General features: G+C 73.3%; 51 protein-coding genes (2 of these 51 only partly in view). 26 read left to right on the top strand and 25 right to left on the bottom strand.

Features of this window, described 5'->3' with window-relative positions; translation table 11 throughout:
* Together ABTY59_RS07305 and ABTY59_RS07300 are read right to left on the bottom strand one after the other, a co-directional pair.
* A protein-coding gene (locus ABTY59_RS07305) for a carbohydrate ABC transporter permease (RefSeq protein WP_352017908.1) crosses the window boundary here: on the bottom strand, positions 1-614 show its 5' portion. It extends 400 nt beyond the left edge of the window; only the first 614 of its 1014 coding nucleotides appear in the window; it begins with the start codon at positions 612-614; its stop codon lies off the left edge, out of view.
* Between the two features lie 20 nt (positions 615-634).
* On the bottom strand, positions 635-1912 hold the full coding sequence (locus ABTY59_RS07300; protein WP_352017907.1) for an extracellular solute-binding protein: 1278 nt from the start codon (positions 1910-1912) through the stop codon (positions 635-637).
* A 337-nt stretch (positions 1913-2249) separates the two neighbouring features.
* On the opposite strand from ABTY59_RS07300, the gene ABTY59_RS07295 reads away from it, so the two are divergent.
* Both ABTY59_RS07295 and ABTY59_RS07290 read left to right on the top strand, forming a co-directional pair.
* Positions 2250-3284: a LacI family DNA-binding transcriptional regulator gene (locus tag ABTY59_RS07295; RefSeq protein ID WP_352017906.1), complete on the top strand. Its 1035-nt coding sequence runs from the start codon at positions 2250-2252 to the stop codon at positions 3282-3284.
* Positions 3285-3359: 75 nt separating this feature from the next.
* Positions 3360-4277: a phosphatase PAP2 family protein gene (locus ABTY59_RS07290; protein WP_352017905.1), complete on the top strand. Its 918-nt coding sequence runs from the start codon at positions 3360-3362 to the stop codon at positions 4275-4277.
* A gap of 176 nt (positions 4278-4453) precedes the next feature.
* On the opposite strand, the gene ABTY59_RS07285 is transcribed toward ABTY59_RS07290, so the two are convergent.
* Both ABTY59_RS07285 and ABTY59_RS07280 read right to left on the bottom strand, forming a co-directional pair.
* The gene (locus tag ABTY59_RS07285; RefSeq protein ID WP_352017904.1) at positions 4454-6022 is read right to left on the bottom strand and encodes an amidohydrolase; all 1569 of its coding nucleotides are present in this window, start codon (positions 6020-6022) and stop codon (positions 4454-4456) included.
* Positions 5932-7467 (bottom strand): APC family permease, encoded by a 1536-nt coding sequence (locus ABTY59_RS07280; protein ID WP_352017903.1) that lies wholly within the window; start codon positions 7465-7467, stop codon positions 5932-5934. The genes ABTY59_RS07285 and ABTY59_RS07280 overlap by 91 nt, the downstream gene beginning before the upstream one ends.
* A gap of 116 nt (positions 7468-7583) precedes the next feature.
* Here ABTY59_RS07280 and ABTY59_RS07275 point away from each other — a divergent pair, with 116 nt between their 5' ends.
* Both ABTY59_RS07275 and ABTY59_RS07270 read left to right on the top strand, forming a co-directional pair.
* The gene (locus ABTY59_RS07275) at positions 7584-8192 is read left to right on the top strand and encodes a TetR/AcrR family transcriptional regulator (RefSeq protein ID WP_352017902.1); all 609 of its coding nucleotides are present in this window, start codon (positions 7584-7586) and stop codon (positions 8190-8192) included.
* A 65-nt stretch (positions 8193-8257) separates the two neighbouring features.
* Positions 8258-9079, top strand: a complete 822-nt coding sequence (locus ABTY59_RS07270; protein WP_352017901.1) for a DUF4344 domain-containing metallopeptidase — start codon at positions 8258-8260, stop codon at positions 9077-9079.
* Between the two features lie 10 nt (positions 9080-9089).
* Here ABTY59_RS07270 and ABTY59_RS07265 read toward each other — a convergent pair whose 3' ends face one another.
* On the bottom strand, positions 9090-12077 hold the full coding sequence (locus ABTY59_RS07265) for a bifunctional [glutamine synthetase] adenylyltransferase/[glutamine synthetase]-adenylyl-L-tyrosine phosphorylase (protein WP_352017900.1): 2988 nt from the start codon (positions 12075-12077) through the stop codon (positions 9090-9092).
* 321 nt (positions 12078-12398) lie between these two features.
* Between ABTY59_RS07265 and ABTY59_RS07260 the strand changes: the two genes are divergently transcribed.
* Together ABTY59_RS07260 and ABTY59_RS07255 are read left to right on the top strand one after the other, a co-directional pair.
* A complete protein-coding gene (locus ABTY59_RS07260) occupies positions 12399-14450 on the top strand; it encodes a PIG-L family deacetylase (RefSeq protein ID WP_352017899.1) in 2052 nt (683 codons plus the stop codon).
* Positions 14451-14496: 46 nt separating this feature from the next.
* Positions 14497-14928, top strand: a complete 432-nt coding sequence (locus ABTY59_RS07255) for a VOC family protein (protein WP_352017898.1) — start codon at positions 14497-14499, stop codon at positions 14926-14928.
* Here ABTY59_RS07255 and ABTY59_RS07250 read toward each other — a convergent pair.
* The 3 genes from ABTY59_RS07250 to glnA2 all read right to left on the bottom strand — a co-directional run bounded on the left by ABTY59_RS07250 (position 14855) and on the right by glnA2 (position 17544).
* Complete coding sequence (locus ABTY59_RS07250; RefSeq protein ID WP_352017897.1) at positions 14855-15544, bottom strand: histone deacetylase; 690 nt, start codon at positions 15542-15544, stop codon at positions 14855-14857. The two genes, ABTY59_RS07255 and ABTY59_RS07250, sit on opposite strands and share 74 nt — an antisense overlap.
* 37 nt (positions 15545-15581) lie before the next feature.
* Positions 15582-16070 (bottom strand): GNAT family N-acetyltransferase, encoded by a 489-nt coding sequence (locus ABTY59_RS07245; protein WP_352017896.1) that lies wholly within the window; start codon positions 16068-16070, stop codon positions 15582-15584.
* Between the two features lie 112 nt (positions 16071-16182).
* Positions 16183-17544: a gamma-glutamylpolyamine synthetase GlnA2 gene (gene glnA2 / locus ABTY59_RS07240; RefSeq protein ID WP_352017895.1), complete on the bottom strand. Its 1362-nt coding sequence runs from the start codon at positions 17542-17544 to the stop codon at positions 16183-16185.
* A 293-nt stretch (positions 17545-17837) separates the two neighbouring features.
* Between glnA2 and ABTY59_RS07235 the strand changes: the two genes are divergently transcribed.
* The 4 genes from ABTY59_RS07235 to ABTY59_RS07220 all read left to right on the top strand — a co-directional run bounded on the left by ABTY59_RS07235 (position 17838) and on the right by ABTY59_RS07220 (position 20137).
* Entirely contained in the window at positions 17838-18203 is a 366-nt protein-coding gene (locus tag ABTY59_RS07235) for a hypothetical protein (protein ID WP_352017894.1), read from the top strand.
* Positions 18204-18291: 88 nt separating this feature from the next.
* A complete protein-coding gene (locus tag ABTY59_RS07230) occupies positions 18292-18969 on the top strand; it encodes a thioredoxin-like domain-containing protein (RefSeq protein WP_352017893.1) in 678 nt (225 codons plus the stop codon).
* Positions 18966-19595 (top strand): DUF305 domain-containing protein, encoded by a 630-nt coding sequence (locus ABTY59_RS07225; protein ID WP_352017892.1) that lies wholly within the window; start codon positions 18966-18968, stop codon positions 19593-19595. Before ABTY59_RS07230 ends, ABTY59_RS07225 begins: the two co-directional genes overlap by 4 nt.
* Before the next feature lie 122 nt (positions 19596-19717).
* On the top strand, positions 19718-20137 hold the full coding sequence (locus tag ABTY59_RS07220; RefSeq protein WP_352017891.1) for a CBS domain-containing protein: 420 nt from the start codon (positions 19718-19720) through the stop codon (positions 20135-20137).
* On the opposite strand, the gene ABTY59_RS07215 is transcribed toward ABTY59_RS07220, so the two are convergent.
* Together ABTY59_RS07215 and ABTY59_RS07210 are read right to left on the bottom strand one after the other, a co-directional pair.
* Positions 20122-20943 carry an alpha/beta fold hydrolase gene (locus ABTY59_RS07215; protein WP_352017890.1) on the bottom strand — a complete coding sequence of 274 codons (822 nt, stop codon included), beginning with the start codon at positions 20941-20943 and terminating at the stop codon, positions 20122-20124. The two genes, ABTY59_RS07220 and ABTY59_RS07215, sit on opposite strands and share 16 nt — an antisense overlap.
* On the bottom strand, positions 20940-21755 hold the full coding sequence (locus ABTY59_RS07210; protein WP_352017889.1) for a DUF998 domain-containing protein: 816 nt from the start codon (positions 21753-21755) through the stop codon (positions 20940-20942). Before ABTY59_RS07210 ends, ABTY59_RS07215 begins: the two co-directional genes overlap by 4 nt.
* Positions 21756-22045: 290 nt before the next feature.
* On the opposite strand from ABTY59_RS07210, the gene ABTY59_RS07205 reads away from it, so the two are divergent.
* Positions 22046-23806 carry an NAD+ synthase gene (locus tag ABTY59_RS07205; RefSeq protein ID WP_352017888.1) on the top strand — a complete coding sequence of 587 codons (1761 nt, stop codon included), beginning with the start codon at positions 22046-22048 and terminating at the stop codon, positions 23804-23806.
* Here ABTY59_RS07205 and ABTY59_RS07200 read toward each other — a convergent pair.
* The 4 genes from ABTY59_RS07200 to ABTY59_RS07185 all read right to left on the bottom strand — a co-directional run bounded on the left by ABTY59_RS07200 (position 23772) and on the right by ABTY59_RS07185 (position 28785).
* Positions 23772-25079: an MFS transporter gene (locus ABTY59_RS07200; RefSeq protein ID WP_352017887.1), complete on the bottom strand. Its 1308-nt coding sequence runs from the start codon at positions 25077-25079 to the stop codon at positions 23772-23774. The two genes, ABTY59_RS07205 and ABTY59_RS07200, sit on opposite strands and share 35 nt — an antisense overlap.
* 94 nt (positions 25080-25173) lie before the next feature.
* Complete coding sequence (locus tag ABTY59_RS07195; protein WP_352017886.1) at positions 25174-26196, bottom strand: endonuclease/exonuclease/phosphatase family protein; 1023 nt, start codon at positions 26194-26196, stop codon at positions 25174-25176.
* A 178-nt stretch (positions 26197-26374) separates the two neighbouring features.
* On the bottom strand, positions 26375-27007 hold the full coding sequence (locus tag ABTY59_RS07190) for a TetR/AcrR family transcriptional regulator (RefSeq protein WP_352017885.1): 633 nt from the start codon (positions 27005-27007) through the stop codon (positions 26375-26377).
* Positions 27008-27162: 155 nt separating this feature from the next.
* The gene (locus ABTY59_RS07185; protein ID WP_352017884.1) at positions 27163-28785 is read right to left on the bottom strand and encodes an MFS transporter; all 1623 of its coding nucleotides are present in this window, start codon (positions 28783-28785) and stop codon (positions 27163-27165) included.
* A gap of 189 nt (positions 28786-28974) precedes the next feature.
* On the opposite strand from ABTY59_RS07185, the gene panB reads away from it, so the two are divergent.
* The 3 genes from panB (at position 28975) to ABTY59_RS07170 (ending at position 31797) form a co-directional block, all read left to right on the top strand.
* Positions 28975-29838 carry a 3-methyl-2-oxobutanoate hydroxymethyltransferase gene (gene panB, locus ABTY59_RS07180; RefSeq protein WP_352017883.1) on the top strand — a complete coding sequence of 288 codons (864 nt, stop codon included), beginning with the start codon at positions 28975-28977 and terminating at the stop codon, positions 29836-29838.
* A 91-nt stretch (positions 29839-29929) separates the two neighbouring features.
* Positions 29930-30940, top strand: coding sequence for an ATP-binding cassette domain-containing protein (locus ABTY59_RS07175; protein ID WP_352017882.1), 1011 nt, complete (start codon positions 29930-29932; stop codon positions 30938-30940).
* On the top strand, positions 30937-31797 hold the full coding sequence (locus ABTY59_RS07170; protein WP_352017881.1) for an ABC transporter permease: 861 nt from the start codon (positions 30937-30939) through the stop codon (positions 31795-31797). The genes ABTY59_RS07175 and ABTY59_RS07170 overlap by 4 nt, the downstream gene beginning before the upstream one ends.
* A gap of 15 nt (positions 31798-31812) precedes the next feature.
* On the opposite strand, the gene ABTY59_RS07165 is transcribed toward ABTY59_RS07170, so the two are convergent.
* Entirely contained in the window at positions 31813-35097 is a 3285-nt protein-coding gene (locus ABTY59_RS07165) for an AfsR/SARP family transcriptional regulator (protein ID WP_352017880.1), read from the bottom strand.
* A 152-nt stretch (positions 35098-35249) separates the two neighbouring features.
* Here ABTY59_RS07165 and ABTY59_RS07160 point away from each other — a divergent pair, with 152 nt between their 5' ends.
* Entirely contained in the window at positions 35250-36044 is a 795-nt protein-coding gene (locus tag ABTY59_RS07160; protein ID WP_352017879.1) for a site-2 protease family protein, read from the top strand.
* Between the two features lie 16 nt (positions 36045-36060).
* Here the strand turns inward: ABTY59_RS07160 and ABTY59_RS07155 are convergent, their stop codons facing one another.
* The 3 genes from ABTY59_RS07155 to ABTY59_RS07145 all read right to left on the bottom strand — a co-directional run bounded on the left by ABTY59_RS07155 (position 36061) and on the right by ABTY59_RS07145 (position 37674).
* Positions 36061-36246 carry a hypothetical protein gene (locus ABTY59_RS07155; RefSeq protein WP_352017878.1) on the bottom strand — a complete coding sequence of 62 codons (186 nt, stop codon included), beginning with the start codon at positions 36244-36246 and terminating at the stop codon, positions 36061-36063.
* An 80-nt stretch (positions 36247-36326) separates the two neighbouring features.
* Positions 36327-37025: an NADPH-dependent F420 reductase gene (npdG, locus tag ABTY59_RS07150; RefSeq protein WP_352017877.1), complete on the bottom strand. Its 699-nt coding sequence runs from the start codon at positions 37023-37025 to the stop codon at positions 36327-36329.
* 46 nt (positions 37026-37071) lie between these two features.
* Complete coding sequence (locus ABTY59_RS07145; protein WP_352017876.1) at positions 37072-37674, bottom strand: hypothetical protein; 603 nt, start codon at positions 37672-37674, stop codon at positions 37072-37074.
* A 128-nt stretch (positions 37675-37802) separates the two neighbouring features.
* Between ABTY59_RS07145 and ABTY59_RS07140 the strand changes: the two genes are divergently transcribed.
* The gene (locus tag ABTY59_RS07140; RefSeq protein ID WP_352017875.1) at positions 37803-39107 is read left to right on the top strand and encodes an MFS transporter; all 1305 of its coding nucleotides are present in this window, start codon (positions 37803-37805) and stop codon (positions 39105-39107) included.
* A gap of 24 nt (positions 39108-39131) precedes the next feature.
* On the opposite strand, the gene ABTY59_RS07135 is transcribed toward ABTY59_RS07140, so the two are convergent.
* Positions 39132-39365, bottom strand: a complete 234-nt coding sequence (locus tag ABTY59_RS07135; RefSeq protein ID WP_352017874.1) for a hypothetical protein — start codon at positions 39363-39365, stop codon at positions 39132-39134.
* A 61-nt stretch (positions 39366-39426) separates the two neighbouring features.
* Here ABTY59_RS07135 and map point away from each other — a divergent pair, with 61 nt between their 5' ends.
* Positions 39427-40284, top strand: coding sequence for a type I methionyl aminopeptidase (map, locus tag ABTY59_RS07130; RefSeq protein ID WP_352017873.1), 858 nt, complete (start codon positions 39427-39429; stop codon positions 40282-40284).
* Between the two features lie 114 nt (positions 40285-40398).
* Entirely contained in the window at positions 40399-41049 is a 651-nt protein-coding gene (locus ABTY59_RS07125; protein WP_352017872.1) for a biliverdin-producing heme oxygenase, read from the top strand.
* Positions 41050-41083: 34 nt separating this feature from the next.
* Here the strand turns inward: ABTY59_RS07125 and ABTY59_RS07120 are convergent, their stop codons facing one another.
* From ABTY59_RS07120 to ABTY59_RS07110, 3 genes are all read right to left on the bottom strand, one after another.
* Positions 41084-41752 (bottom strand): PhzF family phenazine biosynthesis protein, encoded by a 669-nt coding sequence (locus ABTY59_RS07120; protein ID WP_352017871.1) that lies wholly within the window; start codon positions 41750-41752, stop codon positions 41084-41086.
* An 81-nt stretch (positions 41753-41833) separates the two neighbouring features.
* Positions 41834-43381: an HtaA domain-containing protein gene (locus ABTY59_RS07115; protein ID WP_352017870.1), complete on the bottom strand. Its 1548-nt coding sequence runs from the start codon at positions 43379-43381 to the stop codon at positions 41834-41836.
* A 34-nt stretch (positions 43382-43415) separates the two neighbouring features.
* The gene (locus tag ABTY59_RS07110) at positions 43416-44849 is read right to left on the bottom strand and encodes an HtaA domain-containing protein (protein WP_352017869.1); all 1434 of its coding nucleotides are present in this window, start codon (positions 44847-44849) and stop codon (positions 43416-43418) included.
* Positions 44850-44986: 137 nt separating this feature from the next.
* Between ABTY59_RS07110 and ABTY59_RS07105 the strand changes: the two genes are divergently transcribed.
* From ABTY59_RS07105 to ABTY59_RS07075, 7 genes are all read left to right on the top strand, one after another.
* Positions 44987-45931, top strand: coding sequence for a heme/hemin ABC transporter substrate-binding protein (locus ABTY59_RS07105; RefSeq protein ID WP_352017937.1), 945 nt, complete (start codon positions 44987-44989; stop codon positions 45929-45931).
* Positions 45932-45936: 5 nt separating this feature from the next.
* On the top strand, positions 45937-47004 hold the full coding sequence (locus ABTY59_RS07100; RefSeq protein WP_352017936.1) for a FecCD family ABC transporter permease: 1068 nt from the start codon (positions 45937-45939) through the stop codon (positions 47002-47004).
* Positions 47001-47852 (top strand): heme ABC transporter ATP-binding protein, encoded by an 852-nt coding sequence (locus ABTY59_RS07095; protein WP_352017868.1) that lies wholly within the window; start codon positions 47001-47003, stop codon positions 47850-47852. Before ABTY59_RS07100 ends, ABTY59_RS07095 begins: the two co-directional genes overlap by 4 nt.
* A gap of 195 nt (positions 47853-48047) precedes the next feature.
* A complete protein-coding gene (gene efeO, locus ABTY59_RS07090; protein WP_352017867.1) occupies positions 48048-49205 on the top strand; it encodes an iron uptake system protein EfeO in 1158 nt (385 codons plus the stop codon).
* Positions 49206-49219: 14 nt separating this feature from the next.
* Positions 49220-50488 carry an iron uptake transporter deferrochelatase/peroxidase subunit gene (gene efeB, locus ABTY59_RS07085; protein ID WP_352017866.1) on the top strand — a complete coding sequence of 423 codons (1269 nt, stop codon included), beginning with the start codon at positions 49220-49222 and terminating at the stop codon, positions 50486-50488.
* Between the two features lie 27 nt (positions 50489-50515).
* On the top strand, positions 50516-51385 hold the full coding sequence (efeU, locus tag ABTY59_RS07080) for an iron uptake transporter permease EfeU (protein WP_352017865.1): 870 nt from the start codon (positions 50516-50518) through the stop codon (positions 51383-51385).
* Entirely contained in the window at positions 51354-52379 is a 1026-nt protein-coding gene (locus tag ABTY59_RS07075) for an SCO2278 family lipoprotein (protein ID WP_352017864.1), read from the top strand. The genes efeU and ABTY59_RS07075 overlap by 32 nt, the downstream gene beginning before the upstream one ends.
* A 138-nt stretch (positions 52380-52517) precedes the next feature.
* On the opposite strand, the gene ABTY59_RS07070 is transcribed toward ABTY59_RS07075, so the two are convergent.
* Together ABTY59_RS07070 and ABTY59_RS07065 are read right to left on the bottom strand one after the other, a co-directional pair.
* Entirely contained in the window at positions 52518-53297 is a 780-nt protein-coding gene (locus ABTY59_RS07070; RefSeq protein WP_352017863.1) for a bifunctional DNA primase/polymerase, read from the bottom strand.
* A gap of 125 nt (positions 53298-53422) precedes the next feature.
* Positions 53423-54067: a TetR/AcrR family transcriptional regulator gene (locus ABTY59_RS07065; protein ID WP_352017862.1), complete on the bottom strand. Its 645-nt coding sequence runs from the start codon at positions 54065-54067 to the stop codon at positions 53423-53425.
* Positions 54068-54222: 155 nt separating this feature from the next.
* On the opposite strand from ABTY59_RS07065, the gene ddaH reads away from it, so the two are divergent.
* Positions 54223-55053, top strand: a complete 831-nt coding sequence (gene ddaH, locus ABTY59_RS07060) for a dimethylargininase (protein WP_352017861.1) — start codon at positions 54223-54225, stop codon at positions 55051-55053.
* 29 nt (positions 55054-55082) lie between these two features.
* Here ddaH and ABTY59_RS07055 read toward each other — a convergent pair whose 3' ends face one another.
* Positions 55083-55499: the end of a small ribosomal subunit Rsm22 family protein gene (locus ABTY59_RS07055; protein WP_352017860.1), read on the bottom strand. The gene runs 570 nt beyond the window's last position; 417 of the gene's 987 nt are visible here — the last part of the coding sequence; its start codon lies beyond the right edge, outside the window; the stop codon is at positions 55083-55085.

Genomic DNA, 55499 nt, shown 5'->3' with positions numbered 1-55499 from the left:
GTCGCGATGACCGAGAGCTTGGCCCAGGTGGGGTCGTTGAGCCACGGGACGGCGTCGATGCCGCCGCCCGCGAGGATCTGGTTGAGGATGCCGCGGCGCTCGTCGTAGAGGAAGCGCCAGGCGAAGACGGAGACGAAGCCGGGGACGGCCCAGGGCAGGATCAGCAGCATCCGGTAGACGGAGCGGCCGGCGATCCTGCGGTTCAGGATGTTGGCGAGGCCGAGGCCGAGGCCGAAGGTCAGCGCCACGCAGGACACGGTCCAGACGACGGTCCAGCCGAGGGTTCCGAGGAACTGGCTCCCGGTGATGGCGTCCTTGTAGTTGTCCAGGCCGATGAACTCGTAGGTGGCGGGGATCTCGTTGACGCCGATCGACCGGGCGACGTTCCGTTCGTTGGCGTCGGTGAACGACAGATAGACACCGCGGACCAGCGGATAACCGATGATCACGCCGATGACGGCCACCACGGGGGCGACCATCGCCCAGGCGTACCAGTAGGTGGAGAGGGAGCGCTTCGCCGCGCGGTGCGACGTACCAGTTCCGCGGCTCCGGCCGCGGGCGACGGTGTCGCCCGCGGCCTTCGCCACCGACTGGCTGGGGGTGTCCACAGCCATGGGCCGGCCTGCCTTCTCTCTTACTTCCAGTCCTTCAGGAGCTTGCGGTAGGAGTCACCGATCGCCTTGGCTCCGGCGTCCGGGGTCGTCTGGCCGGTGAGGACCTTGGTGTACTCGACCTTGATCGGCTCGAAGAGGCTGCCGCCCTCCGGGATCCAGGGGCGCTCGACGGCCTTGGCGACGACCGGCTTGAAGAAGGAGATCATCTCGTTGGTCGCGACGTCCGACTTGATGTAGACGGACTCGCGGGTCGGGAGCAGGCTGAGCTCCTTGGCGATCCGCGTCTGGGTCTCGACCGAGGTCATGTACTCGGTGAAGGCGTAGGAGGCGTCCAGGTTCTTGGAGCCCGCGTAGACCGCGAGGTTGTGGCCGCCCTGCGGGGCGCCCTGGCCCGCCGAGCCGGCCGGGACCGGGGCGATGCCCAGGTTGGCCTTGTCGGCGAACTCCTTGCCCGCGTAGGTGTCGGTCACGGCCCACGGGCCGTTGATCATCATGGCGACCTTGCCGTCCTTGAAGGCCGCCTGCATGTTGTCCCAGCCGTTGGTGGCGTCGGTGATCGCCGCCTTCGAGTCGACCAGGTCCTTCACCGTGGCGAGCGCCTTGACGCCCTCGGGCTTGTCGATCGTGACGGTCTTCTTCTCGGCGTCGACCATGTCGCCGCCCTCGCCGTACAGGAAGGAGAGGAACCAGTACGGGTCGTCGCCGCGCAGGTACAGGCCGGTCTTGCCGGTCTTCTGCTTGATCTTGGCGGAGACGGACTTGAGCTCGGCGATGCTCTTGGGGACCTCGACGCCGGCGTCCTTGAAGATCTTCTTGTTGTAGAAGATGCCCATGGAGTCGATGACCTGCGGCACGGCGTAGGTCTTGCCGTTGTACTTCGTGGAGGCGGCGGCCTGCTCCAGGAAGTCGTCCTGGTCCTTGAGGGCGGAGGTGCCGTCCAGCGGGGCGAGGTAGCCGAGGCTGGCGAAGTCGGGGGTCCAGGCGACCTCGGAGCGGATGACGTCGGGGGCGCCGGAGCCGGACTGGGCGGCGTTCTTGAACTTGTTCTGCGCCTCACCGAACGGCACGTTCACGTACTTGACGGTGACCTTCGGGTGCGCCTTGGTGAACTCCTCGGCGATCTTCTTGAAGACCTTGTCCTCGGAGCCGACCGTGGAGGTGTCCCACCAGGTCACGGTGCCGGAGAGCTCGCCCGAACCCTTCGAACCGCCGTTGGAACCGCTGTCGCTGCCGCCGCACGCCGCCAGGGTCACGCCCAGGGCCGCGACCAGCGCGGTAGCCGCTATGCCACGCCGCATGTGAACTCCTTCGATGATCCCGGGGGTGACGAGGGGCTGGAACCTTCCTCATGCGACCGCTCCCTCGCGGCGCTCCGGGTTGCCAGGAACGTAACAGGGATGAAAACGCGCCGAAAGAGCTTGCGAGAACTTTCTGCAAGACCCGGCGATCGTTACATCCGCGTGTCCCGAAGGTTGCCGAAGGATCGCTTGACAGGGGCGGACGATCCCCCTTTCCGGCCCGAATGCCCCCACAAGGCGCCCGCAAGGACTGCAAGAGCTTGCGGAAGGAGCGTGCCGTGACCGTCCGTGCAGGAGCGGTGGGCAATACGCCCCGTGACCGGTACAGTCCACCTTCATGACCGCGCGGCTCTCAGACATCGCAGCCCAGGCGGGGGTCAGTGAGGCCACAGTCAGCCGCGTGCTCAACGGCAAGCCGGGCGTGGCCGCCGCCACCCGCGAGTCCGTCCTTGCCGCGCTCGACGTGCTCGGCTACGAGCGGCCCGTGCGTCTGCGCCAGCGCAGCGCGGGGCTCGTCGGCCTCATCACCCCCGAGCTGGACAACCCGATCTTCCCCGCCCTCGCCCAGGTCATCGGGCAGGCCCTGACCCGGCAGGGGTACACCCCGGTCCTCGCCACCCAGACCCCCGGCGGGTCCACCGAGGACGAGCTCACCGACATGCTGGTGGAGCGCGGCGTCGCCGGCATCATCTTCGTGTCCGGTCTGCACGCCGACACCACCGCCGACATGACGCGCTACGACCAGCTGCGCGGCAAGGGCGTCCCGTACGTCCTCCTCAACGGCTTCTCCCCCAAGGTCCAGGCGCCGTTCGTCTCGCCCGACGACCGGGCGGCGATGCGGCTCGCCGTGACGCACCTGGCCGCGCTCGGCCACACCCGGATCGGGCTCGCCGTCGGGCCCAAGCGCTTCGTGCCGGTGCTGCGCAAGATAGAGGGCTTCCAGCAGGGCATGCGGGAGCGGCTCGGCCTGTCCCCCGAGGAGTCCGAGGCGCTGATCCAGCACTCGCTCTACACGCTGGAGGGCGGGCAGGCGGCGGCGGGCGCGCTGATCTCCCGGGGCTGCACGGCCGTCGTCTGCGCGAGCGACATGATGGCGCTCGGTGCGATCCGCGCGGCCCGGCAGCAGGGTCTCGACGTCCCCCGGGACGTCTCCGTCGTCGGTTTCGACGACTCTCCGCTCATAGCGTTCACCGATCCGCCGCTCACGACCATCCGGCAGCCGGTGCAGGCGATGGGCCAGGCCGCGGTGCGGGCGCTCCTGGAGGAGGTGGGGGGCACCCCCGCCCCGCACTCCGAGTTCGTCTTCATGCCTGAGCTGGTGGTTCGTGGTTCGACCGCATCCGCCCCGACGTCCGTCCGGACTCCTTCCTGAGGTGGACCGGGTGCACCCGGAACCCGACCGAGGGATGATCGGTCGGGGGGACGGGATCTGGCAGACTCTTGCGCTATGGGTGAAACGACCGTGAAGAGCTTGGACAGCCGGACGACCCCGTCGTCGTCACCCATCGTGACCGACGAGGGCAGGTTCGCGCGGCTGCGCGCGCGCACGCCCCGGCGCCCCACGATCTGGTTCGAGATCCTGCTCATCGCGGTCAGCTACTGGACGTACTCGCTGATCCGCAACGCGGTGCCGGAGCAGAAGGCCGAGGCGCTCAAGAACGCCGACTGGATCTGGAAGACCGAGGAGTCCCTCGGTCTCGCCTTCGAGCACGCCGTCAACCATGCCGTGAACTCGGTGACATGGCTGATCGTGTCGATGAACTACTACTACGCCACGCTGCACTTCGTCGTGACGATCGGTGTGCTCGTGTGGCTGTACCGGTGGCATCCGGGCCGTTACGCGGCGTTCCGTACCGTTCTGTTCGCCACCACCGGTGTGGCCCTGGTCGGTTACTACCTGTACCCGCTCGCGCCGCCGCGGCTCATGAACGGCCAGAACTTCATCGACACGGTGCTGGTCCACCACACCTGGGGCTCGATGGCCTCGGGGAACCTCAAGCACGTGTCGAACCAGTACGCGGCCATGCCGTCGATGCACATCGGCTGGTCGCTCTGGTGCGGCGTCACCATCTTCCTGCTGGCCAAGGCGCCCTGGGCGAAGATCCTGGGCCTGCTGTACCCGACGGCGACCCTCGTCGTCATCGTGGCCACCGCCAACCACTTCTGGATGGACGCGGTCGGCGGCGTGATCTGCCTGTCCTTCGGCTTCGCCGTCTCCTACTTCTGGTACGGCTCGCGCCCGCACCGGCTGCCGAAGCTGGTGGAGCCCACGGCGTCCACCCCGCGGCGGAGCGGCCCGCCCCCGGTGAAGGGGACGGACCGCGCGCCGGAGGACGCGGAGGAGCAGGTCGGCTCCGGCCGCTGACGCACCCGCTCCTCGGCCCCGGTACGCGATCCGGGCGCCCTCGCCGCGTACGTGATCCGGGCGCCCTCGCCGCGTACGCGATCCGAGCGCCCTCAGCCGCGGTACGTGATCCGGCCGCCCTCGGCCCCGGTACGTGATCCGGCCGCCCTCAGCCCCGGTACGTGATCCGGCCGCCCTCAGCCCCGGTACGTGATCCGGCCGCCCGCGACCGTCAGCCGGACCGGGGCCTCGGCGACCTCGTCCGCCGGGGCCTCCACGGGGTCCACGGCGAAGGCGGTGAGGTCGGCCCGGTATCCCGGGGCGATCCGGCCCGCGACCGCCTCCTCCCCCGCGGCGACCGCCGCGTGCGTGGTCATCCCCTCCAGGGCCATCAGACCGGTGAGCCCGTGCCGGGCGGCGGCCGCGCCGCGCGGGGCCCGCGCGGTGGCGAGGACCTGCCGCGCGTCGTGATGGGCGATGGGCCAGTCGGAGCCGAGGGCGAGGTGCGCCCCGGCGTCCCGCAGGTCGCGGCAGCGCCAGGCGCGGGCGGCCCGCTCCTCGCCCAGCCGCTTGGACCACTCGTCGGTGTGGTCGGCGCGGGTGTACGCGGTGTGCGGGGGCTGCATCGAGGCGACGACGCCGAGCGCGGCGAAGCGGCCCAGCTGGTCGTCGGGGACGGTCTCGATGTGCTCGATCCGGTGGCGGGGGCCGCCCGCGCCGAGGGCTTCCACGGTGTCGAGGACGTGGCGCACGGCGGCGTCGCCGATGGCGTGGGTGGCGGTGCCGACCCCGGCCCGGTGGAGGTGGCGCACGGCGGCGGAGTAGGCGGCCGGGTCGGGCCAGAAGGCGTCGGTGCCCTGGCCGTGGCAGTCGGCGTGCTCCAGCCAGGCGGTGCCGCCCTCGACGGTGCCGTCCATGAAGAACTTCACGCCGCCGACCGCCCAGAGGCGTCCGGCCCGCTCCTGGAGCCGTACGAAGGCGTCGAGCTCCTCGGCGGTGGCGCCGGGCATGCACCAGGGGGCGAGACGGAGGCGGACCGGCAGGTCGCCGTCCTCCTCGATGCCGGCGAGCAGGCCGGGGACGTCGTGGCCGCCGAGGTCCATGACGTGGGCGGCGGTGAGGCCGGTGGCGGCCATGGCCCCGAGCAGCCCGACGAGCCGGGCGCGGCGCTCGGCGTACGGCTGCGTGGGCAGGACCGGGGTCATCAGGTCCATGGCGGCGTGCTCGACGAGGTGTCCGGTGGGCCGGCCGTCGGGGTCGCAGACGATCTCGGAGTGCTGGGCGAAGGAGCGCGGTCCCTCGATGCCGGCGGCCCTGAGGGCGGCGGAGCTGACGAGGGCGGAGTGACCGTCGTAGAGCCGCAGGTGGGCGGGAGCGCCGTCGAGGGCGTCCTCGATCAGGTCGTGGTGCACGGGGCGGCCGCCGAAGACGTTGTGGTCGAGGCCGAAGCCGAGGACCCAGCCGTCGCGGCGCTCGGCGGCGCGGAGCGCGGCACGCAGGCCTTCGAGGTCGGTGACGGCGGAGAGGTCGGTGCCGGTGAACATCTCCAGGCCCCAGACGGGGTGGCTGTGGGCGTCGGTGAGGCCGGGGGTGAGGGTGGCGCCGGCCAGGTCGACGGTCTCGGTGCCGGGTCCGGTCCAGGTGTGGGCCTCGGCGTCGGTGCCGAGGGCGGTGATCAGTCCGCCATGGACGGCGACGGCCGTGGCGCCGGTGAGCTCGGGGTCGCGGACGCGGGCGTTGACGAGGACGAGGTCGGGTGCGGACATGCGGGGTCTCCGGGGTCGGTCGGTTCGGCGGCGAAGCGGGCGTAGGTCTCGGGGCGGGTGCGGCGGAGCCGGTACGCGAGGAGCAGCCCGAGGAGGAAGACGGCGGGGGTGAGGGAGACGAGCACGGTGTTGACCGTGGTGGAGGCACCGGTGAAGAGGTCGACGTGCGCGGTGACCAGGCCGATCGCCCCGGCGAGCAGGAGGAAGGCGGCGACGGGGGCGACGACGGTGCGCAGGACGCCCTCGGTGTGGTCGATCCGCCGGAAGAAGCAGGGCACGGCGAGCGCGGCGAGCAGCTGGAGGACCATCAGGCCGATCATGCCGGGGGTGTTCACCCAGAGCAGGAGCTGCTGGTACGGGTCGGCTCCGGCGAGTGCGAAGGCGAGGACCACGAGGGCGCCGAGCGCGGTCTGGGCGGCTCCGGCCACGTACGGGGAGCGGTGGCGGGGGTGGATCCTGCCGAAGGCCTTCGGCAGGACGCCTTCGTCGGCGAGGGAGAGCGTGTACCGGTTGATGGCGTTGTGGAAGGCGAGGAGGGAGGCGAGGACGCTGGTGACGATGAGCACGTGCATCAGGTCGGCGGCCCAGGCTCCGACGTACGTGGTGATGGCGGCGAAGAACAGGCCGCCGGGGTCGGCTGCGGCGGCCTGGACGACCTTGTCCTCGCCGAAGGCCTGGATGACGGTCCAGACGACGAAGGCGTAGAAGAGGCCGAGGAAGGCGACCGCGATGTAGGTGGCGCGGGGGATGGTGCGCTCGGGGTTCCTCGCCTCGCGCCGGTAGATGACGGTGGACTCGAAGCCGGTGAAGGCGGCGAACGCGAAGGCGAGGACGGCGGCCGTGCCGCCGGTGAGGACGTGCGCGGGGGCGAGGCCGCCGAGGGAGAGGCCGTCGGCACCGCCGTCGAGGAGGACGCCTGCGGCGAGGAGGACGAGGATGCCGGTCTCGGCGACGAGGAGGACGCCGAGGACCTTGGCGCCGAAGTCGATGGAGCGATAGCCGCCGTACCAGATGACCAGGAGTCCGGCGAGGGAGACGGGCAGCCAGGGGACGTCGTGGCCGAGGGCGGCGGCGGTGTCGGAGGTGGCGGAGCCGAGGAGTCCGTAGACGCCGATCTCCATGCCGTTGTAGCCGAGCATGGCGACGAGGGCGGCGGCGATGCCGACCGGCTTGCCGAGGCCGCGGGTGATGTACGCGTAGAAGGCGCCGGCGCTGCGGACGTGGCGGCTCATGGTGGTGAAGCCGACGGCGAAGACGGTGAGGGTGAGGCCGGCGAGGAGGTAGCCGACGGGTGCGCCGATGCCGCCGAGGAGGATCGCGACCGGGGCGACGCCGGCCATGACGGTGAGGGGGGCGGCGGCGGAGACGACGAAGAAGGAGACGTCGGCGGTGGTGAGGGTGCCGGTTCTCAGGCCTGGGGGCTCGTCGGGGGTGGGTGAGGACATGGCGGGGGAAGCCTTTCCGCGACAGGAAACCTAAAGGCTTTCGGTTTGCGCAATGTAGCCTCGTGCTCGACCGTTCGGGAAGACCTGACGAGCATCTGAACAGGGAGTGACGATTCATGGGCCGGCCGCGCAGACCCCTCCTCGACCGGGAGCGGATCACCACCACGGCGCTCGAGATCGTCGACGAGCAGGGCGAGTTCAGCGTCCCGCAGATCGCCCGGCGGCTCGGCGTGCAGACGGCCTCCGTCTACCACCACGTCGACGGCAGGGACGGCATCGTCGAGTTGCTGCGCGAGCGGGTCGCCGGCGCGATCGACGGCGCGACCCTCGACCACGAGCCCTGGGACACCGCCATGGCGGCCTGGGCGCGGTCCTACCGGGCCGCCTTCGCCGCCCATCCGCGCGCGATCGCGCTGCTGACCACCTCACCGGTGCGGGCGCCCAAGGTCCTCGCCCAGTACGAGAAGGCGGTCGGCCGCCTGCTCGACGCCGGCTTCGCCCTGACGGACGTCATGCCCGTCGTCATCGCCCTGGAGAACATCGTCCTCGGCTCGGCCCTCGACATGGCCGCCCCCGAGGCGATGTGGGACGTCACCGACGAGACGGCCACCCCGCGGCTGGCCCGCGCCCTCGGCGCGGCCCCGGACGGCCGCGGCGACCGGGCCTTCGAGCTGGCCCTCGCCGGCTACCTGGACCGCGTGCGGAACATGCTGAACACCCCGTAGGGGCCTATGCTTTTCCTGTACGGCGCGTCCCAGGGGGAGTTCCACGTCACGGGACGGAGACGACGATGCTGTTCCGGAGATGGGCGGCTGCCGTCCTGACCGCCTCGGCCCTGCTGGTGTTCGGCGCTCCCGCGGCGCCCGCCGCGCCCGGGCCGGGTCTGCTGGTCGTGGAGTACCGGCCCGCACAGACCCAGGAGGACGCGGCCGAGCAGGAGTTCCTCCAGGACAACGAGGTCCTGGAGAGCGCCGCCGCCCATGTGAACGACCTGGTCGGACTCCCCGGGAACATCCCCCTGGTGGGCGTGAGCTGCGACGAGGCCAACGCCGCGTGGGATCCCGAGACCCAGAGCATCTACTTCTGCTACGGATACGCCGGATTGTTCCGGAGCGTCTTCGCGGAACAGAACACCGACGGCAGCCCGGCCGAACAGGCCCGCGCCACCGACGACGACGTCATCGGCTTCTCCAACAGCACCGTCTTCCACGAGTTCGCGCACGCCCTGATCGACGTCTACGACCTGCCCGTGACCGGCCGGGAGGAGGACGCGGCGGACCAGCTGTCGGCCCTCCTGCTCTCGGAGGACTCGCTCCATCAGGGATACGCGGTGAGCGCCATCGAGGCGTGGGCGGCCCTCGCCCAGGCCACGGAGCAGGGCGACATCAGCGCCCAGCTCGCCGACGAGCACTCCCTCAGCTCGCAGCGCTTCTACAACACGACCTGCTGGCTGTACGGCTCCGACCCGGAGCTCTACCGGTCCGTGGTCCTCACCGAGGACAACCCCGGCGGCTTCCTCCCGGCGGACCGCGCCGCCCGCTGCCCCGCCGAGTACCAGCAGATGCTGAAGGCGTGGGGCACCCTGCTCGCCCCGTACCTCAAGCAGCAGTAGCCCTCGGGCCTCACGCCCCGTAGAACAGCTCCTCGACGACGGCCCTCGCCCGGCGGGTGATCCGGCGGTAGTCGTCGACCATCTCGCCGACGTGCCCCGGCTCGTACCCCAAGTACCGTGCGACCGCGGCGAGTTCACGCGGGTCCGAGGGGAAGGTGTCGCCGGGGCGGCCGCGCACCAGCATCACCGCGTTGCGCACCCGGGTGGCGAGCACCCAGGCCTCGTCGAGGGTCTGCGCCTCCTCGGTCGGGATCAGCCCCGCCGCGTGCGCGGCGCCCAGCGCCTCGCGGGTCCGGGTCGTGCGCAGGCCCGGCTCGGCCCAGCCGTGCCGCATCTGCAGCAGCTGGACCGTCCACTCGACGTCGCTGAGACCGCCCCGGCCCAGCTTGGCGTGGAGGGTCGGGTCGGCGCCGCGCGGCAGCCGCTCGGACTCCATCCGGGCCTTGAGGCGCCGGATCTCGCGGACCGCGTCCTCGCCGAGCCCCTCCACCGGGTAGCGCAGCGGGTCGACGAGCTCGATGAACCGCTCGCCCAGCTCCCGGTCGCCCGCCATGGGTTCGGCGCGCAGCAGCGCCTGGCTCTCCCAGACGAGCGACCAGCGACGGTAGTAGGCCTCGTACGACTTGAGGGTGCGCACCAGCGGGCCGCTCTTGCCCTCCGGGCGCAGATCGGCGTCGATCAGCAACGGCGGGTCGGCGGTGGGCAGTTGGAGGAGCCTGCGCATCTCGGCGACCACCCGGTTCGCGGCCTTGGCCGCCTCCTGCTCGTCGACGCCCTCGCGCGGCTCGTGCACGAACAGCACGTCGGCGTCGGAGCCGTACCCCAGCTCGTGGCCGCCGAAGCGCCCCATGCCGATCACCGTGAACCGGGTCGGCAGCTCGTCGCCCCACTCGGCGCGCACGGCGGCCCGCAGGGCGCCGGCGATCGTCGCCGCGTTGAGGTCGGTGACGGCCTCCCCCACCCGGTCGACGAGCGCGCCCGGATCGGGCTCGCGGGGGTTGTCCTCGGTGCCGTACGAGCCGATCAGGTCGGCCGCGGCGGTACGGAACAGCTCCCTGCGGCGCACCCCGCGGGCCGCCGCGACCGCCTGCTCGGCGTCGTCGGCCCGGCCCACCGCCGCGAGGACCTCCTGCTCCAGATGGTCCCGGCCGCGCGGCCCCAGGCCCTCCGGGTCGCCGAGGATCGCGACGGCCTCCGGGGCGCGCAGCAGCAGGTCGGGGGCGAGCCGCCCGGCGGAGAGGACCCGGGCGAGGTTCTCCGCGGCGGCGCCCTCGTCCCGGAGCAGCCGCAGGTACCAGGGGGTCTTGCCCAGCGCGTCGGAGACCTTGCGGAAGCCGAGGAGTCCGGCGTCCGGGTCGGCCGAGTCGGCGAACCAGCCGAGCAGCACCGGGAGCAGCGTCCGCTGGATCGCGGCCTTGCGGCTCACCCCGGAGGCCAGTGCCTCCAGGTGGCGCAGGGCGGCGGCCGGGTCCGCGTACCCGAGGGCTTCGAGCCGCTGCCCGGCGGCCTTCGTGCTGAGCCGGATCTCGCCGGGGGCGAGCTGGGCGAAGGCGTCGAGCAGCGGCCGGTAGAAGAGCTTCTCGTGCAGCCGCCGCACGACGGCCGCGTGCCGCTTCCACTCCTTGTTGAGCTCGGCGACCGGGTCGGTGCGCAGCCCGAGGGAGCGGCCGAGGCGGCGCAGGTCGGCCTCGTCCTCGGGGACCAGGTGGGTGCGGCGCAGCCGGTACAGCTGGATGCGGTGCTCCATGGCCCGCAGGAAGCGGTACGCCTCGTCGAGCTGGGAGGCGTCGGCCCGGCCGACGTAGCCGCCGGCGGCGAGGGCGGCGAGCGCGTCGAGGGTGGTGCCGCTGTGCAGCGTGGCGTCGCTGCGGCCGTGCACCAGCTGGAGGAGCTGGACGGCGAACTCGACGTCCCTGAGGCCGCCGGGGCCGAGCTTGAGTTCGCGCTCGACCTGGGCGACGGGGATGTTGTCGACGACGCGGCGGCGCATCTTCTGCACGTCGGGGACGAAGTTCTCGCGCTCGGCGGCCTGCCAGACGAGCGGGGAGACGGCGTCGATGTACTGGGCGCCCAGCTCGGGGTCGCCGGCCACCGCGCGCGCCTTCAGGAGCGCCTGGAACTCCCAGGTCTTCGCCCACCGCTGGTAGTAGGCCAGGTGGGAGGAGAGGGTGCGGACGAGGGGGCCGTTGCGGCCCTCGGGGCGGAGGTTGGCGTCGACCGGCCAGATGGTGCCCTCGACGGTGGTCTCCGAGCAGATCCGCATCAGATGGGAGGCGAGCCGGGTCGCGGCCTGGATCGCCTTGCCCTCGTCGGCGCCCTCCGTGGGCTCACCGACGAAGATCACGTCCACGTCGGAGACGTAGTTGAGCTCGTGGCCGCCGCACTTGCCCATCGCGATCACCGCGAGCCGGCACATGGCGGCGTCGGCGGGCGCCGCCGTACGGGCGATGGCGAGCGCGGCGCGCAGGGTCGCCGTCGCCAGGTCGGCGAGCTCGGCGGCGGTCTGGGCGAGGTCGGCGGTGCCGCACACGTCACGGGCCGCTATGGCCAGGAGGCAGCGGCGGTAGGCGACCCGCAGCGACACCGGGTCGACGGCCTCGGCGAGCCCCTGCTCGAACTCGGCGACCCCCGGGTGCAGGTCGGCCGCCTCGTACTGGACGAGGGACTCCCAGTCGCGGGGGTGCCGGGCCAGGTGGTCGGCGAGCGCCTCGGAGGAGCCGAGCACCCCCAGCAGCCGGTCCCGGAACGGCTTCGCGGAGAGCAGCGTGGTGGTGAGGGTCCCCCGCTCGGTCTCGGGCTGCGCCTCGACGAGCCGGACCAGGCCGCGCAGCGCGAGGTCGGGGTCGGGGGTCGCGCCGAGGGCGTCGAGGAGGACGTCGTCGCCGCGCAGCGCGGACAGCTCGGGCACGTCCAGGAGCCGCTCGGCCCCCGAGGGGTCGGTGAACCCGTGCCGCAGCAGACGTGAGAACGTGCTGCTCCTGCGTCCCGGCACCGTCATTCCGCCGCTCCCTCCGAGCAGGTCAGCCCCAAGGGGTCGAGCCTATCGGGAGCGGGGGCCGGGGGCTTCCCCGCCCGCCGATGCGCCGCGTCACACGTGAGATCGCGCACAAAGATCGCTTTCCGGGCGAATGAACCGTAAATCTGGAAGGTCCGTCTTGAGGTGCGCGGCTCCCCGCCGCGTGCCTGCGGGGGCTGCCCCGCCACCCCCGCCCCGCCTCGCTCGACTCCGCCTCGCCCCGCCTCGCCTCGCTTCGCCCGCCCCAGCCTCGCCTTGCACCGCCCCGCCCCGCCCCGCCCGTCAGTGAAAGCGCCGCCGATCATGCCTGTCCGCCCCCGCCGCCCCTCCCGCCGCAGCATCGTCTCGGCGGCCGTCGCGACCGCCCTGGTCGGCGGCACCTTCGCCGGACTCCTCTCGGTGACGGCCGCGAAGCCGGAGGCACCCGCGCCGCCCCCGCCGGCGCCGGAGGCGAAGGCACCCGCGAAGAGGACCCCGGTCCGGACCACGGGCTCCCCCGCCTCCGTGGTGCAGATCGTGGCCCACCCCGACGACGACCTGTTCTTCATGAACCCGGACGTGTCCCAGTCCCTGCGCTCCGGCAGCCCCCTCACCTCGGTCTACCTCACCGCCGGCGAGTCCGACGGCGTCAACGCGCGCCCCCGGGACGCCGCCGCGACCCCGACCGACAAGGCGGGCTACGCCGAGGCCCGGCAGAACGGCATACGCGCGGCGTACGCCGAGATGGCCACCGGCAGCCGGACCAGCGCCTGGGACCGGGAGGCGATACCCACGGCCGGCGGCGGGTGGGCCGAGCTGGACACCCTGCGTGCCAAGCCGCAGGTCAAGCTGATGTGGTTGCAGATACGCGAGGCCGGCGCCATCAACGGCGACCGGCCGCACAGCCTCCACGGCCTGTGGACCGGCCGGATCACCGCGCTCGAGTCGCAGCGCTCCGCCGGCACCCCGGTCGCCGCCGACTTCGCCTACACGAGGGAACAGGTCGTCGCCACGCTGACGGGGATCCTGGAGCGGTTCCGGCCGACCTTCGTCAGGGCACAGGACCCGAGCCCCGGCACGTACCCGGACGGCGGGGCGTTCCGGGACCACCAGGACCACCTGTTCGGGGCGCGGTTCGCCCAGGCCGCGCTCGCCCGGTACGCGGAGCTGCCCGGGCACCCGCACGTCGGCGTGCAGAACTACCTCGGCTACCCGACCAGCGCCCTGCCGCACACCCTCGACCCCGACGCGGCCGACGCGAAGCTGGCGACCCTGAAGACGTACGCCTGGCTCGACGGGGTCCAGGACTGCGGGACCGTCGCGGGCTGCGGCGACCTGAAGGTGGCCGCGCGGCCCGCCGGACGCGGCTGGACGCAGACCGTCCGCTACGCCCGCGGCACCTCCACCTCCTGGGTCCAGCGCGGCCCCGACGGCGGGCTGCGCGCCTTCTCCGTCCTCGACGGCCACCTCGCGGCCTGGCGGAAGCCGGCCGACGCGGTGGCCTGGCGGGGCCCGGAGATGCTGCCCGGCGGGGGCCTCGACAGCGGGGTCACCTCCGTGTCCCTGCCCGACGGCCGCATCGCCGTCTTCGGCACGCGCACGACGCTCGGCGGCGACGCGGCGGACTACCGGCGCGAGGTCGTCACCACCGTCCAGTCGGTCCCCGGCGGCTCCTTCGGCGCCTGGCGGTCGCTCGGCACGCCCGAGCGCAGCGACGCCGAGGGGACCTCGGACATCAGTGCCCCCGCCGTCACGGTGGCCGCCGACGGCCGGGCCACCCTGGTGCTGCGCGACAGCCGCCACCGGCTGACGGCCCGCGAGCAGCGCGCCGACGGCGGCTGGGGCCCGTGGCGGTCGCTGGGCGGCACGGAGGTGTACGGCGACCCGGTGGCGGCGACGGACGCGCACGGCCGCGGATACGTCTTCGCCAGCACCCCGGACACCGTCCTCGCCTGGGCCGAGCGGGCGCCCGGCGGGCCGCTGACCGGGCCGGCGCCGACCGGGCTGCCGCCGACGACCCTCGCGCTGAGCGCGAGCGCGGCGCCGGACGGCGGCGGTGTACGGCTCTGGTTCCGCAAGCCGGCCTCCGGCGATCTGCGGAGCGCCGACTTCTCCGGCACGGGCCCGGTGTCCCCGGTCACGGAGCTGTCCGGCACCGGTGTCGCGGGGTTCGGTCCGGTGAGCGGCGGCGACGGCCTGCTCGCGGTCCGCTCCCGCACCGGCTTCCTGGCGACGGCCCCGCACGGCCGGGCCGGGGCGCGGCCGGTCTGGACGCTGGAGCGGTTCCTGTTCTCCGGGGCGCCGGACGCCGGTACGGACGGGGTGGCGGCGATCGGCCTGGACGGCCGGCTGCACTGGACACCTGCGACGCGTTGAGCCGTTCCGGGTGCGTGGACCGGTCCCGTACGGGACCGTGGTCCCCATGAACATCACGCTGGAAGTCGTCACGGTCCCCGTCAGCGACCTGGACCGGGCGAAGGAGTTCTACGGCGAGAAGTGCGGCTTCACGATCGACCTGGACAGCGAGGTGGCGCCCGGCGTGCGGGTCATCCAGGCGACGCCGCCGGGCTCGCGCTGCTCGATCTCGATGCTCGGCGGCATGCCGCAGATGCCCGGCACGAAGACGGCGGCCCCGGGCAGCCTGCAGGGTCTCCAGCTCTGCGTCACGGACATCGAGGCGGCGCGGGAGGCGCTCGTCGGCCGGGGTGTCGACGTCTCGCCGGTGATGCACGTCGGCGAGACCGGCTGGGAGGACGGCAAGGGCGGCACCTGGAACTCGTTCATGTCCTTCGTGGATCCGGACGGCAACGGCTGGGTGGTGCAGGAGGCCCCGTCGGAGCTGGCGGAGCGCTGAGACCGGCCACGGCGCGGGCCGTCCAGTGGCCGGCGGCGCCGGGACAGGCGGCGAGATAGGCGGCGACCTCGGTGTGCGCCCAGGCCCCGGCCCGGCCCAGTCCGGCCGCCAGGTGCCGCAGGTAGGCGGCGGAGGGCGCCCGCAGGCCGCCGTCGCCCGGCATCGGCCAGGGGGCGGTGAAGGTCAGCACCGGGAGGCCGTCGAGGAGGCCGGGGCACACGAGGGTCTCGTACCGTCCGGGTCCGAGGACCCGGCGCCCGGTGGCGCGGACCCCGGCCAGGTCGAGGTCGGCACCGGGCGGGCGGTACATCTCCTGGGCCGCGATGTCGGAGAACTGTCCGGCCGTCAGGAGGTGGGCGACGCCCCACGCGGTGCCGTCCGCCGCCGGGTCGTAGAAGGCGCGGCCGCCGCCCCACACGGGCGAGTCGGTCGCGAAGTACACCCGGCCGGGCAGCTCGACGGGCACGGACCGCTCGGGCGGGCGCCGGTCCCGGCACCCGGGGAACCCCCGCACGGCTTCCGGCGGACGGCCGCCGTCGAGGTAGTACCGCAGGCGCTCGACGTGCGTGTTGGAGCCGTAGGCGGCGTACCAGACACGGCTCTCGGGTTCCGGCATGGGACCCGACGCTAGCGCGGCCGGAGCCGTACGGACGTCAGAAACCCAGGTAGAAGTGGCGGAGCTGTCCGTCCTCGGCGACGCAGGGCATCCCGGCGGCCTCCATCACCCGGTGCGAGGCCGGGTTGTCCAGATCGGCGTCGCCCTTCACCCCGGCGGCGCCGGCCCTGCGGGCCACCTCCAGGAGGGCCCGCAGCGCCTCGGAGGCGTACCCCTTGCCCCGTGCCCCGGGCACGAGCCCGTATCCGACGGTCGCGACGCCGATCTCGTCCGGCGGCCCGTGGAAGCCGATGCCGCCGACGGCGACGCCGTCGAGCCGTATCTCGTAGACCCGGTACGGCCCCGGATCGCCCCGCTCGGCGACGCCCCGCAGGAACCCGGTGTTCGCCCGCACGTCCCCGTCCCCGGGATAGCCCTCCCCCCAGAGGTCCCCGGGCCCGGACTCCCGGGCGACGATGCGCTCGGCCTCGTCCACGCTCAACGGATGCAACACGAGTCGCGCGGTGGCGACGGATTCGATCTTCACGGCGGCAGTCTGAACCGCCTCCCGCGCCCCGGGCAACGGGGTTTGGGTCGCACGGCCGAACGGGAGCCGCCCGCCCGGTCGGCGCGGGCGGGCACGAGGTCTCCCAACGCCCTTACAGCACCGGCAGGTTCTTCCGCAGCTCGAAGGCGGTGACCTCGGAGCGGTACTCCTCCCACTCCTGCTTCTTGTTGCGGAGGAAGAAGTCGAAGACGTGCTCGCCCAGGGTCTCGGCGACCAGTTCGCTCTTCTCCATCAGGGCGATCGCCTCTCCCAGGTTCTGCGGGAGCGGTTCGATGCCCATCGCGCGGCGCTCCGCGTCGGAGAGCGCCCAGACGTCGTCGTCGGCGCCGGCCGGGAGTTCGTAGCCCTCCTCGATGCCCTTGAGACCGGCGGCGAGGAGGACCGCGTAGGTCAGGTACGGATTGGCGCCCGAGTCGATGGAGCGGACCTCGACGCGGGACGAGCCCGTCTTGCCCGGCTTGTACATGGGGACGCGGATGAGGGCGGAGCGGTTGTTGTGGCCCCAGCAGATGTACGAGGGGGCCTCGCCGCCCGAGCCGGCCGTGCGGGAGGAGCCGCCCCAGATGCGCTTGTACGAGTTGACCCACTGGTTGGTGACGGCGGAGATCTCGCCCGCGTGCCGCAGGAGGCCCGCGATGAAGGAGCGGCCCACCTTCGACAGCTGGTACTCGGCGCCCGACTCGTAGAACGCGTTCCGGTCGCCCTCGAAGAGCGACAGGTGGGTGTGCATGCCCGAACCGGGGTAGTCCGAGAACGGCTTCGGCATGAACGTGGCCTGCACGCCCTGCTCCAGGGCCACCTGCTTCATGACCAGGCGGAAGGTCATGATGTTGTCCGCGGTGGACAGGGCGTCGGCGTAGCGGAGGTCGATCTCCTGCTGGCCGGGCGCGCCCTCGTGGTGGGAGAACTCCACCGAGATGCCCATGGATTCGAGCATGGTGATGGCCTGGCGGCGGAAGTCCATGCCGACGTTCTGCGGGGTGTGGTCGAAGTAGCCCGAGTTGTCGGCCGGGGTGGGCCGGGTGCCGTCGAGCGGCTTGTCCTTGAGGAGGAAGAACTCGATCTCGGGGTGGGTGTAGAAGGTGAAGCCGAGGTCGGAGGTCTTGGCAAGGGCGCGCTTCAGGACATAGCGCGGGTCCGCGAAGGACGGCGAGCCGTCGGGCATGAGGATGTCGCAGAACATCCGGGCCGTGCCCGGGGCCTCGGCGCGCCAGGGCAGGATCTGGAAGGTGCCCGGGTCCGGCTTGGCGATCATGTCCGACTCGTACACCCGGGCGAAGCCCTCGATCGCGGAGCCGTCGAAGCCGATGCCCTCGTCGAAGGCCTGCTCCAGTTCGGCGGGCGCCACGGCCACCGACTTCAGGAAGCCGAGCACGTCGGTGAACCACAGGCGTACGAAGCGGATGTCGCGCTCCTCGAGCGTACGGAGCACGAATTCCTGCTGCTTGTCCATTTCCACACCCATCCTCGCTGGTCAGGCCGCCTGCTCCCACCGCCTCCGGTGCATCGGGGGGCACCTGAGCATCCCACCACATGGTTTCGCGCACGTTGCACACCCATACTGCCCGCTCGGGTGTGACTCAGGTAACGGGAGAACGGCCGGATCCGGGCGGTCGTCCACCGTTCCGGCACCCTCTCGCCGGTACCGAGTGGTACCCCGTTCGGCCCACAGGGGCCTCTCGCCCACTACGATCTGCGCCCATGGGGGCCCCACGGCTCGTACGCCTGTCCCGACACGCGCGTCCCATGGCACTGGTGAGTGCCGTGGCGACGCTCCTCGGCGCGCTCTTCCTCTGTCTGGGGACGGGGCCGGACGGGTCACGGGCCCATCACGAGGGGGCCGCGCGGCCGGCCGCCGGGGCCGCGGCCGTCGGCGCCGAGGCCTCGGCCGGTGCCGCCGGCGAGTTCGTCTGTCCGTACGACCGCGGCGGCTGTTCCCTCTTCCCCTCGCTCTCCCCCGCGGTGCTCAGCGCGCCCCCGCCCGACACCCCGCTCCACGCGGAGGGCATCTCGCCGCGTCCCGCGCCGCCTTCCGGTGACGGGCCGGCCCGCCGTTCGGACGCCCGGCCGCGCGCGCCGGACCTGCACGTCCTTCAAGTTCTCCGGACGTGACGGCACCGGGTGCCCGCCTCGCGGCGGGCCCCGCCCCGCACGTCCACCCCCGAACTCCACCCCACTCCTGAAGAAGGACGACATCACCATGGCCGCCAACCGCTCCGCCACCGCCGACCGCCGCGCCCGAATAGAGGAGATGCGCCGCGCCGAGCAGGCGCGCGAGCGCCGCAACCGTCTGATCACCATCGGCGTCTCGTCCGTCGTCGTGCTGGGCCTCGTCGGCTTCGGCACCTTCGTGCTGATGAAGAAGTCCGACGAGCAGGACAAGAAGGACGCCGCCGCCAAGGCCCCCATCGCGGCCGAGAAGTCCTGGGACGCGAAGAAGCTCGGCCGCAACCACGTCGAGACGGCCGTGAAGTACGACATGAAGCCGCCGGTCGGCGGTGACCACAACCCGGTCTGGATGAACTGCGACGGCGTGGTCTACGACAAGAAGATCGCCGAGGTGAACGCCGTGCACTCCCTGGAGCACGGGGCCGTCTGGGTGACGTACAACAAGAAGGCCTCCCAGGCCGACGTGAAGGAGCTGGCCGACAAGGTCGGCAAGACCAAGTACTCGCTGATGAGCCCGGTGGACGACCAGGCCGGCTCGATCATGCTGTCCGCCTGGGGCAAGCAGGTGACCGTGGACGGCGCCGACGACCCGCGCGTCGACGCGTTCTTCACGAAGTACGTCCAGGGTCCGCAGACCCCGGAGCCGGGCGCGGCCTGCACGGGCGGCATCGGCGCGGACGGGCAGGGCGGTACGGGGATGGGCCAGTGAGGCTCAACCGTACGCAGGGGGCGGCGGTCACCGCCGTCGCGCTGGCGCTGCTGTTCGCCGGGGGCGCGGTCACCGTGGCCTCCGCCGACCGCGACGAGGTCCCGAGCACCCCGGCCTCCTCGTCGGCGGACGCCGGTTTCGCCCGGGACATGTCGGTCCATCACCAGCAGGCCGTCGAGATGTCGTTCATCGTCCGGGACCGGACGAAGGACGAGGACGTGCGCCGGCTCGCGTACGACATCGCCAACACGCAGGCCAACCAGCGGGGCATGATGCTCGGCTGGCTCGACCTGTGGGGGCTGCCGAAGAACGAGTCCGGGGTGGAGCCGATGACCTGGATGGGCATGGGCGTCTCGGCCGACGCGGACTCGCTGGACGGGGCCCTGATGCCGGGCATGGCGACCGACGCGCAGCTGGACGAGCTGCGGCGGGCCAGCGGCCGGAAGGCCGAGATCCTGTACCTGAAGCTCATGACCGAGCACCACAAGGGCGGGGTCCACATGGCCGAGGGCTGCGTCCGGAAGTGCGGCGTGGAGATCGAGCGGAACCTCGCGCAGGGCATGGTCGACGCGCAGCGGTCCGAGATGGCGCTGATGGCGGACATGCTCAGGAAGCGCGGGGCCTGACCCCGCCGGACGAGGCCCACGGCCCCCGTGACCCGCTGCGGTCGCGGGGGCCGAGGCGTCCGCCGACAATGGACGGGCTCGGGGAGTCCGTACGACGAGGCCCGACGAAAGGTACGCACCCCATGACCACGGCAAGGGACATCATGCATCCCGGGGCCCAGTGGATCCCGGCTCACGAGACGCTCGACCGCGCGGCCCAGCTGATGCGCAACCTGAACGTGGGCGCGCTGCCCATCGCCGACGAGCACGAACGGCTCTGCGGCATCCTCACGGACCGCGACATCGTGGTCGGCTGCGTGGCCATGGGCCACGACCCGTCGAAGATCACCTGCGGCGAGATGGCGAAGGGCACCCCGCGCTGGGTCCAGTCGGACGCGGACGTGGGCGACGTCCTGGAGGAGATGCAGAGCCATCAGATCCGGCGGCTCCCCGTCATCGAGGGCAAGCGGCTCGTCGGCATGATCAGCGAGGCCGATCTGGCCCAGCATCTGTCGGACGAGCAGATCAAGTCGTTCTGTATGAGCGTCTACTCCGCCACGTGACCGGTCCGCAGGATCGCGCGGGCCACGGCGTCCGGGCGGTCGCGCATGACCAGATGGCCCGACGGTTCGGCCGCCTCGTAGCGGGCGCCGAGCCGCCGGGCCAGCGCGCGCTGGCGCCGTTCCCAGCGGGCGGAGCCGTCGGGGGCGGCGAGGACGGTGACGGGCAGGCCCGGCGGGAGGGGGTGCCGGGCGCGCAGGGCGAGGAGTTCGGCGGCGACGTCCCCGTAGCGGGCGTTCTCCAGGAGGGCGCCGCGCAGCACGCGTGAGGTGCCGTAGACGCGGCGGATCAGCGCGGGGGGCGTCGGGTCGCCGCGGACGGCGAGCCGGCGGACCAGGGGGCCGAGGGCGGCGGGGACGCCGGCGGCGCAGAGGACGGCGGCGAGGGCGCGGGATCCGGCGGTGGTACGGGAGGGGCGGGGGTGCTCCTCCACCGAGGAGTCCACGAGGACGAGGGCGGCGGTCCGGTCGGGGTGGAGCCGCGCGAAGGCCTCCGCGTGGAACCCGGCGATCGAGTGCCCGGCGACGGTGACGGGCCCGCGCGGTCCGAGCGCGTCCCCGAGGGCGTCGAGGAGGGCCGCGATCCGGTCGGCCTCGCCGGCCGCGGTCGGCGGCGCGGCCGCCGGGGCGGAGAGGCCGTGGCCGGGGCGGTCGAAGCGGACGACGGTGCGGTGCGGGGCGAGGTACGGGAGGACCGGGTCCCAGTCGAACCAGCTGAGGCCGAGGCCGGCGCCGAGGACGCAGACCGGCCCGGAGCCGTCGACGGCCACGTGGTGGGCGACTCCCCCGATCCGTACGAACACCGTCACCGCTCCCCCTCGCGCACCAGGGAGTACGCGAGGACCGCGAGCCACACCGCGACGAGGAGGACCTGGAGGCGCTGGCCGGCACCGAGCGACCAGATGCCCTTCCCGGCCTCGAACGCGGCGACGGCCGCCAGCGTCCAGGCGGTGGCGGCGAGCTCCAGGACGACGAGGACCGGACCGGTGCGGGCCAGGAGCGGCCACTGCCCGTACCGGCGGGCGGCGACGGTGAGGGCGACGAGGGCCACGAGCGCGCCGGTCATCGCGAGGCCGGAGCTGATCGCGTGGGCCGTATGGGTGGCGGGGACGAGCCCGGCGGTCTCGCGGGCCGCGCACTCGGGGTCGACGGTCGGGGCGCAGCTGAGCGGCAGCCGCGAGTCGACGGCGGTGGCGGCGCCGAAGACGGCGAGGGCGGTCCAGCCGACGAGGAGCCAGGGGCGGCGGGCCCGCTCCGGGCGCGCCCAGGACGGCACGCGGGGGTCCGGCGGGCGGCGGTCACGGCCGGCCGCGAGGCCCGTCAGGGCGCCGCGGCTGCTCGCGAGGCCCGTCAGGGCGCCGCGGCTGCTCGCGAGGCCCGTCAGGGCGCCGCGGCTGCTCGCGAGGCCCGTCAGGGCGCCCGCGAGGACCAGGAGCCCGGCCGCGAGGTCCGTGGCCCGGAAGAGGCCGCCGAGGGGCTGGTCGGCGGCGGCCAGCTCGGAGACGTACGTCCGGACCGGGTCGAGCCCGGTCCGGACGAGGACTTCGAGGAGCCAGGCGGTGTACGCGAGCGCGCCGAGGGCCAGCAGCAGTCCGGCCGTACGCGTGACACTCCTGGGCATATCGGATCGAACGTCAGAAGGCAGGCGAAGGTTCCCGGTGGTCGGGGTGGACCCAGTCGGGTTGGCGGTACCTGAGGAGCGCGGCGGGGATGGCGAGGCCGAGGAGGAGCGGTCCGCCGGCGGCGATGGTCTCCGTGCCGGTCGCGGCGGGGCGTGCCGACTCTGCCGGTTCGTCAGTGGTCGTCCTGCGGCCGTGATCAACAGGTGCCGCCGCCCCGCATGTCGGCGGAGCGGGACTCGCCCCCGCCGATCCCAGGACATAGCGTCGGTCTGACGATTACACTGGGCGGGTGCCTCAACTACGCCTCGCACTGAATCAGATCGACTCGACCGTCGGAGACATCGCCGGGAACACCGAGGCGATCGTGCACTGGACCCGGCACGCCGCCGGGCAGGGCGCGCATCTCGTCGCGTTCCCCGAGATGGCGCTGACCGGATATCCCGTCGAGGACCTCGCGCTGCGCTCCTCCTTCGTCGAGGCGTCCCGGACGGCCCTGCGCGGGCTCGCCCGGCGTCTGGCGGACGAGGGGTTCGGGGAGCTGCCCGTCGTCGTCGGCTACCTCGACCGCTCGGAGCGTGACCGGCCGCGCCTCGGCAGGCCCGCCGGGTCCCCGGAGAACGCCGCGGCCGTCCTGTACGGCGGTGAGGTGGCCCTGCGCTTCGCCAAGCACCACCTGCCGAACTACGGCGTCTTCGACGAGTACCGCTACTTCGTGCAGGGCGACACCCTGCCGGTGGTCCGCGTCCACGGCGTCGACGTGGCCCTGGCGATCTGCGAGGACCTCTGGCAGGACGGCGGCCGGGTGCCCGCGGCGCGCAGCGCCGGCGCGGGTCTGCTCCTGTCGGTCAACGCCTCGCCGTACGAGCGGAACAAGGACGACACCCGGCTCGAACTGGTCCGCAAGCGGGCCCAGGAGGCCGGATGCGTCACCGCCTACCTGGCGATGACGGGCGGTCAGGACGAGCTGGTCTTCGACGGCGACTCGATCGTCGTGGACGCGGCCGGCGAAGTGATCGCGCGCGCCCCGCAGTTCGTGGAGGGCAGCGTGATCCTCGATCTGGAGCTGCCCGCGGCCGGGGCGGACGCGCCGGGGGGCCTGGTCGACGACGGGCTGCGGATCGACCGGGTGGTGCTGTCGGAGGAGCCGCTGCCCGCGTACGAGCCGGAACTGACGGGCGGCTACGCGCACCGGCTCGACGACGACGAGGAGGTGTACTCGGCGCTGGTGATCGGCCTGCGGGCGTACGTCGCGAAGAACGGTTTCCGCTCGGTCCTGATCGGCCTGTCCGGCGGCATCGACTCGGCGCTCGTCGCCTCGATCGCCTGCGACGCGCTCGGCGCGGACCAGGTGTACGGCGTGTCGATGCCCTCGAAGTACTCCTCGGACCACTCGCGCGGCGACGCGGCCGAACTGGCCCGCCGCACCGGTCTGAACTTCCGCACGGTGTCGATCGAGCCGATGTTCGACGCGTACATGGGCGCGCTCGGGCTCACCGGGCTCGCCGAGGAGAACCTCCAGTCGCGGCTGCGCGGCACGATGCTGATGGCGCTCTCCAACCAGGAGGGCCACATCGTCCTGGCGCCCGGCAACAAGTCGGAGCTGGCGGTGGGCTACTCGACGCTCTACGGCGACTCCGTCGGCGCCTTCGGCCCCATCAAGGACGTCTACAAGTCGGACGTCTTCCGGCTCGCGCGCTGGCGCAACCGCGCCGCCGAGGATCGCGGCCAGACCCCGCCGATCCCGGAGAGCTCGATCAGCAAGCCGCCCAGTGCCGAGCTGCGCCCCGGCCAGGTCGACACGGACTCGCTGCCGGACTACGAGGTCCTGGACGCGGTCCTCGCGCTGTACGTGGACCGCGACCAGGGCCTGGACGCCATCGTGGCCGCCGGCTTCGACGAGGAGCTGGTGACCCGGACGCTGCGGATGGTGGACACGGCCGAGTACAAGCGGCGCCAGTACCCGCCGGGCACCAAGATCTCGGCGAAGGGCTTCGGCAAGGACCGGCGGCTGCCGATCACGAACGGCTGGCGGGAGACGACGTCCGGCTGACCGCCGGTGCCTCCGCCGCGAGGGGGCGACTGACAGCCGGCTGATCCTCCGCGAGGGGCCGGCAGGCGGCCGGTTCCTCCGCCGCGAGGGGGCTTCCCGTGACGACCCGGGAGGTCCCCTCCGCCGTACCGCCGGAGCGGTCGAGCAGGCCCGCCACCGCCGCGACCGCCAGGCCGACGGCCGTGAGGCCCGCGCCGACGAGGGCCGGGGACGTCCAGCCCCAGCCGGCGGCGACGGCCGCCCCGCCGGCCCAGGCACCGCCCGCGTTGGCGAGGTTGAAGGCGGAGTGGTTGGAAGCGGAGGCGAGCGTCGGCGCGTCCTTCGCCTTGTTCATGACCAGCATCTGGAGCGGGGTGGTCGTCATGAAGCCGACGGCGCCGAGCACGACGACCGTGACCAGGGCGAGCCAGGGCACGTGGACGGTGAACCGGAAGGCGACCAGGGCGAGGACGAGGGCCGCGAGCGAGCCGTACAGCGTGGGGCGCAGCGCCCGGTCGGTGAGCGGGCCCGCGGCGAGCGCCCCGCCGGTCATGCCGAGGCCGAAGAGGGCCAGGACGACCGTGACGGCGGAGTCGCCGAAGCCCATCACCTCGGTCGTCATCGAGGCGAGGTACGAGTAGACGGCGAAGACGCCCGCGAAACCGAAGACGGCCGTGAGCAGGCCGAGCAGCACCTGTGGGCGGCGCAGCGCGCGCACCTCGCCGGCGAGGCCCTGCCGCCCGTCCACGGGCACGTACGGCACGAGGCGGGCGAGCGCGGCCATGGCGAGCAGGCCGATCGCGGACACCACCAGGAAGGTGGCCCGCCAGCCGAGGTGCTGGCCGAGCAGGGTCGCGGCCGGTACGCCGAGGATGTTCGCGACGGTGAGGCCGAGGAACATCGTGGCGACCGCCCGCGCCTGCCGGTCCTCGCGCACCAGCCGGGCGGCGACGACGGCGCCGAGGCCGAAGAACGCGCCGTGCGGCAGCCCGGCGAGGACGCGGCCCGCGACGAGCCAGCCGAAGCCGGGGGCGAGCGCGGAGGCGAGGTTGCCGACCGTGAAGAGCGCCATCAGCAGGAGCAGCATCCGCTTGCGCGGGACGCGCGAGCCGAGGGCGGTGAGCAGCGGGGCACCGATGACCACCCCGATCGCGTACGCCGAGACGAGGTACCCGGCGGTGGGGACGGAGGTGCCGAGGTCGTCGGCGACCTGCGGGAGCAGGCCCATCATCACGAATTCGGTGGTGCCGATGCCGAAGGCGGAGACGGCGAGCGCGAGCAGCGCCACGGGCATGGTGGGGGCCTTTCCGGGGGGATTAGTTCTTCGACGCAACAAATCGTCTCAGACCCCGTCCTCCCAGTGGCCTCCGGAGGGTGGAGAGAAGGTTTCAGAGCTTCACGCGGGCGGCGATCGGAAGGTGGTCGCTGTCCGTCTCCGGCAGCGCCCAGGACGACATCGGCTCCACGCCCTTGACCATGATCTGGTCGATGCGGGCCATCGGGAACGAGGCCGGCCAGCTGAAGCCGAAGCCGTCGCCCGCCGCGCCCTGGGTGGAGCGCAGCTGCGAGGTGACGCCGTTGAGCGCCCGGTCGTTCATCGTGCCGTTGAGGTCGCCGAGGAGCACGATCCGCTCGTGCCGGTCGTCGGCGATGGCCTCGCCGAGCGCGTTGGCGCTGTTGTCGCGCTGGTTGGCGGTGAAGCCGGCGTTCAGCTTGACCCGGACGGACGGGAGGTGCGCGACGTACACCGCCACCTCCCCCTTCGGGGTGACGACCGAGGCCCGCATCGCGCGGGTCCAGCCCATGTGGATGTCGACGGGCTGCGCGGCGCGCAGCGGCAGCTTGCTCCAGAGGCCGACCGTGCCCTGGACGGAGTGGTACGGGTAGGTCTCGGCGAGCCCCTTCTCGTAGACCGGGACCATGTCGCCCTTCAGCTCCTCCAGGGCGAGCACGTCGGCCCCGGAGGCCGCGAGCGCGCGGGCCGTCCCCTCGGGGTCGGGGTTGTCGGCGTTCACGTTGTGGGTGGCGACGGTCAGGTCGCCGCCGGGGGACGACTTGTCGGCCACGAGACCGCCGAAGAGGTTCAGCCACACCACGGCCGGCAGCAGCAGGGCGATCAGCGCGGTGGCGGAGCGCCGCACGAGCGCGAGCACGAGGAGGAGCGGCACGAACAGGCCGAGCCAGGGCAAGAAGGTCTCGGTGAGGCTGCCCAGGTTGCCGATCCGGTTGGGGATGTCGGCGTGGAGCACCATCAGCAGCGTGAGCGCCACGGCCGCCACGGCGATCAGGATGCCCCGGCGCCAGATGCCGCGGTCCCGGCGGAGCCCGTCGAGCGCGGTCCGGAACCGGGTCCGGGGACGCCCGCTCCCCGTGCCGTCGTGGTCGGTCTCCGTCATGTCCACCCGCGCCATCGCACTGTCCTCACTGCCTTGCTGCCTTGCCGCACTGCTGTCTCGCTCCGTGACCCGACGTCGACACTAGGCGATGAGGGGTCCGTCGTACTCCCCCAGGGACGACATGGGCGTGTGGCGGGTTCCTGCAGGTGGCGCGGGCGGGCGGGCTGTGACAGAACGCGCACATTCGTACGGTTCAGGGGCGGGGGCGGAGGCCCTCCATGAGGGTGTCGACGACCTGCTCGGCGAGGCCGGGCTCCAGGGTGGAGCCGGGCCGGATGACGGTGCGCAGCAGCAGGGGGCCGATGAACAGGTCGTTCACGAGCTCGACGTCCAGGTCGTCGCGGATCTCGCCCCGCTCCATGCCGCGCCGCACCGCCTCCAGGCCGAGGAGGCGGCGCGGGTCGACGACGGTGCGCTGGTACGCGTCCCACAGCTTGGGATAGAGCTGCATCTGCGCGTACACGTTGTGGAGCAGCGCCGAGGACCGCTTCGCGAGGCCGCGCTGCCGCAGCGCCTCCAGGAGCACGGCGATGTCGTCCCGGACCGAGGTGCCGGGCAGCACCGGGTCCGCGGGCTCCACGGAGCGGAGCACCTCGACGAACAGCTCCTCCTTGCCGGGCCAGCGACGGTAGATGGTCGCCTTGCCGACCCCGGCGGTGCGGGCGATCCGCTCGATGGACAGGTCGGCGAGCGGGACGCCGTCCTCCAGGAGGCCGACGACCGCGTCGAAGATCGCCTGCTCGACGGCCTCGGAACGCGGCCGCCCCCGCCGGGTCGTCTCCGGCGCGGGTGGGTCGTCCTGGTTGCCGCTGCCCTGCAGGGACACGTGCGCTCCGTTCCTGGTCCGGTACTTCCTTGCGCCCCCGATTCTCCCGCACGGCGGCCGTCCGTCGCGGGCAGGCGTTCCCCCCTCGGGGCGGAACGCCTGCCCGGACCGGGTGCCCTAGCCCCGCGAGCCCGGCATGATCCGAAAGACAGGCCCTAGCGAGCCGGAGTCGTGGCCCGGGGGTGGGCCGGGGCCGTGCCCGCACCCGAGTCGCCGCCGCCCGCCGGGGCCCGCCCGGGGAGGAAGGCCGCGACCACCGCCGCCCCCGCGAGGGCGATCGCGGCGGAGGCCAGGGCCGTGATGTGCATGGCGTCCAGGAAGGCCGTGTACGCGGGGGCCACCAGGCCCTCGCCCGCCGGGCCGAGCTTCTCGGCGACCGCGAGCGTCGCCTCGACGGACTCGCCCGCCGTGTCGCGCAGGGCCGCCGGGACGGCACCGAGGTGCCCCTCGATCTCGCCCCGGTACGCGGAGGAGAGCACCGAGCCGAGGACGGCCACGCCCAGCGCGCCGCCGACCTGCCGGAAGGTGTTGTTGATCGCGGAGCCGGAGCCCGCCTTCTCGCGGGGCAGCGCCTGCATGATCGCGACGGTGACCGGCGGCATGATGTGCGCCATGCCCGCGCCCTGGAGGAAGAAGACGACCTCCAGGACCCAGACGGGCGTCGAGGCGTCGAAGAGGGCGAAGGCCGCCAGGCCGGCGGCGACCAGCAGCATGCCGGCGGCGCAGACCGCCTTCGCGCCGAAGCGGTCGACGACGAGCCTGGCCCGGGGCGCGAAGACCATCTGCGCGACGGCGAGCGGCAGGATGAGCAGCCCGGACTCCAGCGCGCTGTAGCCGCGCACGCTCTGCAGGTAGAAGGCGGAGAAGAAGGTGACGCCCATGAGGGCGAAGAAGACGAGCGCGATCGCGGCGACGGCCGCGGAGAACGCGGGCTTCTTGAAGTACGTCATGTCGATGGCCGGGTGGTCGCTGCGCCGCTCGTGGAGGACGAAGACGACGAGGACCGCGAGGCCGCCGAGGACGGGGGCGAGGACGGTGACGTCGGTGAAGCTCGCCAGCTCGCCGCCGCGGATGATCCCGTACACGAGGAGCACCAGGCCGACGACGGAGAGGAGCACGCCGGGTATGTCGACGCGGCCGGGGTTCGGGTCGCGGGAGTCGGGCACGAGCCAGAGCATCAGGGCGAAGGCCAGGAGCACCACGGGCACGTTGACGAGGAAGATCGATCCCCACCAGAAGTGCTCCAGGAGGATGCCGCCGGTGATGGGGCCGATCGCGATGGCGAGGCCGACGCTGCCGGCCCAGATGCCGATGGCCTTGGGCTGTTCGTCGCGCTCGAAGACGTTCATGAGGACGGCGAGCGTCGCGGGCATCACGAAGGCGGCGCCGAGGCCCATGACGGCCCGGTAGGCGATGAGTTCGCCCGGGGAGCCGGAGAGGGCGGCGAGGGCGGAGCCGATGCCGAAGACGGTGATGCCGAAGAGCAGCACCTTCTTGCGGCCGAGGCGGTCGCCGAGGAGGCCCGAGGTGAAGAGGAGTCCGGCGAAGACGAGCGTGTAGGAGTTGATGGCCCACTCCAGCTCGCTCTGGGTGGCGCCGATGCCGGTGGGAGCGGGGCTGGCGATGGTCTTGACCGCGACGTTCAGGATCGAGTTGTCGAGGACGACGATCAGCAGGCTGAGCATGAGGACGCCGAGGACGGCCCAGCGGCGCCGGTGGACGGCCTCGGGGACGCGGGGCCCGGCGGGCGGGGCGGGTGCGGTGGACGGCTGTGACATGAGCACCACCCTAGGGCAATTTCGATACGAGACCGTCTCGTATCGAAAAAACTGACGGAGGCTTTACGTTGCGGCGGTGTGAACAGCGCCACTCCGGCCCACTTCCCCGCCCGCCCGGCGAAGTGCCACCATGGACGTGGTCCGGGGACGCCACAGGGCGCCTCGAGATGACAAGAGGAGCCGTTCACCATGACGCTTCAGGCTGCCCCGAAACAGCCCGCCGACAGCAGCAAGGCGCTGTACGGAGGGAAGGGCACGCGCCGCATCACCGTCCACGACATCGCCGCCGCCAAGACCCGCGGCGAGAAGTGGCCCATGCTCACCGCCTACGACGCGATGACCGCCTCCGTCTTCGACGAGGCCGGCATCCCGGTGATCCTCGTCGGCGACTCGATGGGCAACTGTCACCTCGGCTACGACACCACCGTGCCCGTCACGATGGACGAGATGACCCTGCTGTCCGCCGCCGTCGTCCGGGGCACCCGGCGCGCCCTCGTCGTCGGCGACCTCCCCTTCGGCTCGTACCAGGAAGGGCCCGTCCAGGCCCTGCGCAACGCCACCCGGCTCGTCAAGGACGCCGGCGTCCACGCGGTCAAGCTGGAGGGCGGCGAGCGCTCGCTGCCGCAGACCGAACTGCTCGTCCAGGCCGGCATCCCCGTCATGTCCCACCTGGGCCTGACCCCGCAGTCCGTCAACACCATGGGCTACCGGGTCCAGGGCCGCACCGACGAGGCCGCCCACCGGCTGCTCAGCGACGCCAAGGCGGCACAGGACGCGGGCGCCTTCGCCGTCGTCCTGGAGCTCGTACCGGCCGAGCTGGCCGCCGAGGTCACCCGCTCGCTGCACATCCCGACCATCGGCATCGGCGCCGGCGCCGACACCGACGCGCAGGTCCTCGTCTGGACCGACATGGCCGGCCTGACCGGCGGCAAGGTGCCGCGCTTCACCAAGCAGTACGCCAACCTCCGCGAGACGCTCGGCGACGCCGCCCGCGCCTTCGCCGAGGACGTCAGCGGCGGGGCGTTCCCCGCCGAGGAGCACACCTTCCACTAAGCCGCAGCGGCACCACCCGACAGCCCGCCGACATCCCCCATCGGCGGGCTGTCGGTCGTCTGTCGGGGGCTTGTCGGTGGCGCCGTGTTCCATGGTGGACATGACGCGATCACACACCAACGCCGTCGAGGTCCGGGGGCTCGTGAAGCACTTCGGCGAGACGAAGGCCCTCGACGGGGTCGACCTGGACGTCCGCCAGGGCACCGTCCTCGGGGTGCTCGGGCCCAACGGCGCCGGGAAGACCACCCTCGTCCGCTGCCTGTCCACCCTCCTCGTCCCGGACGCAGGGACCGCCACCGTCGCCGGCTACGACGTGGTGAAGCACCCCCGCCAGCTGCGCCGCACCATCGGCCTCACCGGCCAGTACGCCTCGGTCGACGAGAAGCTGTCCGGCTGGGAGAACCTCTACATGATCGGGCGGCTGCTCGACCTCTCCCGTGCCGACGCCCGCCGCCGCGCCGACGAGATGCTGGAGCGCTTCTCCCTCACCGACGCCGCCAAGCGCCCGGCCATGAACTACTCCGGCGGCATGCGGCGCCGCCTCGACCTCGCCGCCTCGATGATCGGGCAGCCCGCCGTCCTCTACCTGGACGAGCCGACCACCGGCCTCGACCCCCGCACCCGCAACGAGGTGTGGGACGAGGTGCAGCGCATGGTCTCCGAGGGCGTCACCGTCCTCCTCACCACCCAGTACATGGAGGAGGCGGAGCAGCTCGCGAGCGAGCTGACCGTCATCGACCGGGGCAAGGTCATCGCCAAGGGCGGGGTCGACGAGCTCAAGGCCAAGGTCGGCGGCCGGACCCTGAAGGTCCGCCCCGTGGACCCGGGCCTGCTGCCCGCCATGGCCGCCGCGCTGCGCGAGACCGGCCTCGACGGGGTCGCCGGCTCGACCGTCGTCCCCGACGAGGGCGTGCTGTACGTGCCGATCCTCGCCGACGAGCAGCTGACGGCCGTCGTGGCGCTGCTCGGCGCGCGCGGCTTCGGCATCTCCCACATCGGCACCCACCTGCCCAGCCTGGACGAGGTGTTCCTCGCGATCACCGGCCAGAAGACCGCCGATGCCGAACTGTCCGACGCGATCACCGAGGAGGTCGCCGCGTGAGCACGACCACGGTCACCAAGTCCCCCGCCGGCACCCGGGGTCCGGGTCCGGCCGAGGCGCGCACCGCGCCCGCCGCGGAGCGCCGGATCGGCCTGCGGGCCAACCTCCGCCACATCGGCGCCCTCGCCCGGCGCAACGCCCTCCAGATCAAGCAGGACCCGGAGTCGATGTTCGACGCCGTCCTGATGCCGATCATCTTCATCCTGCTGTTCGTGTACGTCTTCGGCGGCGCGATCGCGGGCAAGGGCAACAACGACGTCTACGTCAACTACGTGACGCCCGGCCTGATGGCCATGATGGGCATGAACATCGCGATGGGCGTCGGCACCGGCATCAACGACGACTTCAAGAAGGGCGTCATGGACCGGTTCCGGACCATGCCGATCGCCCGTTCCTCGGTCCTCATCGCGAAGATCGTCGTCGAGGTGGGCCGGATGCTCATCGCCACCGCGATCCTGCTCGGCATGGGCTTCCTGCTCGGCCTGACGATCCACACCTCGTTCCTGCACCTCCTCGCCGCCATCGGCCTGTCGATGGTCTTCGGCGCCGCCCTGATGTGGATCTTCATCCTGCTCGGCCTCACCATGAAGACGGCCCAGGCCGTCCAGGGCATGGCCATGCTCGTCCTGATGCCGCTCCAGTTCGGCTCCTCGATCTTCGCCCCGCCGACGACGATGCCCGGCTGGCTGCAGACCTTCACCGACTACAACCCGCTGTCCAACCTCGCCGACGCCGCCCGCCACCTCATCAACGGCGGCCCGGTCGCCCACTCGGTGTGGATGACCCTCGGCTGGGCGGCGCTGATCACGCTCGTGACGGCACCGCTCGCGGTCGCCAAGTTCCGCAAGAAGACCTGAGTCCCGACCGGGGGATCATGACTCGGCGCGCTCACTGATCGCGTCGGCGGCGCGACCGAGCAGGGCGGCGGCCTCTTCCATGGAGAGGCCGTCGCCCTCCGCGTGTGCCGCCGCGAACTCCTCGTCGCCGAGCGCGGCCCGGCACAGCTCCGTCGCCCGCTCCAGGTTCTCCCGCTCCAGGGACGGTGGCAGGTGCCCCACGGGGACGAAGCCCTCACGGGCGCCGAGCAGCACCGCCGCGACCCGCGCGTGCGCGCCGCCGAGACCGGCGAGCGCCCAGGCCGCGATGACCACGTGGACCGACGGCATCTGCGGGGCCACCATCATCGACAGCGGGCCGAGGGAACGGCGGTACGCCTCCGCCGCGTTACCGAGCGCGGCCGCGTAGTGTCCCTCGATGTCGTCGAGCCAGGCCAGGCTGCCGAGCGTGAAGCCCTCGAAGAGGGAGAGGGTCTCGGAGCCGAAGTCCTTGAGCAGCTCGTTCAGATGCTCCCGCGCCTCCGCGTACCGGCCGGTGCGGGCGAGCGCCAGGGCGAGGAACAGCCGGGCGCCGAGCATCGGTTCGTGGCCCCGGCCGTAGCCGCCGTCCACGATCTCCCGCAGGATCTCCTCCCCCTCGTCCGCCCGCCCGATCTCCATCAGGATGTCGGCGTACCGGGCGCGCAGCAGCGCCGTCTGCGACTGGGCGCCGATCTGCTCCGCGTAGCCGATGGCGGCGGCGAAGTCCTCGGCCGCCGCCTCGTAGTCGAGCAGCCGCTCGCGGGCCTCGGCCCGGGAGGAGAGGGCCTCGGCCGCGCCCCAGGCGTCACCGAGGCGCACGAAGATCTCCAGGCCCTCGTCGGCGTCGGCGATGGCCCGCTCGGCCAGGTCGGCCCGGTTGGCGAACATGTTGCCGCGCAGCTGGAGGACGTTGGCCAGTTCCCATGCGTAGCCGTGGCGGCGGCAGGCGGCGACGGTCGCGTCCAGGAGCTCGCCGAGACGGCCGGCCTCGCCGATGAGGAGGACCGCGAAGACCGCGAAGGAGCCGGGCAGCCGGCAGGTCTGCGGCAGGCCCGGCCGGTAGACGGCGGTGATCTCCCGCAGCCGCCGGGTGCCCTCGGGGCTCGTCCAGCGCCCGGTCTCGTGGTCCATGTTGAGCAGCTCCACGAGCCGCACCCCGCGCCGCGCCTCCCAGCGCTGCTCCTCGGAGAGCGGCGGCGGGGCGGCCGTGCACGGCTCCAGGAGCGGTACGACGGGGGCCGCGGGCGGTGTGAACGGGTCCGGGCCCAGGGCGGACACGGCCTTCGACAGGTGCAGGGCGTCGGCGCGCAGATCGCGCATCTGCCAGTACCAGAGCAGCGAGTGGACGAGGACCAGTGCCTCGTCCTCGTCGCGGGCGTCGACGGCCCGGCGCAGAGCGGCGCGCATGTTGCCGTACTCGGCGGTGAAGCGGGCCATCGCGGCGACCTGGCCGTGGCGGCGGAGGCCGGGGTCGGTGTGGCGGGCCAGTTCGCGGTAGTACGTGAGGTGCCGGCGCTCGGCGGCGGCCCGCTCCCCGGCCTCGTCGAGCCGCTCGGCGGCGTACTCGGCGACGGTCTCCAGGAGCCGGTAGCGCATGCCGGTCCCACCGGGCGCGGCGACCACGAGCGACTTGTCGACCAGTGCCCCGAGCACGTCCAGGACCTCGGGGCCGCCCGGCCCGGCGCACACCGCCTCCGCCGCGTCGAGGTCGCAGCCGCCCGTGAAGACCGAAAGGCCCCGCAGCATCGCCCGTTCGGCCTCGTCCAGGAGGTCCCACGACCAGTCGACGACCGCCCGCAGCGTCTGCTGCCGGGGCAGCACGGTCCGGGCGCCCGAGGTCAGCAGCCGGAACCGGTCGTCGAGCCGGTCCGCGATCTGCCGCAGGGTCAGCATCCGCAGCCGGGCCGCCGCCAGCTCGACGGCCAGCGGCAGGCCGTCGAGGCGCCGCACGACCTCGCCCGCCGCGACCGGGTCGTCCTCGACGCGGAAGTCCGGACGGACCGCCGCGCCCCGCTCCCCCAGCAGCCGCAGCGCCATGCCGTCCGGCAGCGGGCCGAGGGGCCGGATCGACTCGCCCGGGACGCCGAGCGGCTCCCGGCTCGTGGCGAGCACCCGCAGCTCCGGGCAGCGCGCGAGCAGGGTCTCGGCGAGCGCGGCGGCGGCGCCGACGAGGTGCTCGCAGTTGTCGAGGAGGAGCAGCATCCGCCGCCCTGCGCAGTGCTCGACGAGCCGGTCGAGCGGATCGCCGGCGCCGCGCAGCTCCTCGGCGCCGGCACCGCGCAGCACGGTCTCGCGGGCGCCGACGGCCGCGAGGACCGCCTCGGGGACGGCCTCCGGGTCCCGCACGGGTGCGAGTTCCGCGATCCACACGCCCTCGGGCCACTCCTCGGTGCCCCGCTCGGCCGCCTCCTGCGACAGCCGGGTCTTCCCCGCGCCGCCGGGCCCGAGCAGCGTCACGAGCCGCGCGCCCTTCAGGTCCTCGCGGACGAGGGCGATCTCCTCCTCGCGCCCGACGAAGCTGGTGAGCCGCGCGCTCAGATTGCCCCGGACGGGGGCGCGCACGGGCTCCGGCTCCGGCTCCGGCGCGAGCAGCTCGGCGTGGAGCGCGCGCAGGGCCGGTGACGGGTCGGTGCCGAGGCGGGTGGCGAGGGCGCGGCGGACCGTCTCGTACGCGGCGAGCGCCTCGGCCGCGCGGCCGGTGTCCCGCAGGGCGCGGATCCGGAGTGCCTGGAGCGGCTCGTCGAGCGGGTGGGCGGCACAGAGGGTGGTGAGCTCCGGGAGGGCCTGCGCCGCCCCGCCGAGCGCGAGGGCGGCGGCGAGCCTGGCCCGGCGGACGTCCAGCCGCCGGGCCTCCCAGCGGGCGGCCTCCGCGTCCCGGTCCGGCAGGTCCGCGAGGGCGGGGCCGCGCCAGAGCCCGAGGGCCTCGTCGAGGAGGGCCGCGGCGCGTGCGGGGTCACCGGCGCCGAGCGCGGCCGTGCCCTCGGCGGCGAGGCGCTCGAAGCGGCGGGCGTCGACGTCCTCGGGCCGGGCGTCGAGCCGGTAGCCGCCCTCGGCGGACACCACCCGGTCCCGGCCGAGGGCCTTGCGCAGCCGGCCCACGAGGGCCTGCAGCGCGGCGGGGGCGTCGGCGGGCGGCTCGCCGCCGTGCCACACCTCGTCCACGAGGTCGGGTACGGAGACGGTCCGGCCGGCCCGCAGGGCGAGCACGGTGAGCAGCGCGCGGACCCGGGGGCCGGGGACGGGCACGTCGGTGCCGTCGGACGCGCGGGCGAGGGTCGACCCGAGAACGGAGTAGCGCACGGGCCCATTCTCCGCGACGCCGCCGCGGGCCTCGCCCACGCGCCCGTGCGGGCGTGGCCCCCCCTTGGCGGGGGCCCGGTGTGGAACCACCCCGGGGGGCCGGTACGTTTCCCGCACACACCGACCGCCACCGTCCCCTGGGAGCCCCCGAGATGAGCACGGCCACCACCCGGAGCCATGAGCGACGGATCAGTCCCGTCTTCCTGGCGATCCTCGCCGTCATGGCCGTCACCGGCTGGGCGGTGTGGACGGACTTCGCCGCCTCGCCCGGTCTGGCGGTCTTCCTCTTCGTGACCTCGGCCTGGGTCGTGTCGCTGTGCCTGCACGAGTACGCGCACGCGCGGACCGCGCTGCACGGCGGCGACATCACCGTGGGGGCCAAGGGCTATCTGACGCTCAACCCGCTGGCGTACACGCACGCCGTGCTGAGCATCGTCCTGCCCGTGCTCTTCGTGATCATGGGCGGGATCGGTCTGCCGGGCGGCGCGGTCTTCATCGAGCAGGGCCGGATCCAGGGCCGCTGGAAGCACAGCCTGATCTCGGCGGCGGGCCCCCTGGCGAACGTGCTGTTCGCGCTCGTCTGCACGGCGCCGTTCTGGCTGGGCGCGCTCGACGGCGTGCCGCTCGCGTTCCGCTTCGCGCTGGCGTTCCTGGCGTTCCTCCAGGTGACGGCGGCGCTCCTGAACCTCCTGCCGGTGCCGGGACTCGACGGCTACGGGGTGGTGGAGCCCTGGCTGTCGTACCGGGTGAAGCGGCAGATCGAGCCGTACGCGCCGTACGGCTTCTTCATCGTGATCGCCCTGCTCTTCGTGCCGGCGGTCAACGACGCGTTCTTCGACGCGATCGACGCCCTGATGCGGTCGCTCGGGGTGCCGGAGCTGAGCCGCTACTGCGGCTCTCAGCTGTTCCGCTTCTGGCAGGAGACGCCGGAGTTCTGCCGGGTCTGACCCGGGACCCCGGCGTCTAGCCCTGGGCCTCGGCGCGGGCCTGGACCTTCGCGCGGCGGACGTAGTACCAGGCCATGTTGGAGGAGAGACCGGCGAGGAGCACCCACACGATGCCGAGGAAGCTGCCCTCGACGAAGGAGACGACGGCCGCGGCGACGGCGAGGACGCAGACCACGAGGGCGTAGAGGGCGAGGCGGGGCATGGGGTCGGCTCCTGTCGGGCGGGTACGGCTGAGGGTGCCCGTCCAGTGTCCCCCATGCCCCGAAGGGTCCGGTCTCCGGCTCAGACGTCGGTGACCCGGAGTCCCGCGTGCGCCTTGTAGCGGCGGTTGACGGAGATGAGGTTCGCGACGAGCGACTCCACCTGGTGGGCGTTGCGCAGCCGGCCGGCGAAGACGCCGCGCATGCCGGGGATGCGGCCGGCGAGGGCCTGGACGATCTCGACGTCGGCGCGCTCCTCGCCGAGGACCATCACGTCCGTGTCGATCTCCTCGATGGAGGTGTCCTTGAGGAGGACGGCGGAGAGGTGGTGGAACGCGGCGGCGACCCGGGAGTCCGGGAGGAGCGCGGCGGCCTGCTCGGCGGCGGAGCCCTCCTCGGGCTTGAGGGCGTAGGCGCCCTTCTTGTCGAAGCCGAGGGGGTTGACGCAGTCCACGACGAGCTTGCCGCGGAGCTCCTCGCGGAGGGACTCCAGGGTCTTGGCGTGGCCGTCCCACGGCACGGCGACGATGACGACGTCGCTGCGGCGGGCGGTCTCGGCGTTGTCGGCGCCCTCGACGCCGTGGCCGATCTCGGCGGCGACGTCCTGCGCGCGGTCGGCGGCGCGGGAGCCGATGATCACCTTCTGGCCGGCCTTGGCGAGCCGGTAGGCGAGGCCGCGGCCCTGGTCGCCGGTGCCGCCGAGGACGCCGACGACGAGTCCGGAGACGTCGGGGAGGTCCCACGGGTCCTTGGGGGCGGGCTTGCTCTCAGTCGTAGTCATGGCCCCGACATTACCGACCGGTCGGGTCGATGGGGACGGCCGCGCGCTACCACCGTGCCGGTGGCGGTGCCGTCAGGCGGTCCGCCAGGGACGAGAGGCGGTCGCGGAGGCGGCGGGTGCCCCGCGGGGACGGGAGGCTGTTCTCGCCGGCCGCCGCGCTCACCAGGTGCTGCACGGTGTCCAGGTCCACCTCGGCGTCCCGCGCCACCGTGAGCGTCTCGTGCGCGAGGCCCCGCACCTCCTCGTCGCCGCCGTCGAGCGAGAGCACCGTCGCGCCCGCGCGCCGGGCGTCGTGCACGCGCTGGAGCAGCCCCGCGTCCGGCCGCTCCGGCGCCACCATGAGCAGCGTGGCCCCGCGTCCGGCGGCCTCCAGGCGGCCGAGGCCGACCGCGAGGTGCGCCGGGGCTCCGGGCCGCACCCGGTGCCGTACCAGCGTGGGCGTCAGCTCGGGGAGGCCCGACCAGGCGGATTCGTCGACCAGGTGCGCCGCCAGGTGCCAGGGCTCGTACTCCTCGGTGCCCACGAGGAGCAGCCCGCCCCGGTGCGGCACGACGGAGGAGCGGAGCGCGCCCGCGAAGCGGCGGACCTCCCCGGGCCACCGCGTACCGGCGAGCACGTCCCGCAGCAAGGCGACGCGTACGGCATCCATGGGCCCGCATCCTGCCGGAGCGGGGGCCCGCGCGCGGCCGATCGGCGAGGTTCCACCCGTACGGGACGAGGGGACGGCGTCCGAAATTCGGTTGCCCCGCGCATCCGGCCGCCGGAGCATGGCCCTTCGTGTCCTCCCCCCTTTCCAGGCTCTCCGCCCTGCTGCCCGATCTCGCGCCGTGGCGTTCGTCCCACGACTTCCGGCTCCTGTGGGTGCAGGGTCTCGTCACGTACTTCGCGAGCGCGATGGCGATGATCGCCCTGCCGCTCCAGATCAAGGAGCTGACGGGTTCACCGCTCGCGGTCGGTGCGATGGGCGCGGTGGAGCTGGTCCCGCTCGTGGTGTTCGGCCTGTACGGCGGGGCGCTCGCGGACGCGGTCGACCGGCGGAAGGTGATCCTGGGGACGGAGGCGGGCCTCGGGCTGCTCGCCTTCCTGCTGCTGCTCAACGCGCTGCTGCCGCGGCCGATGCTCTGGCCGCTGTACGTGGTCGCGGCCGGGGTGTCGGCGCTCGCGGGGCTCCAGCGTCCCGCGCTCGACTCGCTGCTCGCCCGGATCGTGCCGCACGACCAGCAGACGGCGGCGGCCGCGCTGAACTCGCTGCGCTGGCAGATCGGCTCGATCGCGGGCCCGGCGGTCGCGGGCCTCGTGGTGGCGTACGCCGGTCACGCGCCCGCGTACGGGGTGACGATCGTCTGTTTCGCGGTCTCGGTCCTGATGTGCCGCCGCCTCTCCCCGGCGCCGCCCGCGCACGACGCGGAGAAGCCCTCGCTGCGGGGCATCGCGGAGGGCGCGCGGTACGCCTGGTCGCGGCCGGTGCTGCTCGGCACGTACGTGATCGACCTGGCGGCGATGTTCTTCGCCTTCCCGAACACGATCTTCCCGTTCCTCGCGGACGAGCTGGACGCGGACTGGTCGCTGGGCCTGATGTACGCGGCGGGCTCGGTCGGCTCGCTCGTCCTCGGTCTGACCAGCGGCTGGACCTCGAAGGTCCGGCGGCACGGACTGCTCGTGGCCGGGGGCGCGGCGGGCTGGGGCCTGGCGATCGCGGCGGCCGGCTGGTTCGGGAACGTGTGGGTGGTGCTGCTGTGCCTGGCCTTCGCGGGCGCGGGCGACATGCTGAGCGGTCTGGGGCGCGCCACGATCTGGAACCAGACGATCCCGGAGGAGCTGCGGGGCCGGCTCGCCGGCATCGAGGTGCTCTCGTACAGCGTGGGCCCGCAGCTGGGCCAGGTCCGGGCGGGCGCGATGGCCGGCTGGACCGGCACGCGGGCGGCCGTCTGGACGGGTGGTGTGGCCTGCGTCGCCTCGGTGGGGCTGCTCTGTCTGGCGCTGCCGAGGCTGCTCTCCTACGACTCCGCCACGGACGAGGACTCGCTGCGCCGCAAGGCCCAGCAGGAGGCGACCAGGCGGGAGGCCGCCGGGGCCGCCTGAGCGGTCCCGGCGGCCACCGCCCCGTCACTCGTCCGGCGCCTCGCCCTTCCCGGCGGCGTCGTGCCAGCGCGGGTCGCTCTCCCACTCCAGGTTCCGCTCGCGGGCCGTCTCCATGGCGTGGGTGGCCTCCTCACGGCCGGCGTACGGGCCGAAGCGGTTCTTCGCCGGGCACTCGGGGCCCTCCTCGACCTTCTTGTGCTCCAGGCAGTAGTACCACTCGCCCGGTTTGCCCACGGTGCGCTTCTTGAACAGGGCCATCGTCTTCGGCTCCTTCCTTCGGGACCATGCTGCCCCAGACCCGGTCGTTAGACTCGCTGGCATGTCTGGCCAGTCGCTTCTCGTACCGGGGGAGCTCTCCCCCCATCGCTCCGTTCCGGGCTCCATCCGCCGTCCCGAGTACGTCGGGAAGCCCGCACCGGCCCCGTACACCGGGCCCGAGGTGCAGGATTCCGACACCATCGAACGGATGCGGATCGCCGGCCGCATCGCCGCGCAGGCGATGGAGGAGGCCGCCAAGCACATCGCGCCGGGTGTCACCACCGACGCGCTCGACCGCGTCGCGCACGAGTACATGTGCGATCACGGCGCCTACCCGTCCACGCTGGGCTACCGCGGCTTCCCGAAGTCGCTGTGCGCCTCGGTCAACGAGGTCATCTGCCACGGCATCCCGGACTCCACCGTCCTGCGGGACGGCGACATCGTGAACCTGGACGTCACCGCGTACATCAACGGCGTGCACGGCGACAACAACGCCACGTACCTCTGCGGCGACGTCGACGAGGAGTCGCGGCTGCTCGTGGAGCGCACCAGGGAGTCCCTCAACCGGGCCGTCAAGGCGGTGAAGCCGGGCCGCCAGATCAACATCATCGGGCGGGTCATCGAGTCGTACGCCAAGCGCTTCGGCTACGGCGTCGTGCGTGACTTCACCGGGCACGGCATCAACTCGTCGTTCCACTCCGGCCTGATCGTCCCGCACTACGACTCCCCCCACCACACCACCGAGATCAAGACCGGCATGACGTTCACGATCGAGCCGATGCTGACGCTCGGCACCCACGACTACGACATGTGGGACGACGGCTGGACCGTGGTGACCAAGGACCGGAAGCGGACCGCGCAGTTCGAGCACACGCTCGTGGTGACGGAGAGCGGGGCGGAGATCCTTACGTTGCCCTGACCCCGTGAGTGGGTAGCTTTTTACCGACAGGACGTCGGGAACCAGTTGACTTAGGTAAGCCTAACTTGGCAGGATCGTCACTGGTTCCCGTCCCATCGGTCTCGGAGGCACGCCTTGGACACGCCCTTCTCGACGCTCATCCGTACGGCCTCGCACGAGCAGCACACGGAGGCGGAGACCTCGTCCTTCATGGGCGACCTGCTGGGCGGGCGCCTCGCGGTCGACGCGTACGCGCGCTACACGGAGCAGCTCTGGTTCGTGTACCGGGCCCTGGAGGAGGGCGCCGAGGCGCTGCGCGAGGACCCGGTCGCCGGGCCGTTCATACAGCCCGAGCTGTTCCGTACGGCCGCCCTGGAGCAGGACCTCGCCCACCTCCGCGGCCCGGACTGGCGCGCCGGGGTCTCCCCGCTGCCCGCCACCGTCGCGTACGCAGAGCGGGTCGCGGAGTGCGCCCGCGACTGGCCCGCCGGCTATGTGGCCCACCACTACACGCGCTACCTGGGCGACCTGTCGGGCGGCCAGATCATCCGCGACAAGGCGGAGCGCACCTGGGGCTTCGACCGCAAGGGCGACGGGGTCCGCTTCTACGTCTTCGAGGAGATCACCAACCCCGCGGCGTTCAAGCGGGCGTACCGGGAGCTGCTCGACGGGGTGAACGCCGACGACCTGGAGAAGCAGCGGATCGTCGACGAGTGCAAGCGCGCCTTCGACTTCAACAGCGCGGTCTTCCGCGAGCTGGGCGGGGAGTACTCGCTGAGCGCGTGACCGCTGGGGCCGGGCGGGACCTTCCGGGCAGGCCCTAGCGAGTGATCGTTCCTTCCAGGCGGACGCGTCCGCCCAACTCCACGATGCCGTCAGGGCCGGGCGCGGTGAGCAGCTGCGAACCCCGGCCCTGCGTGATGTTCAGGGCCCGTCCCAGCTCCGCCGTGAGGAGCAGCGCCGCCGCGCCGGTCGCCTCGTCCTCGTCGATGCCGTCGCCGCGGCCCGGGAAGCCCCGCGCCCTGACACGGCCCGCGGCCTCCTCCTCCCACGCCCAGGCGTAGATCCACTCCCCCGGCTCGGGCACGTCGAGGGCCTCCACCTCGGCGACGGAGCCGTACCGGCGCAGGGTCCGGGGCGGGGCCCACTCGGCGCGCGCCTCGATCCAGGTGAACTCCCCGTCGCCCCGCACCCACACCTCGCCGGCCGGCGGGTGGACGACCTCCAGGTCGAGCAGCCAGGCCGCGCCGACGAGCGGGTGCCCGGCGAACGGCAGCCGCAGACCGGGCGTGTAGATGTCGACGATCCCGCGCTCCGGGTCGTCCACGAACACGGTCTCGCTGAAGCCGAGCTCCTTGGCGAGCGCCTGCCGGGAGGACTCGTCGGGGTGGGTCCGGGCGTCCCGTACGACTCCGAGGCGGTTGCCGTGCCGGCCGTCGCCCGCACAGAAGACCCGGAGGACGTCGATGTCAGTGGCCGTCGTGTTCATGGCGGAATTGAATCACCCGGGAGACGGCGGCAGGGCCGCACCTCGGTTTCCGGGGTGCGGCCCTGCCGGGCGGGAACGGCCTCAGTTCGCCGTCGCGCGGCGGCGGACGGTGACGACGACGGCGGCGCCCGCGGCGGCGGTCAGGCCGGAGGCGGCGAGGAGCACGCCGGTCGGCGTGGCGGAGCCCGTCGCGGCGAGGGCGGCGGAGCCGCCGACCGTCCCGGAGCCGCCGACGGTCCCTGCCCCGTCACTCGTGAAGGAGCCGCTCGCCGACCCGGGTGCGGCCGGGAGCGACCCCGCCGCGTCGGCCGACAGGGTCAGGGTCACCGGGTCGACGGCCGTGCCCCGCTCGTAGAAGCTCGTGCCGTTCGGTGCGGCGAACTGGGCGGCGCCGTCCTTCGTGAGCTTCGCGGGGACGTCCGCGAGGGTGACGACTCCCTTCCGCACGCTCCAGTCCGCCGCGGACAGGTCCAGCTCGGCGAAGGCCACGTCGTCCGTGGTGCCCCGGGCGGTGGTGACGTCGGCGGTGAGGGTGCCGGTGGAGCCCTTCGCCGTCACCTTCACGTCGCCGATGGTCCAGTCGATGCCGTGGGCCGCGCAGGCGAAGGCGAGCGAGCCGGTGAAGGCCGAGTCGAGCGTGCGGGCGTCCGCGTCGAGGTCGGCCGCGGCGAAGCCGAAGTCGTACGCGGAGCCGTTCGCCCTCGCGCCGCCGGCGGCGGTGACCGATCCGCCGCAGGTCTCGGAGACGTACTTCCGCCAACTCTGCTTGACGCCCCAGGTCAGGCGGCCGTCGAGGACGCCGGAGGGGGCGGTCGACGGTGCGGTGGTGGGCGTCGCCGTCGGGGGCGCCGTGGTGGGCGGGTTCGTGGTCGGCGGGTTCGTCGTGGGCGGCGCGGTGGTCGGGGGTGCCGTCGTGGGCGGCGCGGTGGTCGGAGGTGCCGTCGTGGGGGGCGGGGTGGTCGGGGGCGGGGTCGTGGGGGTGGCGGCGGCCTTGACGGTGAGGGTGGCGGCGTCAAGCGCGTCGCCCTCCTTGTAGAAGCCCGCGAACGCCGACGCGCCGTCCTTCGTCAGCTTGGCCGGGATGTCCTTGAAGACCATCGCGCCGTCGGCGCCCTTCCCGGGCCGGACGCCGCTCATGTCGAGCGCGGCGAAGGCGATGTCCTGCCGGGCGGTGAAGCTGCCGTCCTTCTCCTTGGTGACGACGTCGGCGGTGATCTCGCCGGTCGGCGCGGCGGCGCCCTCCGTCGTCAGCCGCACGTCCGAGATCCGGATGTCCAGGACGCCCTCGTGCGCCTCGAAGTGGACGCCGCCCTTGAACGAGTTGGCGGTGGCGTGGGTGCCCGTGTCGTACGTGCCGGTGCCGTCGACGAAGGTGAAGACGCCGTGGCCCGCTGCCTGCCGGGCCCCGCCCTCCACGGTGGTCTTCCCGTGGGCGAAGGGCTGGGCGAGGTACGAGCGGAAGGACTGCTTGATGCCCCAGTCCAGGGTGCCGCCGCTCAGCGACATCGGGGGCGCGGCGGCCTCGGACGCCGCGGCGGGCAGGGCGAGCGCGACGGCGCCGGTACCGAGGGCGGCGGCCGTGGCGACGGCGGCGGCCAGGGTGGCGGAGCGGCGCAGGGGGGTGGCCATGTCGGGGGTTCTCCTTGGTGGGACGGAACAGGGGTCAGGGCGTGGGGGTGCCGGTACGGCGGCGGCGCACGGCGGCGAGGACCGCGAGCACGGCGGCCAGGAGCACGCCCGCGCCGATCGCGAGGTACGTGCCGGGCGAGGAGGCCGAGGCCTCGGCGGCCACCGCCGGCGAGGCGGTCGGGGTGGTGGGTGCGGACGAGGCGGACGAGACGGACGGCGCGGGTTCGCTGCCGAGGTCGGGGAGCGCGGGCAGCGCGGCCTTCGCGTCGACGGCGACCGCGAGCGAGACCGGGTCCATCGCCGTGCCCGCCCGGTACATCCCGCCGAAGGCCCTGGCGCCGCCCTCGGTGAGGGTCGCGGGCGCTTCGGTGACGACGGCGAGGCCGTTCCTCGGGGTGAGGTCACGGGCGGCGAAGGTGACGAGCGGGACGGCGCGCGTGGTCTTCCCCGATCCGGTGACGTCGGCGGCGAGGGTGCCGACGCCGCCGCTCACCTTCACGGTGACCCGGGCGAGCGTGAGGTCGAGGTGGGCGCCGGTGAAGCGGACGCTGCCCGCGAAGGCCGCGTCGAGGGTGCCCTTGCCGGGGTCGTACGCGCCCTTGCCGTTCGGGAAGCGGAAGAGCGCGCCGCCGTCCTGGGCTCCGCCGCCGAGAGTCCATCTCCCCTGCGCGACGGCGCCGGTGACGTACTCGCGGAAGGTGCGGCGGACGCCCCAGTCGACGGCCGCCTCCCGCAGGGCTCCGGTGGCCGGACCCGCGGCGGCGGTCGGCGCCTTACTCGCCGTGGCGGCCGGCGCGGTGCCCGCCGCGGCGGTCGGCGCGGTGCTCGCCGTGGCCTTCCTGGGCGTCCGTACGTCGACGCTGAGGCCGAGAGGGTCGAGCGGGGTGCCGGCCGGGTAGTAGCCGGCGAAGGCGGCGGCGCCCCGCGCGGTGAGCGTGGCGGGCACGCCGGCGAGGGAGACCAGGCTGCCGCCGCCGCGCATGTCGACGCCGCCGAGGTCCAGGGCGGCGAGCGGCACCCCCGGGGAGACGGTGACGCGGCCGGTGCCCTTGGCCTTGCTCGTCATGTCGGCGTAGAGCGTGCCGTGCCCGTCCCGGATGCGCACCCGGGGGCTGCTGATGGTGAGGTCCAGCTCGTGCGCGCCGTCCGCCGTGCGGTGGCCGGTGAACCGTACGCCGCCGGAGAAGGCGGCTTCGAAGGCGCCGCTCTCCGGGTCGTACGAGCCCTGTGCGGAGTGGAAGCGGTACTGGCTGCCGCCGATCGTGGCGGCTCCGCCGGTGAGGTTCCAACTCCCCTGCGCGATGGGCCCGGTGACGTAGCTCTGGAAGGAGGACTTGATGCCCCAGTCGAGCCGTCCGCCCTGCACCGTGCGGCTCTCCGCGTGGGCGGCGCCCGCTGGGAGGAGGGCCGCGAGCAGGGCCGCGAACAGGGTCACGGCGAGCGGGCGGGCGGGTCTGGGCAGCGTCATGGAACCCCTCCGAGGGATGGTGACTTAGGTAAGGCTAACCTAAGCTATATCCATCGATCGACGGAACGACAGGACGGTGTCCGGTGCGCAGAACTCGCCTCGCGGGAGCGCTGACAGCAGTGCTCGCCCTCGCCCTCATGGCCACCGGATGCGGCGACGGAGGACCGGCCACCACCGGGAAGCCGGCCTCCTCCGCCCCGGTCGACCGGGTCGAGCCGCTCGCCGCGCCGGCCGCGCCCCGACTGCCCGTCACCGTGCCCTCGGCGGACGGACGGACGGTCACGGTGGCCTCCGCCGAGCGGATCGTGCCGCTCAGCGGCTCCCTCAGCGAGATCGTCTTCACCCTCGGCCTCGGGGACCGGGTCGTCGCGCGGGACGTCACCGCCACCTTCGAACAGGCCGCGGACCTCCCGGTGGTGACGCGGGCCCACGACGTCTCCGCCGAGAGCGTGCTCTCCCTGCGGCCGACCCTCGTCCTCGCCGAGAGCACCACGGGACCGGCCGAGGCCGTCGACCGGATCCGCGCGGCGGGCGTCCCGCTCGTCGTCGTGAAGCCCGCGCACTCGCTCGCGGACGTCGGCGCCCGCATCGAGGCGGTGGCCGCCTCGCTCGGCGCGCCGGACGCCGGCGCCTCCCTGGAGAAGCGCACCCAGGAGCGGATCGAGGCCGTGCGGAAGTCGGTCCCGGCCCACGCCGACCACCCCCGGGTGGCCTTCCTCTACGTGCGCGGCTCGGCCGCCGTCTACCTCCTGGGCGGTGCCGAGTCCGGTGCGAGCTCCCTCCTCGAAGCGGCCGGCGCGGTCGACGCGGGCAAGGAGTCCGGCCTGGTCAAGGACTTCACCCCGATCACCGGCGAGGCCCTGGCGAAGGCCGCGCCGGACGCGCTCCTCGTCATGAGCAAGGGGCTCGACTCGGTCGGCGGTATCGACGGCCTGGTGCGGATCCCCGGTGTCGCCGAGACCCCGGCGGGCGCGGCCCGCCGGGTCGTCACCGTCGACGACGGGGTGCTCCTCAACTACGGCCCGCGCACCGACCGGGTGCTGACGTCCCTGGTCGGCCAGTTGTACGGGGAGGAGAAGTGACGGCCCTGGACGCGACGGCCCTCCGAGAGGCCTCCGCGGCCCCACGCCGCGGCAGGGCCACCGCCCTGACGGCCTCCCTGCTCGCCGTCCTGATCCTGCTCTCCCTCCTCTCCGCCGGGATCGGCGCGTACGACATCCCGCTCGGCGACGTCCTCGCCTCGGCCCTGCACCGGACCGGGCTCGGCGGGCACGCGCTCGACCGCACCGCCGAGAGCGTCCTGTGGAACATCCGGCTCCCCCGGGTCGTCCTGGCGATCCTCGTCGGCGCCTCGCTCGGCTGCGCCGGCGCCCTGATGCAGGGCGTGTTCGGCAACCCGCTCGCCGAGCCGGGCGTCATCGGCATCTCGTCGGGCGCGGCCGTCGGCGCGGTCGGCGCGATCGCCCTCGGGCTGACCTTCCTGGGGAACTGGACGGTGACGGTCTGCGCGTTCGTCGCCGGTCTCGCGACCGTGCTGCTCGTGTACGCGATGTCCCGCTCGGGCGGCCGCACCGAGGTCGTGACGCTGATCCTCACCGGCATCGCGGTGAACGCCTTCGCGGGCGCGCTGATCGGCCTCTTCCTCTTCTTCGCGGACAACGCCCAGATCACCCAGATCACCTTCTGGCAGCTGGGTTCGCTCGCGCAGGCCACCTGGCCCAAGGTGCTCGCCGTCCTGCCGTGCGCGCTCCTCGGCCTGGCCCTCGCGCCGCTCCACTCCCGGCGCCTCGATCTGCTCGCGCTCGGCGAGCGGCCCGCGCGCCATCTGGGCGTGGACGTGGAGCGGCTGCGGATCGTGCTGATCCTCGTGGTCGCGCTGCTCACGGCGGCGGCGGTCGCGGTGGCCGGGATCATCACCTTCGTCGGCCTGCTCGTGCCGCATCTGCTGCGGATGGCGCACGGCCCGGGGCACCGCTTCCTGGTGCCGGGCAGCGCGCTCGGCGGCGCGGTCGTCCTCACGGCCGGCGATCTGGCGGCCCGTACGGTCGCGGCGCCGGCCGAACTCCCCCTGGGCGTCCTCACCGCCCTCCTGGGCAGCCCCTTCTTCTTCTGGCTGCTGCGCAGGACCCGTCGCAGGCAAGGTGGTTGGGCATGACATCGGTACGGTTCCGGGACCTGCTGCCACGGCGGCGCGCCCGTGCGCTGCCCTCCCCCGCGGCCCCCGGCGAACGCGTCGCCGAGGCCGTCGGGATGCGGATCGAGCGGGGCCGCCGGACGGTGCTCGGCGGCGTCGGGATCGAGGTGCGGGCCGGGGAGGTGCTCGCCCTGGTCGGGCCCAACGGGGCGGGGAAGTCGACGCTGCTCGCCGCGCTCGCCGCCGATCTCGCCCCGGACGCCGGCGAGGTGCGGATCGGGGGGCGGGCCGCGGGCGACTGGCCGGCCGGCGAACTCGCCCTGCGGCGGGCGGTGCTGCCGCAGGACGCGGCGCTGTCCTTCCCGTTCCCGGCGGCCGAGGTCGTACGGATGGGGCGGGCGCCCTGGGCCGGGACGGAGCGGGCGGCGGAGGACGAGGAGGCGGTCGCCGAGGCGATGGCGGCCACCGAGACGGGGGCGTTCGCCGCGCGTCCGTTCTCCGCGCTCTCGGGCGGCGAGCGGGCCCGGGTGGCGCTCGCGCGGGTCCTCGCCCAGCGGGTGGGGCTGCTGCTGCTCGACGAGCCGACCGCGGCCCTGGACCTGCGCCACCAGGAACTGGTCCTGGGGGTCTGCCGGGAGCGGGCGGCGGCGGGGGACGCGGTGGTGGTCGTGCTGCACGACCTGGGGCTCGCGGCCGCCCACGCGGACCGGGTCGCGGTGCTCGACGGCGGGCGGATCGCGGCGGACGGACCGCCGTCGGAGGTGTTCGGGGAGGACCTGCTGAGCCGGGTGTACCGGCAGCCGGTGGAGGTGATCCCGCATCCGCGGACCGGCGTGCCCCTCGTCGTACCGACGCGTACCGACAGGTAGTCGAAATCACCGCAAACCACCCTGCTTGACCTTCCCTTGACCAAGTCATGAGGGCTCCATGGAGTCCCTGTGACCCCCTCGTGTCCGGTACGTCCGGCCTGAGAGCTGAATCACTGGACGGGTGGGTAGTGCTGAGGTAAGCCTCGGTTAAGTTAGGTCCGCCTCAGCACCGTCCCCCGCGTTCCTGGAGTCCTCATGCGAGCCGTCCGCCTCTCCGTCGTCACCGCCGCCGCGACCGCGGCCGCTCTGACCGCCGTCACGGGCTGCGCCGAGAAAAGCGATTCCAAGGCGGAGGACGGCGCGATCACCGTCGTCGCCAAGGACGATTCCTGCGAGGTGTCGAAGAAGGAGTTCCCGGCCGGGCACGTGAAGCTGGCCGTCGAGAACCGCGGCTCCAAGGTCACCGAGGTCTACGTCCTCTACCCGGACGACCGGATCGTCACCGAGCGGGAGAACATCGGCCCCGGCACCAAGGCCACGCTCACCGCCGAGATCAAGGCCGGCGACTACGCCATCGCGTGCAAGCCCGGCATGAAGGGCGAGGGCATCCGCCAGCAGGTCAAGGTCACCGGCAAGGGCGCCGCGTCCGCGAAGCGCTCCCCCGAGATGGACGCCGCCGTCGCCGCCTACCGCCAGTACGTCCAGGCGCAGGCCGACGAGACCCTGCCGAAGGTGAAGGTCTTCACCGACGCCGTGCGCGCCGGGAACGTCGAGGCCGCGAAGAAGGCCTACGCCGAGTCCCGCATCGGCTGGGAGCGCACCGAGCCGGTCGCCGAGTCCTTCGGCGACATCGACCCCAAGGTCGACGTCCGCGAGGACGGCCTGGAGGACGGCCAGGACCCGGCGAAGGACTGGACCGGCTGGCACCGCCTGGAGAAGGCGCTGTGGCAGGACAAGAAGATCGGCGAGCGCGAGAAGCAGCTCGCCGACCTCCTCGACAAGGACCTCGCGGACTGGGTGAAGCGGGTCGGCAAGGCCGAGATCACCCCGACGTCCATGGCCAACGGCGCCAAGGAGCTCCTGGACGAGGTCGCGAGCGGCAAGGTCACCGGTGAGGAGGAGCGCTACTCCCACACCGACCTCGTCGACTTCAAGGCGAACGTCGAGGGCGCGCAGAAGTCCTTCGAGCTGCTCAAGCCGGTCGCCGCGAAGAACGACGCCAAGCTCGTCGCCGAGCTCGACCGGCAGTTCGCCGCGCTGAACACGCTGCTCGACAAGTACCGCGCGGACAAGACGGGCTACGTCTTCACCTCGTACGAGAAGGTCGGCAAGGCCGAGCGCAAGGAGCTCTCCGACGGCGTCAACGCGCTGGCCGAGCCGCTCTCCAAGCTCGCCGCCGCGGTCGTGAAGTAGCAGGGGGACCCACCATGAGCGACGAGACCACCACGACCTCCGCGGAGCAGGCCCCCGTGCCCTCCCGCCGTACGGTCATCGGCTGGGGCGGTGCCGGGCTCGCGCTCGGCGCCGCCGCGGCCGGCGGCGGCGCCCTGCTGGCCCGGGACGGCGACACCGCCGTCCCGGTCGCCGACAGCGGCGGCGCCGTGCCCTTCCACGGCCCGCACCAGGCCGGCATCGCCACCGCCGTGCAGGACCGCCTGCACTTCGCGTCCTTCGACGTGAAGACGAAGGACCGCGCCGAGCTGATCCAGCTCCTCAAGGACTGGACGCGGGCCGCCGAGCGGATGACGGCCGGCGCCGAGGTCGGCGAGGGCGCGTACGGCGGCCTGCCCGAGGCCCCGCCGGACGACACGGGCGAGGCCCTCGGCCTCAAGCCCTCCCGGCTCACCCTCACCATCGGCTTCGGCCCCTCGCTCTTCGACGGGCGCTTCGGGCTGAAGGACAAGCGGCCCGGGGCCCTGGTGGACCTGCCCAGGTTCCCCGGCGACAACCTGGACCCGGCCCGCAGCGGCGGCGACCTGTGCGTGCAGGCCTGCGCCGACGACCCGCAGGTCGCCGTGCACGCCATCCGCAACCTCGCCCGCATCGGCTTCGGCAAGGTCGCGGTGCGCTGGTCCCAGCTGGGCTTCGGCAAGACGTCCTCGACGACCCCCGACGCCCAGACCCCGCGCAACCTCTTCGGCTTCAAGGACGGCACCCGCAACATCGCGGGCACCGAGACCGACCGCCTCGCGAAGCACGTCTGGGTCTCCGGCAAGGACGCCGAGGGCGGCGCCGCCTGGATGGACGGCGGCTCCTACCTCGTCGCCCGCCGCATCCGCATGAACGTCGAGACCTGGGACCGCACCCCGCTCGCCGAGCAGGAGGACATCTTCGGCCGCGACAAGCGCGAGGGCGCCCCGGCCGGCAAGGCCAAGGAACACGACGAGCCGTTCCTGAAGGCGATGAAGCCGGACTCCCACGTCCGCCTCGCCCACCCCGACAGCAACCACGGGGCGACCATCCTGCGCCGCGGCTACTCCTTCACGGACGGCACGGACGGGCTCGGCCGTCTGGAGGCCGGCCTGTTCTTCCTGGCGTACCAGAAGGACGTCCGCACCGGATTCATCCCGGTGCAGACCTCGCTGGCGTCCGACGCCCTCAACGAATACATCCAGCACGTGGGTTCGGCGCTGTTCGCGATCCCGCCGGGCGTCCGGGACAAGGACGACTGGTGGGGCCGGGCGCTGTTCGCGTGATCGACGCACTCCGGGAGGGGAACCGACGTGTTCGGTAACTATCTGATCGGCCTCCGCGAGGGCCTCGAAGCCAGTCTCGTCGTCTGCATCCTCATCGCCTACCTGGTGAAGACCGGGCGCCGCGACGCGCTGCGGCCGATCTGGATCGGCATCGGCGTGGCCGTCGGCGTGGCCCTGGCCTTCGGCGCCGGCCTGGAGTTCGGCTCCCAGGAGCTGACCTTCGAGGCGCAGGAGCTGCTCGGCGGTTCGCTGTCGATCGTCGCGGTCGTCCTGGTGACCTGGATGGTCTTCTGGATGCGGCGCACGGCCCGGCACCTCAAGGCCGAGCTGCACGGCAAGCTGGACGCGGCCCTGCAGATGGGCACGGGCGCGCTCGTCGCCACCGCCTTCCTGGCCGTGGGCCGCGAGGGCCTGGAGACGGCGCTCTTCGTGTGGGCGTCCGTGCGGGCCTCCTCCGACGGCACGTACGCGCCGCTGGTCGGCGTCCTCCTCGGGCTGCTCACGGCCGTGTTCCTCGGCTGGCTGTTCTACCGGGGCGCGCTGAAGATCAACCTGGCGAAGTTCTTCACCTGGACCGGCGGGATGCTGGTCGTGGTGGCGGCGGGCGTGCTCGCGTACGGCGTGCACGACCTCCAGGAGGCGAACTTCCTCGGCGGCCTCGCCGACAAGGCCTTCGACATCTCGGCGACGATCCCGCCGGACAGCTGGTACGGCACGCTCCTCAAGGGCGTCTTCAACTTCCAGCCGGATCCGACGGTCCTTCAGGTCACGGTGTGGGCGCTGTATCTGATCCCGACGCTCGCGCTGTTCCTGGCCCCGATAGGGTCGGGTCCGTCCGTGCGGGAGAAGAAGCAGAAGGCGACCGATGAGAAGGCTGAGGCTGAGGCGAGCGCGTGAGCGGTGGTCGCCCTCCGGGGGACGCCGGCCGGCGAGGTTCCTCGCGGCGACGGCGGCGGCGACCGTCCTGACGCTGACGGCGAGCGGCTGCGTGACCGTGCACGGCGAACTGGCGCTGCTGCCGCCGGCGACGAAGGCCGAGGCCGCGCAGGCCCTCGCCGACTTCACGGCGGCGTACAACCGGGCCGACAAGGCCTACGACCCGGCCCTGGACGCGGGCCGGGTCACCGGCCCGCTCGGGGCCATCAACCAGGCGGGCCTGCGCGCGCGGTCGGTCAACACGCCCGGCGGCAACCCCGACCACAAGCCCCTCGCCCTTGACGACGCGCGGTTCGTGCTGCCCCGGAAGGCGGGCTGGCCGCGCTGGTTCGTCGCGGACACCGCGTCCAACCGGACCTCCGGCGACGAGCGCTGGCTGCTGGCCTTCGTGCGCAACGGGCCGGATCAGCCGTGGGAGGCCGCCTACCTCGCGATCCTGCCCCGGGGCGACGTCCCGGTGTTCGCCGAGGAGGAGGGGTACGCGGTGCCGGTCGCCGCGGACAGCGACGCGCTCGCGGTGGCGCCCGGGGACCTCGGTGAGAAGTACGTCGCGTTCCTGAAGGACGGGCAGGCGGGGCCCTTCACGCCGGGCCTGCACACCACGCAGTGGCGGGAGGAGCGGCAGAAGGCCGCCCGGCGTCCCGGCATGGCCACCCAGTACATCGACCGGGTCGCGAACCAGGGCGACTTCGCACCGCTGGCCCTGCGGACCCGGGACGGCGGCGCGCTCGTCTTCTTCGCGACCCGGTACTTCGAGCGGCAGACGGCGGCGAAGGGCTACCGGCCGAAGGTCGGCGCCGACACCAAGGCGCTGCTGACCGGCGAGATCAAGAACACGGTCACCCGGGAGTGGGTGTCCAGCCAGGCGGTCCTGGTGAAGCCGGCGGGCACGGACCGCGACGGGGTCAGGGTCGCGGGCCGCCTCCAGGGCGTGGTGGGCGCACAGGGCTCGTGACCGCCCCCGGCGGTCCGGTCCGGTCTGGTCCGGTCCGGTCCGGTCGGGTCAGGGACTCGGCGGCTTGGCTCGTCACGGGATGAGCGGGTCAGCGGGCCAGGGCCGGCGGGCAGCGGGCCAGGGCCGGCGGGCAGCGGGTCAGCGGGTCAGCGGCCAGGCGATCTCGTGGGCCGGGTGCGTCCCGTCCCCGTCCGCCTCGCGCTCGGCCGCGTGGCGGGCACAGGCGTCCTGGAGGGTCTCCAGGAGGTTCAGCGGGTCGGGCAGCGGGTGTTCGGGGCCGCGGACCCAGGCGACGACCGGGTGGGCGTCCTCATCGCCGGGGAGCCGGGCCGGCGGTACGAGGACGTAGCTGCCGCGGCAGTGCCAGCGCAGCCCGGGATGCTCGTCCATCGTCTCCGGGTGGCAGTCCAGCTCGCACGGCCACCACTCGTCCTCGTCCTCGGGGGTGCCGCGGGTGGCGGTGAAGAAGAGCATGCGCCCGCCGACCGTGTCGACGTCGGCGGACTCGGCGACGGGCCCGACCTCGACGCCCTCGGCGAGGAGCCGCTCCAGGGCGGCGCGGCCGGCGGCCAGCGGGACGTCGAGGACGTCGTGGACCATGCCGGTGGCGGTGACGAAGTTCGCCGCGGGCTCGTTGCGGGCCCAGCGCTCGATCTGGGCGCGGTCGGTGGTCGACTGCGTCTGCCAGGCGAAGGAGACGGGGTGCCGGGCGGGGGTGGGACAGCCGATCCGCTCACAGGAACAGCTGTAGCCGACGGGGTACGCGGCGGGGGCCAGGGGCAGCCCGGCGGCGGCGACGGCCAGGAGCAGCTTCTCGCGGTCGTTCCCGTCGTCGGCCGCGGTGCGTTTGGGGCGCCTGCGCAGCCACTGTGCGAGTTTGCTCTCCGTGCCGCGGTAGCGGCCGATGCCGTCGCCCATCTATCCCCTCACAGCTCATGCTCGCCCGTTCGGCTCTGCCCATGGTCCCACCATCCTGCGCCCCGGGTGACCGGGATGCGGAACCGGGGTGGTCACACCCGCCGGGGTGCGGGGCCGGGGCGGGGTCAGCCGCGGGGGGCGAGGCCGCGCAGGGCGAGGTCGACGAGGGTGTCGGCGTACGCGTGGGTGAGCGGCAGGGTGCGGTGGATCCAGCGGTGGTGGAGCGGTCCGACGAGGAGTTCGACGGCGACGCGGGGGTCGACGTCCGGGGCGATGTCGCCCTTGGCCTGGGCGGCCTGGATGCGGCGGACGTAGTACTGGAGCTGGGGTTCGAGCAGGGCCTCGGTGAAGCGGGCGCCCAGCTCGGGGTCGACGACGCCCTCGGCGGCGAGGGCGCGGGTGGGGCCGTCGAAGGCGGGGTCGGTCATCTCGTCGACGGTGGCGCGCAGCACGTACCTGAGGTCGGCGGCGAGGTCTCCGGTGTCGGGGATCTCACTGTCGGCGTCGCCGCCGAGGGCCTCGTTGGCGCGGGCGGCGAGGTCGAGGAAGGCGTCGAGGAGGACGGCGGCCTTGGAGGGCCACCAGCGGTAGATGGTCTGCTTGCCGACGCCCGCGCGGGCGGCGATGCCCTCGATGGTGGTCTTCGCGTAGCCGGTCTCGGAGACGAGGGCGAGGGCGGCGTCGAAGATGGCGCGGCGGGAGCGCTCGCTGCGGCGGGAGGCGTCGGGGGCGGGCTTGGCGGGCCCGGGCGCGGCCTTGGGATCGGACATGCCCTCAATCTAGCAGCGGGCGAGACGAGACGTCTCGCCACTCGAACGGGGCCGAACCACCCGAACGGTCCACAGCGCGGAGGCCGTCGAGAGCGGACCATGGGGGTCCTCCGGTCGTCAACCGATCACCGACCGTTCTCCGTGAGGAGGCCTCATTGCGCACCACTCCGCGCACGTCCTCGCCCCGCCGTTATCTGATGTGCCCACCCACGCACTTCACGGTGACGTACTCCATCAACCCCTGGATGGATCCCGCGAAACCGGTCGACCTGCCGCTCGCCCTCGCCCAGTGGGAGGACCTGCGCGACCGCTACCGCTCGCTCGGCCACACCGTGGAACTCCTGACGCCCGACCCGGCACTGCCGGACATGGTCTTCGCGGCGAACGGCGCGACGGTCGTCGAGGGCCGGGTCCTCGGCGCGAAGTTCGCCCACCAGGAGCGCGCGGCCGAGGCCGGGGCGCATCTGGCCTGGTTCCGCCGGAACGGCTGGGCGGAGGACGCCCTGCGGGTCCCGGAGCACGTGAACGAGGGCGAGGGCGACTTCGCCGTCACCGCCTCCTGGATCCTCGCCGGGCGCGGCTTCCGCTCCAGCCCGCTCTCCCACGACGAGGCACAGGAGTTCTTCGGCCGCCCGGTGATCGGCCTGGAGCTGGTGGACCCGCGCTACTACCACCTGGACACGGCCCTGTGCGTCCTGGACGACGCCCGGGACGAGGTCATGTACTACCCGGACGCCTTCTCCCCGGGGAGCCGGGCCGTGCTCGCCCGGCTCTTCCCCGACGCCCTGATCGCGACCGGCGAGGACGCGGCGGCCCTCGGCCTCAACGCGGTCGGCGACGGCCGGAACGTCCTGCTCCCGCAGGCCGCGGTGGGCCTCTTCGGCCCGCTCCGCGACCGCGGCTTCGAGCCGATCGGCATGGACCTGGGCGAGCTCCTCAAGGGCGGCGGCAGCGTGAAGTGCTGCACCCAGGAGCTGCGGCCGTAGCCGGGCCGTAGCCGGGCCCCGGCCGCGGGCTAGCGCTCCTCCTCCGGCGGCCAGGCGTCGCCCCAGTCCGCGTCACGGGCCTGCTTGTACAGGGGCCCGTGCCGCTTGGTGACCGTGTCACGGCCGAGCCCCTCGGGCCCGCAGAGCTCCAGCTGGACCAGGCCCTTGCGGATCTGCGGCCTGCGGGTGATCCGGGAGGGCGCCGGGGTCACGGGGAACCGGACGGCGGCGACGTACGCGTACTTCTCGTCCTCGTACGGCAGCGAGCCGCCCTTCACCTTCCGGTGCAGCGAGGAGCGGCTGACCCGGGCGGAGAAGTGGCACCAGTCCGTGCCGGGCACGATCGGGCAGGCCCCGCTGTGCGGGCAGGGCGCCGCGACCGTGAAGCCGGCGCCGGTCAGCAGGGTGCGGGCCGCGATGATCCGCTCGTAGCCGTCGGGGGTGCC

Origin of the sequence: Streptomyces sp. NPDC096079 (genome assembly GCF_040303145.1) — a bacterium.
Lineage (GTDB): Bacteria > Actinomycetota > Actinomycetes > Streptomycetales > Streptomycetaceae > Streptomyces.
Note: the sequence above shows the minus strand (reverse complement) of the source record. Positions and strands in the feature narration are given on the sequence as shown.

Bases quoted from the DNA above. Each gene is read 5' to 3' on its own strand.
- panB (WP_352017883.1), top strand. From the start codon at position 28,975: ATGACGCTTCAGGCTGCCCCGAAACAGCCCGCCGACAGCAGCAAGGCG.
- ABTY59_RS07075 (WP_352017864.1), top strand. From the start codon at position 51,354: ATGAGAAGGCTGAGGCTGAGGCGAGCGCGTGAGCGGTGGTCGCCCTCC.
- ABTY59_RS07065 (WP_352017862.1), bottom strand. From the start codon at position 54,067: ATGTCCGATCCCAAGGCCGCGCCCGGGCCCGCCAAGCCCGCCCCCGAC.
- ABTY59_RS07275 (WP_352017902.1), top strand. From the start codon at position 7,584: ATGGGCCGGCCGCGCAGACCCCTCCTCGACCGGGAGCGGATCACCACC.
- ABTY59_RS07210 (WP_352017889.1), bottom strand. From the start codon at position 21,755: ATGCCCAGGAGTGTCACGCGTACGGCCGGACTGCTGCTGGCCCTCGGC.
- ABTY59_RS07115 (WP_352017870.1), bottom strand. From the start codon at position 43,381: ATGGCCACCCCCCTGCGCCGCTCCGCCACCCTGGCCGCCGCCGTCGCC.
- ABTY59_RS07110 (WP_352017869.1), bottom strand. From the start codon at position 44,849: ATGACGCTGCCCAGACCCGCCCGCCCGCTCGCCGTGACCCTGTTCGCG.
- ABTY59_RS07300 (WP_352017907.1), bottom strand. From the start codon at position 1,912: ATGCGGCGTGGCATAGCGGCTACCGCGCTGGTCGCGGCCCTGGGCGTG.
- glnA2 (WP_352017895.1), bottom strand. From the start codon at position 17,544: ATGGACAAGCAGCAGGAATTCGTGCTCCGTACGCTCGAGGAGCGCGAC.
- ABTY59_RS07230 (WP_352017893.1), top strand. From the start codon at position 18,292: ATGGCCGCCAACCGCTCCGCCACCGCCGACCGCCGCGCCCGAATAGAG.
- ABTY59_RS07200 (WP_352017887.1), bottom strand. From the start codon at position 25,079: ATGCCCGTGGCGCTGCTCGCGCTCGCCGTCTCCGCCTTCGGCATCGGC.
- ABTY59_RS07120 (WP_352017871.1), bottom strand. From the start codon at position 41,752: ATGAACACGACGGCCACTGACATCGACGTCCTCCGGGTCTTCTGTGCG.
- ABTY59_RS07220 (WP_352017891.1), top strand. From the start codon at position 19,718: ATGACCACGGCAAGGGACATCATGCATCCCGGGGCCCAGTGGATCCCG.
- ABTY59_RS07255 (WP_352017898.1), top strand. From the start codon at position 14,497: ATGAACATCACGCTGGAAGTCGTCACGGTCCCCGTCAGCGACCTGGAC.
- ABTY59_RS07285 (WP_352017904.1), bottom strand. From the start codon at position 6,022: ATGTCCGCACCCGACCTCGTCCTCGTCAACGCCCGCGTCCGCGACCCC.
- ABTY59_RS07260 (WP_352017899.1), top strand. From the start codon at position 12,399: ATGCCTGTCCGCCCCCGCCGCCCCTCCCGCCGCAGCATCGTCTCGGCG.
- efeB (WP_352017866.1), top strand. From the start codon at position 49,220: ATGAGCGACGAGACCACCACGACCTCCGCGGAGCAGGCCCCCGTGCCC.
- ABTY59_RS07195 (WP_352017886.1), bottom strand. From the start codon at position 26,196: ATGGCGCGGGTGGACATGACGGAGACCGACCACGACGGCACGGGGAGC.
- ABTY59_RS07290 (WP_352017905.1), top strand. From the start codon at position 3,360: ATGGGTGAAACGACCGTGAAGAGCTTGGACAGCCGGACGACCCCGTCG.
- ABTY59_RS07155 (WP_352017878.1), bottom strand. From the start codon at position 36,246: ATGCCCCGCCTCGCCCTCTACGCCCTCGTGGTCTGCGTCCTCGCCGTC.
- efeO (WP_352017867.1), top strand. From the start codon at position 48,048: ATGCGAGCCGTCCGCCTCTCCGTCGTCACCGCCGCCGCGACCGCGGCC.
- ABTY59_RS07160 (WP_352017879.1), top strand. From the start codon at position 35,250: ATGAGCACGGCCACCACCCGGAGCCATGAGCGACGGATCAGTCCCGTC.
- ABTY59_RS07095 (WP_352017868.1), top strand. From the start codon at position 47,001: ATGACATCGGTACGGTTCCGGGACCTGCTGCCACGGCGGCGCGCCCGT.
- ABTY59_RS07105 (WP_352017937.1), top strand. From the start codon at position 44,987: ATGGCCACCGGATGCGGCGACGGAGGACCGGCCACCACCGGGAAGCCG.
- ABTY59_RS07295 (WP_352017906.1), top strand. From the start codon at position 2,250: ATGACCGCGCGGCTCTCAGACATCGCAGCCCAGGCGGGGGTCAGTGAG.
- ABTY59_RS07070 (WP_352017863.1), bottom strand. From the start codon at position 53,297: ATGGGCGACGGCATCGGCCGCTACCGCGGCACGGAGAGCAAACTCGCA.
- ABTY59_RS07135 (WP_352017874.1), bottom strand. From the start codon at position 39,365: ATGGCCCTGTTCAAGAAGCGCACCGTGGGCAAACCGGGCGAGTGGTAC.
- ABTY59_RS07235 (WP_352017894.1), top strand. From the start codon at position 17,838: ATGGCACTGGTGAGTGCCGTGGCGACGCTCCTCGGCGCGCTCTTCCTC.
- ABTY59_RS07145 (WP_352017876.1), bottom strand. From the start codon at position 37,674: ATGGATGCCGTACGCGTCGCCTTGCTGCGGGACGTGCTCGCCGGTACG.
- ABTY59_RS07270 (WP_352017901.1), top strand. From the start codon at position 8,258: ATGCTGTTCCGGAGATGGGCGGCTGCCGTCCTGACCGCCTCGGCCCTG.
- map (WP_352017873.1), top strand. From the start codon at position 39,427: ATGTCTGGCCAGTCGCTTCTCGTACCGGGGGAGCTCTCCCCCCATCGC.
- ABTY59_RS07175 (WP_352017882.1), top strand. From the start codon at position 29,930: ATGGTGGACATGACGCGATCACACACCAACGCCGTCGAGGTCCGGGGG.
- ABTY59_RS07280 (WP_352017903.1), bottom strand. From the start codon at position 7,467: ATGTCCTCACCCACCCCCGACGAGCCCCCAGGCCTGAGAACCGGCACC.
- ABTY59_RS07250 (WP_352017897.1), bottom strand. From the start codon at position 15,544: ATGCCGGAACCCGAGAGCCGTGTCTGGTACGCCGCCTACGGCTCCAAC.
- ABTY59_RS07185 (WP_352017884.1), bottom strand. From the start codon at position 28,785: ATGTCACAGCCGTCCACCGCACCCGCCCCGCCCGCCGGGCCCCGCGTC.
- ABTY59_RS07265 (WP_352017900.1), bottom strand. From the start codon at position 12,077: ATGACGGTGCCGGGACGCAGGAGCAGCACGTTCTCACGTCTGCTGCGG.
- npdG (WP_352017877.1), bottom strand. From the start codon at position 37,025: ATGACTACGACTGAGAGCAAGCCCGCCCCCAAGGACCCGTGGGACCTC.